We start from the raw sequence: 46,058 nt of genomic DNA on the forward strand, positions 1-46,058 counted from the left end.
ACTCCTCACCAAGGTTGGAGAACGCTCAGTTAAGGATGAGAAGTTCAACATCAGGGCAGGACGTGGACCTGTGCAGGACGTTGAAATAAGGAAGGGAGGAGCACCAATAGTTTTCGGTGACATACCTGGAGTTATAGCCTTCATAGGCTGCACCAACTATCCTGAAGGCGGTATTGAAGTTGCAAAGATGGCAGAGGAATTCCTTGAGAGGAACTACATAGTGGTTACCACAGGATGCGGAGCCATGTCCATAGGGGAGTACAGGGACGAAGAGGGAAAAACACTCTACGAGAAGTACAGCGGAGACTTCGATGCCAAGGGACTGGTTAACCTGGGCTCATGTGTTTCAAACTCCCATGTTTCAGGGGCTGTGATAAAGATAGCCAACATATTCGCCAAAAAACCACTGGAGGGCAACTTCGAGGAAATTGCAGACTACATCCTGAACCGTGTTGGAGCCTGTGGAGTTGCATGGGGTGCATACTCCCAGAAAGCAGCTGCAATAGCATCTGGTGTGAACAGGTGGGGAGTACCTGCAGTTGTAGGACCCCAGGGATCCAAGTACAGGCGCCTGTACCTCGGAAGGCCTGATAAAAAGGAAACATGGAAGGTCAACGACTTAAGGAGAAACAAGGTCATGGATGGTGAACCGGCACCAGAACACCTTCTCTACGCTGCAGAGAACAGGGGTGAAGCAACTGTCATGGTTGCAAAACTGTGCCTGAGGCCAACCGACACTCCAAAGGGCAGGCAGATGAAGTTAACCCATTACATAGACCTCAGTAAGAAGTACTTTGGAAAGATACCCGATGATCTGGACCTCTTCATCAGAACAGAGAAGGACGTTCCAATAACCTACAAGAAGGACGTCATGAAGATACTGGAAGAAAAGGGATGGGAAGCAAGGGAAATACCACTGGAACCTTCCTTAATGGATTTTAAAGAGTAACAAGGTGATTTTTATGAGCAACGAGAGAGTAATTCCATGGCAGCCAACTGTGATAGCAGGACCTAAACAGGCACTTCTTGTAACACCGGAAACAGCCAAGATGATGATTAAAAAATCCAAAAGACCATTACTGGTCCTGGGCCCCCTTGTAAAGGAAGAACCTCTTATAAGCTATGCTGCAGACATTGCAGAGAAATGGAAACTCCCAGTGGTTTCCACTGCAGATGCTTACAAGGCATTCAATGACAAGGGAGTTGAAACCAAATCCTACGGCATAGTTGAGATCACCAACCTCCTCCAGGACCCTGACTGGAAGGGAGTTAAGGGTGAGGGACAGCACGACCTTGTGGTGTTCATGGGATGCATTTATTACATAGCTTCACAGGGCCTTTCAACCCTGAAGCACTTCGCACCCCACATCAAAACCCTGACACTCTGCAAGTTCTTCCATTCAAATGCAGATGCCTCCTTCCCAAACATGGATGATGAGGAATGGTTCAATTACCTTGAGAAGATGAAAAAAGATTGAAAGAAATGACTTTTTCATGAAAATTTCAATTGTAAATTAGTTGTTGGAGAATGGATTTCAATGAAACCATGATCTGAGATGTAATTCAATGAAATCATGGGTAGAGAATTCTGGATATTAAAAAAATTCTGGATAAAAAAGAATCTGTAAAAATAGAAACAACCATGTCAATTCATGCAGGAATATAAAAAAAAATTCATGATGAACCTACATAACAAATTTTAAACATTATTCAAAGGATCGAGGGGAAGGTTGAAATAGGATCAAAAACCCTTTTAAATTCTTTAAAAGTTTTAAAAATTATAAAAAATCATGAAAACTTTTTAAAACAGTTTTAATCGTAGATTTTAACTTCCTTTAAATATACAATCATTACATAGAGAAATCTCAGTGAATGGTTGGGAAAGATCCCAGTGAAGGGGTTAAAAACCCGTGTTTCAGTGAGGTTTGTCATCAATCAATGAATTATAAGTTGAAAAGGTTAACTTAAAACAGTTCTTAGGAAAGGGTTAACCTAAAACAGTTCTGAATGGTTGATGAGAGTTTCTCTGAAATGGTTGAAAGTTCTCTGAAATGGTTGATGAAAGTACAAGGATCATATGTCGAGTTATAAGATTAGATTGGAGGAATTCAATGTTTGAGGATATACCTGTTGATGTCAGTCCCATGTATGAGGGAGAAAGAATAAGGGCAGCGAACATGTTCTGTGAACTTGCAGGCCCAAAATCCATTGGAGCAGAACTTGTCCAAGTGGCAGAGGATGTTGAAGATGGAAGTGTAGAGGTCGTAGGTCCAAATATTGATGAGATGACAGAGGGGGAGGTCTATCCCCTTGGAATTCTCGCAGAGATAAGGGGTGAAAAACTTGAAAAGGAACTTGAAGGTGTTATTGAACGTAAGATGCATGAACTCTGCAACTACGTTAACGGATTCATGCACCTGAACCAGCGGGACCAGATATGGTGCCGTGTGAGTAAGGAGGCCCGTGACAAGGGCTTCAAACTGGAACACCTTGGAGAGGCAATTTCAGCCCTTTACAGAGAGGAATTCCCAATAATAGAGGCAATATCCATAAAGATATTCACAGATAAGGCAGAAGTGGAATCCTTCATAGAAATGGCAAGAAACCAGTATGAGGAAAGGGATGCCAGGTCCAGAGAACTCTCAGATGAGGATGTGGATGTGTTCTACGGCTGTGTCATGTGCCAGTCCTTTGCACCAACCCATGTCTGTGTTGTAACACCGGACAGAACAGCACTCTGCGGAGCCATAAACTGGTTCGACTGCAGAGCCGCAGCTAAAATGGACCCTGATGGGCCAATATTTGAGATTGAAAAGGGAGAAGTGCTTGATGAAATTAAGGGTGAATATGCAAATGTTAACGCTGCTGTGGCCGACAGATCACAGGGAACATTTGACAGGGTTTACCTCCACAGTGTCTTCGGATATCCCCACACATCATGCGGATGCTTTGAGGCAGTTGCCTTCTACATACCTGAACTCGATGGAATAGGCATAGTTGACCGTGACTTCAAGGGAGAAACACCCCTGGGAATTCCATTCTCAGCAATGGCAGGACAGTGCTCAGGTGGAAAACAGGTTGAAGGATTTGCAGGGCTCAGCCTTGAGTACATGCGATCCCCCAAGTTCCTCCAGGCAGATGGTGGCTTTGAAAGGATTATCTGGCTTCCAAAGGAGATAAAAGACTCCCTCACAGACTTCATACCCGAAGATCTCATGGGGAAGATCCCAACTGAGGAGGATGCAAGCAGTATCAAGGAAATACGAAGATTCCTCAGGGAACATGAACACCCCATCATAGAAAGGCTTAAAGAAGCCAAGGAAGCAGAAGAAGAAGTTACTGAAGAAGTTCCAGCGGTTGAAGAGGCAGGATTTACCCCGGCTGAAATGGAGGGCACACCAGTTGCCTACGCACCTGAACTCACACTACCAGCTTCAGGGGGAGTTAAAATAATCCTCAAAAACGCCAAGGTCTACGCTGAAAAGGTGATTATCAAGAAGAAATAGTTTTAAGACGTTTTCAGGTCATGCCCCTGTATAGATTTACCCAAAACCAGGTGCACGGCTTCTGAAGCGTTATTTAAAAACCTTTTTTATGATGGAATAAATGTAAGATGAAGCTACTGAAAAATGGAATTTTAAAAAAAAAATTTACATCGGAGATGTGTGTTTTGATAATAGCAGTGAGTGGAAAGGGAGGAACTGGTAAAACCATGGTTTCATCCCTTCTTATAAAAGCCCTTTCAAAGACTGGAAAGGATATTCTGGCAATAGATGCTGATCCTGATTCCAACCTTCCAGAGGCACTTGGAGTGGAAGTTGAAAAGACAGTTGGAGATGTGAGGGAAGATCTCAAGAAGGACACAGCAGCAAGGAAGATTCCAGAGGGAGTGAACAAGTGGGACATCCTCGACTACAAGATCATGGAATCAGTTGTTGAAACACCCAAATTTGACCTTCTGGTCATGGGAAGGCCTGAGGGAAGCGGATGCTACTGTGCAGTTAACAACATGCTCAGGAAGATCATAGAAACACTCTCCAGTAACTACGACATAATAGTCATTGACACAGAGGCAGGACTGGAACACCTGAGCCGAAGAACAACCCAGAACGTTGACACAATGCTGGTTGTTACAGACACCTCCAAAAGGGGAATGCTAACAGCCCAGAGAATAGGTGAACTTTCAAGGGAACTGGACATAAGCTTCAGGGAAATGTTCCTCATCCTCAACCGTGTTAAACTAGATCGAGAAAATGAAGTCATGAAAAAAGTTGATGAACTTGGAATAAAACTCATAGGACGAATCTACGAGGATGAAGAAATATCAAAATACGATATTGAGGGAACACCCCTCATAGATCTTCCAGATGATTCTAGTCCTGTTGTCACAGTTTCAAATATAGTATCTCAAATTTTAGATTCAAATTAAGGATGTGGGTTATATGGATAAAATGACACAGCTTCTTAAACTACTTGAAAATACAGACTCCATAGAAATAAATGAGTTCAGAATGGATTTTGAAGAACTGGAACTCCAGATCATGCCTGCGGTTGGGAAAATGGTTCAGAGCGTGACTCAAAAACAGGCAGCCGTTGCAGAGAGTATGGGAATAACACTGCCCCCAGCAGAACCCTTCGCACCACCTGTACACGACTATCCAGGTGAAGTGGCAGAGGTGCAGCTTGGAATGGGAACAAGAAAACCAGTGTTCCTCGGGGGACAGAAGGCCCTTTACAGGTTTGAACATCCTCAGCCAAACCCTCCAGTTGTAACCTTTGATGTTTTCGACATACCCATGCCAGGACTTCCAAAACCAATAAGGGAACACTTCCAGGATGTTATGGAAAGCCCTGGAGAATGGGCTAAAAAGGCGGTTAAGGAATACGGGGCCAACATGGTCACAATGCACCTTATAGGAACCGGTCCAAAGGTCATGGACAAAACACCAAGGCAGGCAGCAGAAGCTGTGGAGGAGGTTCTTCAGGCAGTTAAGGTGCCCCTGGTGATAGGTGGATCAGGAGACCCTAAAAAGGACCCCATAGTTCTTGAAGCAGCAGCTGCAGCAGCAGAGGGGGAAAGATGCCTCCTTGCATCTGCAAACCTTGACCTTGACTACAAGAAGGTTGCAAAGGCAGCCCTTGACTACAACCATGCAGTTCTATCATGGGCAATAACAGACATAAACATGCAGAAAACCCTTAACAAGTACCTGATGAAGGAGGGACTGACCCAGACAGACATAGTCATGGACCCAACAACCTGTGCACTGGGTTACGGTATTGAGTTTTCAATAGATGTTATAACCAGAACCAGACTCGCAGCACTCAAGGGAGACACAGACCTTCAGATGCCAATGTCCTCAGGTACAACCAATGCATGGGGTTCACGTGAAGCATGGATGAAAAAGGATGAATGGGGACCAACAGCTTACCGTGGACCAATATGGGAGATAGTAACAGGTTTAACAATGATGCTCTGCGGTGTTGACATATTCATGATGCTCCACCCATCATCCGTTCAGATGTTGAAGGAGATAGGAAACACCTTCACAGAGGAGTACATGACAACAGATGTGCCTGACATTTCAGGATGGATAACAGAACTTGAATAGATTAAATAGGCTGAATAAAGGATTTATTGATGAATTGATATAAATTTAGTAAGGAGGTTTATGAATTGCAAGTTACTGCAATGGATATTTACAGACTACTTCCCAAGACCAACTGCGCAAAATGCGGTGAAGCATCATGCATGGCATTCGCCACAAAACTCTCTGAAAAAGAGACAGACCTGGAATTATGCACCCAGATGGCTGCAAACGAACTTGAAAAACTTGAAAATTTACTAGCTCCAGCTGTTAGGGAAATAACATTTGGTAAAGGAGCTAAAACCGTAACCCTTGGTGGGGATGAAGTTCTATACAGATACGAACTCACCTACTACAACCCAACACCAATAGTCATTGATGTTGCAGATAACATGGATGAAACTGCCTTTGACGCCAGGGTTAAAACAATAGAGGAAACTGAATTTGAAAGAACAGGTGAAGTTCTCACCTTAAATGCAATAGCACTGAGAAATGCATCTGAAGACAAGGAAACATTTGCAAAGGCAGCTGCAAAACTCAAAAACTCCAAGTTCCCATTGGTACTGTGCTCCCTAGACCCTGAGGCAATGAAAGCAGCCCTTGAAGAGGTTGGGGATGAAAGACCACTCATCTACGCAGCAACAGAGAACAACATCGAGGAAATGGCAGCCCTGGCAATTGAGTACAACTGTCCAGTAACCCTGTTTGTGCCCAACGAACTTGAGAAGATGAAGGAACTCTCAAGAACCCTCAGGGCAAAGGGAATCAAGGACATAGTTCTGGACCCTGGAACCTTCGTTGGGGAAGGTATAGGGGACACCCTTGACAACTTCGTCATGATCAGGAGACTGGCAATAACTGAGAAGGATGAAGACTTCAGATTCCCAATCATGGGAATTCCAGCTGTAACATGGCTCTTTGAGGAGGATGAAGTTGAGGGTGGAATCAAGGAGGCAACCATATCAGCAACCCTCATGAACAAGTATGCAGACATCATGATAATCCACGGAACAAACATATGGGAACTCATACCAGTTCTGACCCTGAGGCAGAGTGTTTACACAGATCCAAGGAAACCACAGGCAGTGGACCCTGGAGTCTACGCCTTCGGTGATGTGGATGAAAACTCACCAGTGCTCATGACAACCAACTTCGCATTAACCTACTACACAGTGGAGGGAGACCTGAAATCTGGAAAAGCCACATGCTACCTGCTGGTTCTTGACACTGAAGGAAGAGCTGTGGATGTTTCACTTGCAGGCGGACAGTTAAACGGTGGATCCGTTGCAGAGCTAATTAAGGATTCAGGAATAGAGGACAAGGTCAAAACAAGGAAGCTCATAATACCAGGACTTGCAGCTCCAGTGAGCGGTGAAATAGAGGATGAAAGCGGATGGGAAGTTCAGGTAGGTCCAAGGGATTCATCAGCAATTGCAGATCTGCTCCTGAAACTCAAGGGTGAAGCTTAAAAAGGTGATCATAGGGGATCCTAACCCTCAACATTTTTTTTATAATGAAACTGCATTAAATGAGGGTACTTCCCATGAAGCTGCAGTGAAGAACTATGATACCTCATGAGCTGCAGTGAAGATGAGCCCAATAACTCATGAAGCTGCAGTGAATAGCCTGATACATCATGAAACTTGAAAATGAGATCCTTTCCTGAAATGTTAAAAATAATCTTAATATCACTAAAGTGAAGCTGAGGATAAGGATAATAATCCCATTAAGCTTAAAAATAATCCCATGAAACTGTACTTAAAAATTAATTAATACCTAAGATTACACTTAAAAAAAAATGAAGTTGTATTTAATGAATTTAATAAAAAGGTGAAGCAATGAAGACTTTGATGGTTGTAGACCCACGAATGTGCACAGAATGCAAGGACTGTATCACAGCATGCCGTAAGGAACATGGAGTGGCCAGGGCAAAGAAAACAAGCACGGTACCAGTTTTCTGTCTGCACTGCCACCCTGATAAAGCCCCATGCAGACGTATATGTCCAACGAACGCAATAAAAGAAAAGGACGGTACACTGATCATTGATGAGGAGGCATGCATACTCTGCAAGCTCTGCATGGTAGCCTGTCCCGTCGGAATGGTTGTTGTGGATGATGAGAAAAAATCTGCACAAAAATGCACACTCTGCATGGAAACAGACAACATACTCCCTGCATGTGTTGAAGCCTGCAAGGACAACGTCCTGAAAATATTCTCAATCGAGGACCTTGAAGACCTTAAAAAGGACATTTCATATGCCGAGATCATTGAAGAAGCAATGAAAGCATATAATGACAGGATCAAGTAAATAAAAAGTTGGATACATGGATTTAAAAATGGTGGATACATGGATTGGGGGAATATTCCCTTTTTATCTTCATTCATCCAACCCCAATTTAAAACAACTTTTTTTTTTATCCTTCAAAAATTTTAATTTTTCAATGCAATGGTAACTCATTCAATGGTAACTCTTTTTTAAGTTTAAGAATGATCTTATCCCCCTTAATTTTAACTCCCTCATTTTTCAGGATTTCCCTCTTCATTTTAACCCCTCCACTGTAATTTCCAATACTTCCATCAGACTTCACAACCCTGTGGCAGGGTATTATGATGGGGAAGGGATTTTTACCGATTGCAGTACCAACAGCCCTGTAACCCTGAGTTTTGAGGGATTCTGAAATCTTCTTGTAGGTTGTAACCTCTCCATGGGGTATCTTTGAAACTTCCAGCAACACACTTCTTTCAAAGGAAGATTTAACAGGTGAAGGTTCAGATATTTGATCTTGGTTTTCAAATGTCTGATCTTGGTTTTCAAATGTCTGGTCTTCATGTTTTGACTCATCAAACTCAGAATCATCAAGACCAAGGTCCAGGCGGTTCAGATTGAATTCAACCTTCTCCCCATGGTAAGCATCTGAAACAGTTTTTGCAGTGTCCACGTATTTATCTGTGAGTTCAAAATTGGGATAATCCTTTGAAATTTCTGCAAGCACCTCCTCCTCAGTCTCTCCTGGAAGTGGGATCCTCACGATCTTACCCCTACCTGAAACCCCAACTGCAAAGTGAAGCCTGCCAGATCTGTATGTGGAAACTTCAATGGAATTTTCATGTCTTTTTACCATTTCAACCCCTTTCAATTCAATGTTTTTCTTTAGTGATATTAAAATTATTTTTAAAATTTAAAGAGTTTTAACTCTTCTTTTCTAGTTTTAAAATGGATTCAGTTGCATGAACAGGTTCTGCAGGGGAATTAATTTTTACTTTTCACCAGGGGTTGCATGAAGTCCTGCAACCCTTCACAGAATCCATCCATTATCTGCAAAAACCCCCTCTCCATTCAGGGGGATGGTGGGGTGCACCATCAATTGGATGTGCAGATCCTTAAAATTCTGAGGGCTTTTAAAGAAAAAGAGTAAAGTTTCATGTTTTATGTATCTGGAAGCTCTCGAGTATGAGGTCCATGTCCTCCTCAAGGAGGTCGAAGATTTCAGGTTCCCCTGCAAACCACAGGTAGTAGAGAACATCTTTCTTCTTGAATGCACAGATGAGTATACGGGTCATTGATAATCCGTGTGGATTTTCACCCATCAGGAGGTAAGCATCCATATCCCTGACTTTGAATGACAGCTTCGACAGTATCGCACTGTTCTGGATGAGAAAAACATTCCTCAGTATCTCTGCAAACTCGGTGGCTGTGATATCACCCATGTTCCTGTGTTTGTTAATGGAAAAGGTCACTGCACTGTTTGCACAGTTTCCCTTTATTATCTTCTTCTCATCGAAGTTTTCCATGACCTCCCAGCTAGCAGGGTAGTCAAATGAAATTTCACCGTTATCATAATGAACTATCCAGAATGCTTTTCCAGCAGATCTAATTCTTTCAAGAGCATCCTCTGCCCTGAGCCTTACGTAAATATTTTTATCCTCAATGGCCTTTATCAGGGGCTTTACAGCCCTTTCATCCCCTATCTTTCCCAGGGCTTCAGCAGCCTTACCCCTGATGTACTTGTTCCGATCCTTCTTCCTACTGCCATTCAGAGCATATACGAGGGGCATGACTGCTCTTTCATCTCCCAGGTTTCCCAGGGCTTCAGCTGCCCTTCCGCGTATGTGCCATTCCCCATTTTTGAAGACCTTTATAAGGGGCTCTACAGATGCTTCACCAATATTTACAAGGGCCACTATTGCCTTCCAGCTTACATCTGCATCGTTGTCATTGAGAACCTTCAGAAGGTGGGGTATGGCCCTTTCCTCTCCAATGTTTCCAAGTGCAATGGCAGCGTACTTCCTGACGTGCCAGTCATCATCATACAGCACCTCCACAAGGGCTTCAAAGGCTGTTTCATCAGACATGTTTCCAAGGGCGTGGGCTGCATGGCCACGAACAGTCCATTTATCATCTTTAAGAGCTTCTGTTAATGCATTTACTGCAGACACGTCCCCTATTTTTCCCAGTGCCCTTGCAGATTTCCAGCGCACATCCTCATCTTCATCCATGATCAGGGAATGTATGAGGGGTTGAACAGCTCTCACATCACCTATATTTCCCAGGGCCTCTGCTGAATTTTCCCTCACAGCAGTTAAAACAGGGTAATCATCCTGCCAACTTTCATATTTAAGGGCTTCAATCAGTCCTTCAACTGCACCTTCATCGCCTACACGTTTGAGTGCTATGGAAGCCTCCTTTCGAATGAGAGGATCCTCATCTTTAAGGGCATAAACTAAACCTTCAATATCTCCGGTTTCTTCCATATACTCAATATCTGGTTCATAATCATCATATGAGTTCATAATCCTGGCTCCCTTTCAGCTCCTTAAATATATGAAAAGCATATCAATAATATTAACTGTTTTATTTTTAATTAACTTTACTGATTTAAACCACTGGCCCATACTCATGAAGCACTCCCTTAAAATTTAAGTCATCACAGTTTAAAACCTGAAATTTCCATTCAAATACCTTTTCTAACTAAATACTTTTAAATAAATACTTTAAAGTGATTATAATCCTTTTTTTAAGGTTTCCATGGTCTTTTTAAGGTTACACTGTTGGAATTCAAAGAATTTCCTTCAAAACTTTTAAAAGATTCGGATGTTTTCCCATGAACTTCAGTGCTGCCAGCTTTGATATTGCCTCGAAATCCTGGGTTTCAAGAAACTCCACAATGATGTTGATGTCTTTATCTGTGAGTTTGTCCAGTATTCTCCTGTACTTCAGGGATGTTTCAAGATTACCCCCAATCTTTTCACTCCAAATGTCCTCATATTTTTTCAGAAACTTTGAAGATGAATCCCCGACTTCAACTGCTTCAGCTGCAACCTCTCCAGCCATCCTTCCACAGGCAGCTGCCAGGTGAATGCCACCACCGGTTATTGGGTCAACCTGTCCTGCTGCATCTCCAACAACCATCAAACCATCTGTAAATGTTTTTGAAACAACTCCTGAAAGTGGAACTCCTCCAACCTTCAGTTCAACTGGTGTTGCACTGAACTGTGACATGAATTTTTGAAGGTAGCTGTAGGCTGTTTTATTTGAACCCCTTATCCCAAGACCTACATTTGCACGGTGTTTGCCCTTTGGAAATATCCAAGCATAACCTCCAGGGGCTATTTCCTCTCCGAAATAAAACTTCAACCAGTTAGGTGGGGTGTTAAGACCAACAACTTCGTACTGGGCACATGAATAGATGTCTCCAGGCAGCTTGGTGGTGTTCAAACCTGCCATCTTTGCCACCCTGGATTCAACACCATCTGCAGCTATGACAAGATCAGCTTCGATCTCCACACTTTTCCCCATATGCTCTGCAACAACTCCACAGACCTTACCGTCACGTATAATCAGATCCTTAACTGTTGTTTTCATCATAATGTCTGTTCCGGATTTGGCTGATTCCACTGCAAGGTCTTTGTCGAAGATCTTCCTCTCAAGGATGTAACCTTTACTGTTTTCACCAGCAATCTGGAATTTTCTACCATCAGGGGCGTGCACATCGGCACCATCTATTTTGGATGCTACGAACCTTTTTGATGGTTTCATTTCAAGGGTTTCAAAGGTTGCAGGTGTTGTTCCCTCGGCACATTGAACAGGGGTTCCTATTTCCTGCCTTTTTTCTATCATGAGAACATCCGCACCTCCCCTGGATGCAAAGAGAGATGAAACAGAGCCAGCTATACGTCCTCCAACAACCACAACATCGTACTTCATTTTACTCATTTTAACGCCCCTCCAGTGTGATGATGGCTCCCAGTGGACAGACTTCAGAGCAGTTGCCACACTCTGCACACCCTCCATTCACAGCTATTCCATTCTCACCAAGTTCCAGGAGATTTGATGGGCAAACCACAACACAAGCACCACAAAGTCCACATTTTCTATGAATAAATTCCATTTAAACACCTTGATTAATTTTTGGTCATATTAATGGCCAAATCTTTTTAATCCCCATAATATTAACTCAAACTCTTCAACAGCTTCAGTTGAATGAGTTTAATGATCCTACATTTTATATATGGTTGTTTCCAAACATTATCTATAGCATCATTTAATTTAAATAATTTAATTTAAATAATTTGAAACAGATCCCTGCACTTCAACTCAGGTAGATTTTCCAAAAAGAGAGTTCAGGCGTTAATTTCAGGATTTAATCCCTGGCATCATGTTCTGATACCTATATTTTTTGATGTTAATGTCCCAAATGCATTTGAATCTTTCAAATTCATGGCTGGATAAAAATTCAATCAAACCGTTAACTTAATATATGATATTAACCAATTTCGATGTATGCGTCATATGCAGGGGTGCCCGAGCGGCCAAAGGGGGTGGACTTAAGATCCTCTGGCGTAGGCCTTCGTGGGTTCGAATCCCATCCCCTGCACTTGAATTATAATTGTTCATGATTTGATATCTAATTTTATAATTAATTAGATAGATTGTAATTGTGTTAAGTGAATTAATCCAAAATTATAAGCTGTATCAGTTCAAAATAATGATTTACATTGTGAAATCTCAAAGGCCTTAGTGGCTCAGCCGGTAGAGCGATACCTTGGTAAGGTATAGGTCGGGGGTTCGAATCCCCCCTAAGGCTTTTAATTATTCTAACTTTTAACTACTTTATTTCAAAGCTTCGATTTTTAATTTTCAGTTAACCCCACTACCTTTTAAGGGTGTTCAATTGGACTGTTTCCTTTTAATGCCAGTTCCTAAGGAAACTATGACATTTTTCAAGAAATAATTTATACCATGTTCAACCAATTGATTCAGATGCTGAATAATGACCAATCAAACTATTAATACCATTAAAACTTATTTAAAATATTGCTGATTAAATCTTAACTAAAACCTAATCAAACATGAATAATCTATGGTTGATTAAAAACAGGATTCTGAGCACATGGTCTGTTAAATCAGATGTTGAGCACAAGGTCTGTTTAAAGCAGATGCTTTGTTTGAAATAATATTCTAAGTACATGGTTGTTTAAAACAGGATTCTGAGCACATGCTTTGTTTGAAATAAGATTTTGAGCACATATTCAGAGTGAAAATTGAATTTCAGGTGGTATCATGCAGAAGAAGATAATCCAAATATCAGATATACATTTTGGTGAGAAAACATTCTCCCATGACCTTAAACATAACCTTTTAAAGCAGATAAATGACGAAAATCCTGATCTCATAGTTGTTTCAGGAGACCTTACAACTGAAGGATACGTACATGAATATGAAGATGCAGCAACCTTCGTTGATGAGCTGAGGGATGTTACTGAAGCCCATATAATTCCTGGAAACCATGATGCCCGGAACGTGGGGTTGATGCATTTTGAAAAACTCATAGGTGAAAGGAAATTCCTGCATCTGGATAAAAAGGGAGGATTTGCAATATTAGGCCTGGATTCTTCTGAGCCTGATATAAACGATGGTCAGATAGGCTTTGACCAGCTTGAATGGTTGAAAACTGAACTTGACAAGATACCAAGCGACATGTGCAAGATAGTCACCTTCCACCACCACCTGCTGCCAATCCCCCAAACAGGACGTGAAAGAAACATTCTACTGGACTCTGGTGACCTTTTAAGGGTTTTTGCAGACTACGGTGTTGATTTCATACTCAACGGCCACAAGCACGTTCCAAACGTGTGGATGATCGAGAAAATGGTGACCCTGAACTCTGGAACAGCAACAACCCGGAAGCTACGTGGTCAAACCTACCCCTCCTACAACGAACTTCTCATCAACGATGAGGGAATACATGTGAACCTCGTAAACACAGCCACAGGATATAAAAGGGAGCTTGCAGAGTACTCAGTTAAGGTTGAGGGTGATGAGTACATGATCTGTTCCTACACTCACAACTCATTCTACAGGCCTTAAATCATTTCATAATGCCTTAAAAATTTTATTCCCCCTATTTTTTCAGATTTTATTTTAAAACCATCTACTGCAGTTCGTTCTAAAGTTAGAATACCTTTAAAAGCTGATAACCTTAACTTAAGAATGAATTGGGTTTAGGGGATAATCAGGGTTTTAATAATTCCCATTTTTTAGGGAGTAATTCTGGTTCAGGGGAATTTTAATAGGTATTTAGCATGGGGTACAGACCCAAATATTTCTGTTCATTACATGAAACTAAGTCCCCTAAAAACCAAGTTAATATAGTATGGTTACCTAAAGAAAATACTTGAAATTCAAGAAAAAGAAGATCAACAAAAAAAATAAAAAAAGAACTATAAAGAGAAGAATTAGAAAAAGAACATCTTAAAAACTATTTTACCAAAAAATATACTTTTAAGATGATTAATTGATATTAAAAAGTATAAAATATGCTTTTTTTTGAAGTGATAATATGACAAAAACTTTGGATATAGTGATGGCAGGTGTTATATCTGGTCTGGTTGCATACACAACCACACAGCTGGGAATAGGAGGTACAATTATAGGTGCTGTTCTAGGTTCCATGCTCTACCAGTTAATGTCCCATCTATTTAAAGAACCTCTTGAAGGGGTTGAAACTCGATCCGTGGAGAAAAAAATCGTTTACATATTTCCATTAATCGTTATACTCCTGGTTGAATTGGTGTACATGCTTTCAACCATATCTGCAAGGGAGCAGCATATATTTTACATGCTTGAGAACTTGGCAGGAGGGAACCTGTTCAGGTCAATTGGATTCGGACTTTTAATAATGGGAATATACCCATTAATACAACCCAAAGACATAAAGAAGAAATACGGATATATTATAATTGCAGTGGCTTTGATAAAACTCTGGAACGGATTTTCCGATCTGAACACTCCAATAACAGATCTCTACTCCCTGCTCTACTCAGAAATGGGAATACTCATATCCCTAATGGTCATTCTGGCACTTTTATATGTTATACTGGCCATAACAAAGGAATCAATTGGAATAGTACATAAAACTGAAAAAGAAAAGGAAATAGGAAGGTATAATGAACAGCAAGGCAAACAGCACCCTTAAAGCGGTACTCGATGTGATACTTCATGAAAACCCTGCCACCCAGGATGAAATCGCTGAAAAACTTGGATTATCACGGAGGTACGTTACAAAACTACTCCAGCCAATGGTGAAACGTGGGGTTGTAAGAAGGGCCTACATACTGGATCTCAAGAAGTTCGATGAATTCTCAGAGATGTTCCAGGAGAAAAGTTCAAGGGAACATGCAGGCAGCTACCTCATAAAGGAGATGCTCAGTAACATGGCGGAACATGTCTCCAAACAGTTCGACATGTCCTTTGAATCCTTTGAGATCTACGACAAGGAACTTGCAAACAAGGCCCTTGAAATGGATTACATTTCAAACAACATGCACGAAAAGGTGCGTTCATCAGTTGACACGGTTATATCCATCAATCCCTACTCTGAGTTCAGCAAAACCATGGTGTTCAGTGAAGTGGCCTACGACCTTGAAAGAATAGCAGACCACACCTGTCACATTGCAAACTTCGTTGTAAATGGCTGCTACGAAGTTGAAGGTGAAATGGTGGACATATTAAGGGCAATGTTCAAAACTTCCAAGAAAATGCTGGAATATTCAATGAAAGCTTTCTTAAATGAAGAATTAGACCTTAAAGACAAGGTTATGGATTACGAGGAAAAAATACACGACCTTCAGAAGAAGGCCCTTAACAAGATGGCCATTCTAATGGCTGAGGATGACATAGTGGACAAGGACCGTTCAACCTATTATCTATCCTTATCCAAGGTTGTTAAAGCATTTGAAAGGATTGGGGATATTTCAGTTGAAATAGTGGATGCTTCAGGAGAATTTTACAGGAACATTCCACGTACAACAACACCAGAACATTTCAGAAGACTGGCCAGGTAAGACCATGGTGGCATGGATTAACCTTGCCCGTGAAAATTCTTGAAATATTTTCCCTTTTTTTGTGAAGATCCATTATTTTTTTCATGAAGATGTTGCTTAAAGTGAAATAAAAATCAGCTTTGAGGTATCATTCATTGGGATAAAAAAATAGGAGAATGGATAAAAATTTATTAAACTCCTTCATCAACCCTTTTTATCCTTCTCCATCATTTCCCTTATTTTCCTCTCTTCCCAGTCCTCACTCAGAATGCCCCTTTTCACGAACACACTGACTCCGTGCATTAAAAGTCCAATACCCCAGAATATGCTCACCCAGTAGAACCACCAGCTTCCAGGGGTTGTAACAATGTTTACAATTGCAAGAACTGTGTTGACTATGATGTAAGCTGTTAAGTGGTTGTAGAAGTCTCTCAGCTCCCCAACCCTTTGCTTTGCCCGTTCGTACCTTTCAGTTTCATCCATCATTTGAGATCACCTCAACAGTAAAAGGGATTTTAATTCTTACTATATAATTTGTATTCCAATTTTTAATAAAGTTGTTACATGGAGATCCTTGTTGAAGTACCAACTTTTTAGATGGGACCTTAAAAGAAAAATTAGGGATTTTGGACACCTTTTTAAATAAAAAATGCTTTTTAAGGAATTTTTTTAAGTTGATCCTAATATTAAACTGTAGTTTGAGTGAAGCCATATCAAAAATAGTTCATATTAACGTATCAAGTTCTGTGATCTTCCGGAAGGGTTCTTCACTGGACATTTCCTCATGGACATGGGCAAGTAAACCTGGTAACCTTCCTATTGCAAAGATCCCACATCCAAACCTCCAGTTAAATCCCAGATCAGAGAGTATTGCTGCATTTGCACCGTCTATATTCATTTTAATACCCTTCCAGCTTTCTAGGAGTTTCTCGAGTTCAACTGCAAGTTCAACATGTTTCCCACTGCAACCATACTCCTTGGCAAGTTTTAAGAGTTTTATTGCCCGGGGATCTTCTGAGTGGTAGCGGTGCCCGAATCCAGGTACTTTCTGTCCCTGGTTTTTGAGCTCTTCAACCATGAACCTGGCAGTTTCAGATGCAGATCTTCCGCAGCCCTCCCTTACTTTAACTCCTTCTTGAAGATTTTTCATGGCCTTCTCTATTGCACCGGCATGATTTTTTCCAAAGGCGAGTAACCCTCCTGCAAGACATGCATTGACAGGAGATCCTGCTGATGCCATGAGCCGTGCAGCCTGTGTACTTGGGGGTGTGATCCCGTGGTCGCAGAAGGACACGAGAACAGCTTCAAGCATCTTATTATGGTTATCAGATGGAATATCTCCCTTTATTAAGAGGTAAACCATCTCTGAGAAGGATATATTACCGATCAAATCTTCCTGCAGACAGTCCCTTGTTGTTAACCTGTTTGGTTCAACCTTGGTTATTGAGGTTCTCCAGTGTGCCTGCCTGGGTTTGAACATTTCCTCCAACACTTTTTCAGTTATCATGATGTTTTCTGTAGGTGGATAAATATTTAAATTTTTGCTTTTAGTCCACAGAATAGCACTAAATGTGATCTTTCATTGCTCGGCACTGAAAATAGCCTTCTAAGGCCCAGTTCAATTCACTTATTGTGTTATTTAATGCACAAAGAGTAATCTTTATAAGTGGTGAGATTAAGGGTAGAAATGAGGTCGGTAAAAATGGACTTGAAATATATCATTGGAATAGTAGTAGCGGTAATCATACTAGTCGGGGCTTACATGGCTTTAGGCGGAAGCGGAGAACAAAAAATAACGATAGCAGGTTCAACATCAGTTCAACCTGTGGCAGAAAAATTAGCAGCAGCATACATGAAGGAACACCCAAACGTTAAGATAAATGTTCAGGGCGGAGGTTCTGGTGTGGGTATAAAAAATGCTGCACAAGGTGTTGTAAATATAGGTACAAGTTCAAAGGAACTATCATCCAATGAATCAGCAGGATTAAAACAGTACACAATTGGAAAGGATGGTATAGTTGTTGCTGTTAACACAGAGAACAGTGTAAGTGGTCTGACAAAGGACGAGCTCAAATCAATCTTTTCAGGTAACACAACCAACTGGAATGAGGTTGGAGGTTCAAGTGCCACAATAAACGTCATAACCCGAGAAGATGGTTCAGGTACAAGGAAAGCCTTTGAAGAAATTGTTATGGGCAAGACCACCAAGATAAAATCCAGTGCAATAGTTCAGAGCTCAACAGAAGCAGTAAAACAAACAATCAAAGGAGATCCAAATGCAGTAGGTTTCATATCCCTTGCAAACCTTGATTCAAGTGTTAAAGCCCTGAAGGTTAATGGAGTTTCTCCATCAGAGGCAACAGTTGCAGATGGTTCTTACCAGCTTCAGAGACCCTTCATATTCCTAACCAAGGGCGAACCAACAGGCACAGTTAAAGAATTCATTGACTGGGTCATGGGACCTGAAGGTCAGGCAATAGTAAAGGCAGAGAAGGTTGTACCAGCAAGTTCCTAAAAAAAAGAGTGTTGAGTTGGTTTTAAACCCACTCAAAACCATTTATTTTATTTAAATAGGTGGAATATAGGATTTAGCAGGTTAAAAATTCAAGGATGATCTTTCGGGGTTCATCACCATATTTTTAAATACTCAAATGTAAGAGAGTATTTATAAGGTGATGATATGGACTCGAAATACATAATTCTTATAGTAGCTGTTCTAGTTATAGGCAGTGCTTATATGATGTTTACACCAAAAACTCATTATGAAACCCTACAAATTGCAGGTTCAACTTCTGTTCAGCCGGTTGCAGAGAAATTGGCACAGGCTTACATGAAGGAACATCCAAACGTTCGTATAAATGTTCAGGGTGGAGGTTCAGGCCTTGGAATAAGGACAACTGAACAGGGAATAGTGCAGATAGGGATGAGTTCTGAGGAACTTAAATCGGATGAAAAAGCTAAATTAAACAGTTACACCCTGGGTGAGGATGGTATAGTTGTGGCAGTGAACAACGCCAACAACGTGACCAGCCTGAAAAAAGAACAGGTCAGGGACGTATTCAGTGGAAAGATCACCAACTGGAAACAGTTGGGAGGTCCAGATGTACAGGTTCATGTCATCGTTAGAGAAGCAGGTTCAGGTACCATGAATGCATTTAACAACCTTGTAATGGGAACCACCAAAATAAGGAATGATGCCATTGTTCAAAGCTCAACAGAGGCAGTTAAACAGGCAGTTAAACAGGATCCTGGCGCAATTGGATTTGTATCCATGGCGCACATGAGCAGTGATGTTAAAGCACTGGAGATAAATGGTGTTTCACCATCTGATGAAACTGTTTCAAATGGTTCTTACGAACTTCAAAGGCCGTTCATTTTCCTTTTTAAAGGTCAGCCTACTGGAGTTGCTAAAGAATTCCTGGACTGGGTTAAGGGACCTGAAGGTCAGGCAATAATCAAAGAAGAGAAGGTAGTTCCTGTAAATGGAACCAGCTAACATTCAAGGTAATAATGGAATCATTAAACTCCCTCAAAATTCCAGATTTAACACATCTTTCGGTTTAAAGGTTTATTCAGTATAACCTACGGGTTTACTTCATAATTAGCATTACTTCATAATTAACATAAAATTCCAACTAAATTCAAAGAAAAAGTAAAAAAAAGTAGAGTTGAAGGTATTGAAGATTCACTTCCAAAAAAAAAATGATATTTTTCAATAATTTTCAATTCAATAATAATTTCAAGAAATAATAATTACCCAGAAATTGAATCTGGAAAATCTCAAACTCATAGTACATATAACAAATTAACAGGGTTGAAATATGAGGTGCCTAAATGAAGGATAAAATCGAAGAATTTCTAATAGAAAAGGGCCTTTTTATAACGGCAATTTCATCGGTTGTTATAACTCTGCTCATCATAATATTCATCTTCAGCGAAGGTTTACCCTCCATGGAGAGCTACGGATTCCTGAACTTCATATTCGGAAGCACATGGGATCCATCATCTGGCCAGTACGGAGTTTTGCCAATGATAGTGGGATCACTGGGCATAACAGCCCTTGCGCTCCTGATGTCAGTACCTCTGTCATTACTGTGTGCAGTGTTCATGGCTGAAGTTGCACCTCAAAGAATGAGGAAAATATTAAAGCCAGTTATAGAAACACTTGCAGGAATACCATCGGTTGTTTATGGATTCTTTGGACTGATAGTTCTTGTACCCTTCATGAGGACGAACTTTGGGGGTACAGGTTTCAGCATGCTCACAGCATCCATAATCCTAACTGTCATGATCCTGCCAACCATCATCAGTGTATCAGAGGATGCACTGAGATCAGTTCCTGGTGAGTACAAGGAAGCATCACTTGCACTGGGTGCAACCCACTGGCAGACCATAAAAAATGTACTGTTCCCTGCAGCAGTACCTGGAGTTATAACTGCAATAATCCTGGGTATGGGAAGGGCAATAGGTGAAACTTTGGCAGTTATAATGGTTGCAGGAAACGTTGCACAGTTCCCAAATTCAATCCTGGATCCTGTAAGGGCTTTAACTTCTAACATAGCCCTTGAGATGGGATATGCAACTGGAATCCATTACAGTGCACTCTTTGGAACAGCAGTTGTCCTGTTCATAATAATCATACTCCTTCTTGTGATTGCAAACTACTTCCACTACAAGAAGAGGATCACAGTTGGAGGCGGTTACCTGTGAACAATCAACCTAAAACATGTTTTAAACCTAAAAAATCATGTTCCACAAGTTACAATGGAGGTATGGTCCTTGAATAGAATAATATCTCCAAAAAATGCTCAGAAAATAATGGAAGCAGTTTTCTGGGCTTCAGGTATTTTAACCATTATAATAATGCTGGTTATAATAGGTTACATCCTTTTAAAGGGTCTTCCTGTGGTTAACCTGAACTTCATCATCAGTGACCCGATTGATTCAGGTGCAGCAGGAGGAATAGCACCTATGATAGTGTCCAGTATATATGTGACACTCATAGCAGTCCTAGTGGCAGCACCTATAGGTATTGGGGCCGCAGTTTACCTCACAGAGTACACAGAAGAAAACAACACTGTAAAACTCATAAGATTCGGTTCAGAAACACTGGCATCCATACCTTCAATAGTGTATGGTCTTTTTGGACTGTCTTTCTTCGTAATATTCCTTAAAATGGGATGGTCACTCCTTTCAGGAGGTCTTGTACTTGCGCTCATGGCTCTTCCAACCATATTCCAGGTTGCAGAGGTCACAATACGATCCGTACCAAGATCCTACAGTGAGGGAAGCCTTGCACTGGGTGCAACAAAATGGCAGACAGTTTACAGGGTTATTTTACCGGCTTCAGTTCCAGGAATAACCACGGGAGTTATTCTGGGAATGGCAAGGGCCATATCTGAGGCTGCAGCCATAATGTTTGCTGTTGGTTCAGCACTGGCAATGCCACTTTCCATATTTGACCCTGGAAGGCCTTTACCACTCCACCTTTACATACTAGCAACTGAGGGAATATCCCTGGATAATGCATATGGTACAGCAGCTGTACTTGTGCTCATAGTACTTGCAATAACGGTTTTAACCAACACACTCGTTGAAAGATATTCAAAAAGGATGATGGGGAGATAGAATGGATTACAGAATAGAAGTTGAAGATTTAAATGTTTACTTTGATGAATCACATATACTAAAGGATGTGAACCTTAAGATCCGGAAAAACAGGGTCACATCATTCATAGGACCTTCAGGTTGTGGTAAATCCACATTCATAAGAACCCTCAACAGGATGAACGACCTCATACCCACCTTCAAGAAGGAGGGAACAGTACTCCTTGATGGTGAGGACATATACAACCCCAAGGTGGATGTTGTTGAACTGCGTAAAAAAATTGGAATGGTGTTCCAGAAGGCCAATCCATTCCCTAAATCAATATTTGACAACGTTGCATATGGACTCAAAATCCATGGAGTCACAGACAAGGACTGGATAGAACAGAGGGTTGAAGAAAGTCTCAAGGAAGCAGCACTATGGAAAGAAGTTAAGGATAAACTTGATAAGTCTGCAATGGGACTTTCAGGTGGACAGCAGCAGCGTCTCTGTATTGCAAGAACCATAGCTGTTGAACCTGAGGTTATACTCATGGACGAGCCATGTTCTGCACTTGACCCCATATCAACCACCAAGATCGAGGACCTCATACACAAGCTCAAGAAGGATTTCACCATCATAATCGTGACCCACAACATGCAGCAGGCAACAAGGGTTTCCAAGTACACAGCATTCTTCCTCAATGGTGAAATAGTTGAAAGCGGACTTACAGAGAAGCTTTTCATAGAACCTGAGGACAAACGTACTGAAGATTACATAACCGGAAGATTTGGATGATTTAAGATAATTAGTTTAATTAATTTATTTCCATAAGGTGGAGGATAAAAAAATGGAGAGAAAATATCCAAGAATAAGATTCCAGAAAAGACTGGAGGACTTAAGGAAAGATGTGGAAGATGTGGGACAGACGAGCCTTGAAGCATATAAGAAGGCTCTTGATGCGTTTATAACTTACGATGAGGAACTGGTTGAGGAGGTTATGAAAACCCCTGCCAAACTGGACGAAATGAACTACCGCCTTGAACACAGGGCAATGAGCATAATAGCTTCAGAACAACCAGTTGCAAAGGATTTAAGGTTCATAGAGGCATGTATAAAAGTGGGAAGTCATCTTAAACGTATGGGTGCCCTGGCTTCAAACATTGCAGAGGTTGCAAAGCACATCAAGGATGAAAATGTTCCAGAAAAACCAATGAACGACATAAGACACATGGGAAATATAGTGGAGGGAATGGTTGGTAAGAGCATATCCTCCTTTTTAAACCAGGACATGGACCTGGTCAGGGAGATACGCAGGGACGACGACAAGGTGGATGATCTATTTGACAAAGCCCTTGAGGATATATCCAAGAGCATGTTTCAGGAGAAGGATTCAATATCCTACCTGATATATGTGCTCTTCGTTGCAAGGTTCCTTGAGAGGATCGCAGACCGTGCAGAGAACATAGGTGACAGAACCATCTTCATGATCACCTGCGAAAAACGAGAAGTCGATAAAGAGGAGTAAAAACTCATTCATCCCCCATAATTCCTTCTATTTTTTATTATTTTCTATTTTTGTTTGAGCTAAAATTTTTATTCAAAATTCGAAGGGTGAAAGAAGCTCAAAAATTTAAATAAAAGAATCAAAAGAAATATTTTAAGGACGTACCCCCTTTTCATGATTCTTTAAATAAAATAGAATTTTGTTTTAGGTAAATTCAATAAATTCAAAAGAAGATCATAAAAAAAATTTAAATAAAAAAATAAGAAAAAATTCTTCAAAAATTAATTGGTTTTGAACGTTTTTTCAGTTTTTAAACATATATAAAAACTTTTTAAACTTATTCATCCCTTAAAACAATGCTTTTATGTCTTGCAGCCCAGCACTGGATGCAGATCCCTATTGGAAGACCTGCTGTATGTGTGTCAACCATCTCCACCTTAACGTCCAGTGCAGTTGTTTTACCTCCAAGTCCCATTGGGCCGATGCCTGTGGCATTCACAGCTTCAAGAAGCTCATCTTCAAGGTTTGAAAGTCTTTCATCGGGGTTTTTATCCTTAACACTCCTGAGAAGTGCTTTTTTTGCAAGTTTCAGTGCCATGTCTGAGGATCCTCCGATTCCAACCCCAATCCTGGTTGGTGGGCATGGTTTGCCCCCTGCAGACTGTACAATTTCTAAAACGAAGTTTTTAATACCCTCAACACCTTCACCTGGAAGTCCCATCTTCAGGGCGTTGTTGTTTTCAGAGCCGAATCCCTTTGGAAAAACTGTTAACTCCAGGTAATCTCCATCAACAAGCTCCACATCCACCTGTGGAATTCCCTTCCCAGTGTTGGTGCCGGTGTTTTCACGGGTCAGGGGATCCACAACATTTGGGCGCAGGGGAACCTCATGGGTTGCCATTTCAACACCCTTCATTATTCCCTGGTAGAGGTTTTCAACCTGAACATCACCAAGCTTCACAAAAACTATTGGAAGCCCTGTATCCTGACACATTGGAATCCCATTTTCATGGGCAGCTTCAATATTCTTCAAGACAGTCCCAAGATTTAACCTGGCTGTCTCATTATCTTCATTTTCGTAGGCCATTTTTAATGCCAGAGTCACATCCTCTGGAAGTTCGATCACAGCATCCCTGTAGATCCGGTACATTGCATCTTCAACTTGTTTTTGTGTAATCATGGTATCAGCTTTTTTTATAAGTTTTGAATAATTCAATTGAATGAAATCATAATACATAGAACTTGGACAAAAATTTATGTGTTAAACCAGACCCTAGTTCAACCACTAAACTCAAGCATAAATCCTTTATGATTTCCAGATTTTTATAGTTTTCATATATACCTAAAGGCATAGTTACTGGCAGTGCCTTCCACTAAACTGAATAAAATTTCTATTTCATAAAATCTTTAATTTAAAATAGTTATAATATGAAACTATTTAGTAAGAACCCCTAAAATTAGTTTTTTTATAGGTTAAAGAAACAAAAACACATACAAATTAGATTAGATAATATTTAAAAGCTCAAATAGTATTTAAAAGCTCAAATAATTTTAAAAAAAATCTAGAAATAAAAAAAATGAATGAAAAATGAAGTTTTCATTAATACTTCATTATCAACTTAACCCTTTCAAGCTCTTTAGCAAGTTTGTCCCGTTTTTCAGCCACAACATCCTCAGAATCAGCTTTAAGAGCTCCAGTTGGACATACTGAAACGCAGAGAGGTACTTCCCTTTCAATGCACAGGTCGCACTTCTTGGCTATTCCAGACTCATCTATCTGGATTGCCCCAACAGGACATGAATCTTTGCAGAGTCCGCAGCCAATACAGTCATCCTCATTGATGACGATGGCACCATCAACTTCAACTATGGCATCTTCAGGACACACAGTCATGCAGGGTGCTCTGTCCTCAGCACAGTGAAGACAGTGAAGTGGAACACTGTTCACAACACGTATGGCATTCTTTGGACAGATACGCTCACATCTACCGCAGTCTTCACAGAGTTCGGGTCTGGATACAAGTTCCTTCATTAGTCAGCCTCCTTGTGCAGGACTTTTTTGGTTCTTGCATTGCTTGTAAGCACACTTATGAAATCAGTGCTTTTCCTTTTCTTTTTACCCAGGCCTGTGAGCTTTGCGATATGTTCGTCCTGTTTTTTAAGCTTCATACGTTCTGTGTCAACCTTGGCAATGGCTCTTTTGGAGCAGGCTGTAACGCATGCCGGGGTGTCCTTATCAGGGCACTGGTTGCATTTATGGGCCTTGCGGTCGTGCATGTTTATGGCTCCAAATGGGCAGACCATCATGCAAAGTCCGCATCCTATGCACTTCTCAGGGTTGACCTCACTGGTCATGGCCTCTGTTGGACAGATCATAACACAAGGGGCATCCTCGCACTGCTGGCAGACTATTGGATAGTGAGAATCATCGATCTCCCTTACAGTGATCCTTGATGTTCCATGAAGACGTGCACATGCTTCTTCACAGTCCCCACAGCCGTCGCAGATGTCCGGCTGAATCATTATCTTTTCCAAGGTCTCACCCCCTTATATTTTAAGCTCACTGCAGACTTCATCCACATGGCTTTGAATCCTCTGTTTCTCCTCATCTTTCAGGTGTCTGAACCTTTTCTGAGCGTTAAGATACTCAGCAACAGGTTTCCTCTGCATAGGTCTGTAGGTGACCTTGAACTCACCATCCTCTATCTCATAGAGAATCCAGGATCCTGTTTCAACAGCCAACCTTCCCATGTCTATGGTTTTAGATGGTTTGTAACCCCATCCAGTTGTACATGGCTGGTGGAGGTGTATGTATGAAGGTCCATCAACTTCTGAGGCCTTTTTAACCTTCCTCATGAAGTCTTCAGGGTAAGCTATTGAAGCTGTTGCAACGTAGGGCACACCATGAGCTGCTATTATCATCGGAATGTTCTTTTTGACCTTGTCTTCACCGAAGCTTTCCTTACCTGCAGGTGATGTTGTTGTTGATGCACCGTATGGTGTTGCTCCACTCCTCTGTATACCTGTGTTCATGTATGCTTCGTTATCGTAGCAGATGTAAATTATGTTATGTCCCCTTTCCATGGCTCCAGATAAAGATTGAAGACCTATATCTGCTGTACCACCGTCTCCAGCAAACACAACAATGTTAGCTTTTCTTCCAATTGATTTAAATGCTGATTCAACACCTGATGCAACTGCAGCAGCGTTTTCAAATGCAACGTGAATCCATGGAATTTCCCATGCAGTTTCAGGATAAGGAGTTGTTATAACCTCTAAACATCCTGTTGCAGATACTGCGACGGTGTTTTCACCTAAGACTTTCAGTGCGAGCCTGACACCTATTGTAGCACCGCATCCTGCGCATGCTCTGTGTCCGGGTGCAAGAAATTCTTTATCAGATATTTCCATTTAAAGCTCCTCCTCTTTGATTCCTATCCACTGTACATCGTTTTGTGGGTTTTTGGTTTTTTCAATTACATCAATTATGCTTGACGGTTTTATGTCACGTCCACCAAGACCGATGATGAATCCGTAGGCATCAGCATCTGTTTTTGCCTTGATGTTACTGTATAAAACTCCTCCAATACCGAAGGATATGTTTTTATCAATAACTGCAACCTTTGAAGCACCTTTGAGTGCCTCACGGATCTCCTCAACTGGGAATGGTCTGAACACCCTTATACGCAGGAGGCCGACCTTTTCTCCTTTAACTCGGAGGTCATCTATAACATCCTTTATTGTACTGCAGATGGATCCCATTGCAACCAGGATGATCTCTGCATCGTCACAGCGGTAATTTTCAACGAGGTCATATTTTCTTCCGAATTTTGCTTCGAACTCTTCACTGACCTGTTTGAAGACCTTTTTGGACCTTTCCATTGCAAGTTCCATTGCGTACCTTGCTTCCATGTAGTACTCTGGATCTGTGAAGGATCCTATTGACATTGGCTGTGCAGGGTCCAGGAATGCATGTTCAGGTTTGTATGGAGGTAAAAATTCATCCACTTCTTCCTGTGAAGGTATGTCCACTGGATCAACTGTATGGGTCAGTATGAAACCGTCCACACATACCATACTTGGAAGCAGAACATCATGGTTCTCTGATATCTTGTAGGCCATCAGCACAGAGTCAAGTGCTTCCTGACCGTTTTCAGCGTATACCTGCAACCATCCTGCATCCCTCTGGGATATTGAATCCTGCTGATCGTTCCATATACTTAATGGTGCAGATAATGCTCTGTTAGCATCTGCAAGAACTATTGGTGCTCTTAAACCTGCAGCTGCAAAGAGTATCTCATGCATGAGTGCAAGTCCCTGTGAGGATGTTGCTGTGAACACCCTAACACCTGCACCTGATGCTCCAAGAGCTGCGCTTATTGCGCTGTGCTCAGATTCAACCCTTATGTACTCTGCAGGTATATCTCCGTCTGCAACGAACTTTGCAAGGTACTCTGATATGGTTGTCTGTGGTGTTATTGGATAAACAGGGATTACATTGGGTTTTGCAAGTTTCACTGCTTCAGCAATGGCTTGGTTTGAAGAAATCACTTTAAGAACCATTTATTCCCTCTCCATTTTTATAGCTTTTACAGGGCATTCCTCGGCACATATGCCGCACCCTTTACAGAAATCGTAGTCTATATCATATTCCTTGTTTATACAGCCTTCAGGACAGAAGAGAATACAGTTTTCACATTTTATACAAGTTTCCTTGTCTAAAATCGGTTTAAACGTTCTCCAGCTACCTGTTTTGTTCTGGCGGGTACTTCCAGGTTCCTTAACAGCTGCTCCTATTGATACCATGAAATCACCTTTTATATTAATCAGTTATACATGAGCTTTAAAAACAAATTTTCATGAAAAAATTCAGTTAATAATTCATTTAATCCATTTTCACTCATTCAATTAAATTTAAATGGAATTTTACAAGTGAAAATCGGATTTGAACCTAAGATTTTTTTTATCAGTTCATGACATTTAATTCAATGATCATCAATTCAATAACTGATTATTCCCTTATAATTAAATTATACCTTTTTAACTTTTTCGTATGCTATTTTAGCTGCTTTAGCGTTCTTTTCAGCTATTTCTCCACGGAAAGTTTCCTTGATGATCTTTATTATGGATTCAAGTGAAACTTTGCCCGTTACACCGGCAAAAGCACCCAGCATAACAGTGTTAACAATTGGAACACCTAGTATGTCCAGTGCTACACCTGTAGCATCTATTTTATGTATTTTAACGCCTTCTACAGGTTTAATATCTTTAGTTGTGTTTATAATGATTTCTCCACCTTCTTTAATTCCGGAGAAAACATCAACGACTTCCAATAAACCGTCGTCAAGTACTATAACGTAATCAGGATTGTAAACTTGATACCTTCTTCTTATGGGCCGGTCATCTATTCTTGAAAACGCCATTACAGGAGCGCCTCTTCTCTCAACGCCGAAAAATGGAAATGCTTGACAGTATTTACCATCTTCAAAGGCTGATTTTGCCATTATTTCAGCGGCTGTTACGGCTCCCTGTCCACCGCGTCCGTGAAAGCGAATTTCAATCATCTATTTTACCTCCATTCCTCATAGTTAATCATTATAAATTTGTAATATATATACATGTTGGTCAATGATCTTATATATTAGATCCAATGAGAAACATGGCAGAGGCAGGTCTATGAAGATCCTAATAATAACTGGAAAACTGGCAGGAAACCTTGTAAAAAAGCAATCATCCAAATCTGAACATGAGGTTCATGTTCATGTTGTTAACACACCAATAGCTGCATTTTTAACCCCAAAACGAATTGTTGGGGAAATCAGAAAAGTTGGGGATGGTGAGAAAACATACGATCTTGAATCATTTGATATGCTGTTAACACCCGGGCTTTTAAGAAAAGATGTGGCCTTCGTTGAAGAACAAACAGGCATACCAACTTATAAAGGACCTAAAGATGCTGCAGATCTGGGCATAGTTCTTGAATTAATTGAAAAACTTGAACTATCCTCAAAAACTCCTGCAGATAAACTCATAGAGGATGAGCTCCGAAAGCGTGCACTCCAGTTCATAGAGGACTTTGAAAAGAACGAAAAAACCAGGGAAAAACTCCTTAAAAAGCCAGAAAATATACTCGTAGGTAAATTACCTGTTGGAGAAGATTTTCCAATGAGGGTGCTTGCTGAAATAGCAAACGCACCACTTTTGACCCATGAAGAATTCCTGGAAAGGGCACAGTACTTCGTGAAGTCAGGTGCAGACATGGTTGACATAGGTATGGTTGCAGGTGAAACACTTGCAGAAAAGATACCTGGCATGGTCAAACTTTTAAAGGAAAATCTTGACGTTGCAGTGAGCATAGACAGCTTAAATCCCACTGAAATAAAGGCAGCAGTGGAATCTGGTGTTGACATGGTGCTGAGCCTTGATCACGGTAACTGCGAAGAAGTTCTTCCCCTACTTCAGGAGAAGAACATCCCTGCAGTCGTACTGCCAACTGACTACAGTAAAAACTGGGTTCCAGAGACAGTTGAGGAACGTGTTGAATCACTGGAGAAACTTCGGGAGAAGTGCAGGGGCATAGATGTGATAGCAGATCTCGTACTTGACCCAATAAACAGCACAAGCATCGTGGACTCAATAATCGCCTGCCGCAGGTTTAAAAGTAGGAACAGGGAACCCCTATTTTTTGGCATAGGAAATGTAACTGAACTCCTTGACACTGATTCTGTGGGTGTTAATGCCCTGCTTTCAGGTATAGCAATGGAACTCGGGGCAAGTGTGCTTTTCACACCTGAAGAGAGTGGTAAAACAGTTGGAAGTGTTAAGGAACTTGCAGTGTCCTCCAAGATGATGTTCCTCTCCAAGAGCAGGGGTTCCATACCCAAGGATCTTGGAATAAACCTGGTTGTCTTCAAGGACAAGCGCAGGGGGGAAAATATCAATGAAGAAATTGATGTTCCAGTTTTTGAGGGAAAGATTAATGAAAGATTCGTTCGTGACCCCTCTGGAAGCTTTAAAATAACAGTTGAAGACTCAGCGGGTGAAAGAATGATAAAGGCGGTTCACTACATTAAAATGGAACCCCAAATGGCCATATTTGGTTCCACTGCCAAGGAGATCTACGATGAGCTGCTGGTAAGGGGGCTGATATCCAGGATGGAACATGCAGCTTACCTGGGCTCCGAGCTTCAAAAGGCGGAAATAGCATTAAAAACAGGTAAAAATTATGTTCAGGACTTCCCACTCTTTAAGAAGTTTTTATAATTTTTTCATAGTCCCCTACTTCAATTAATATATTTTCAAAAAAAATCAAATTGATTAAAAAAAAATAAATTAAGACGTGGACAGAATAAAACTTTGAATCGATATTATAATTTCAATTGAGAGATATTCCTTAAGATATTCCTTTAAATATAAACATTCCTTAAATTATGATTGAACTCATATCCTTAGATAATAAAACAAGAATAACCTTTAAATTATAAAATGGAGCATCAAAATGGATTCATGCGATAAATGCGGAAACCCACAGATAATAATAAAGATGAAACGTTCAGGCCAGAAACTGTGCAGGGAATGCTTCATAGAGGCCACAAGAGAAAAGGTCCTCCACGACATACGCAAGTACAAACTTGTGGATAAAGGAGATAAAGTTCTTCTGGGCCTTTCAGGTGGAAAAGACAGTGTAATGGCCTTAGAAATTTTGAACAACCTCAGGGAGAGGCACATAATAGATCTGGTTGCTGTGACCATTGATGAGGGAATTGCAGGCTACAGGCAGGAAGGTGTGGAAATAGCAACCAGAAACGCAGAGATATTGGGTGTTGAACACAGGGTGGTTTCCTTCAAGGACTGCTTCGGGTTCACACTGGATGAAGTCATGAAAAACGATGCAAAAAACAATCGTTCAAGACATGCATGCACCTACTGCGGTGTCTTCAGGAGATGGATCTTCAACATGGTTGCAAAGGAGGAAGGAGCCAACAAAATAGCCACAGGCCACAACCTGGACGATGAAACCCAGTCCATACTCATGAACTACCTGGAGGGCAACATCCAGAACCTCACAAGGATAGGTCCAAAATCAGAATCCAAAAACCCAAACTTCACAGTGAAGATAAAGCCCCTGAGAGAAATACCAGAAAAGGATATAGGACTCTACGTTGTTGCCAATGATATGGAAGTCCACTTCGCAGGATGTCCCTATGCAGGAGAATCCTTCAGGGCAGAGATCAGAGACTTCATAAGTGAACTGTCAGTGAACCATCCAACCATAATGTACTCAACCCTCAGGGGCTTTGACAAGATAAAACCCGCTATAAAAAGGGAATTTTCAGGAGAAGCACCTACAGGAACATGTGTACAGTGTGGAGAACCAGCATCAGGAGATCTCTGCAGGGCCTGCAGCTTCTTAAAACTGTGGAGTGATGATTGATTCACGGCCTCTCATAACAGTGGAATGGTGCTTTCTAGCCCTGATCTGTAAGAACCTGGAATAGTCTAATCCATAAAAAAATAGGTGGTCCATAAAAATCTTATAGGTCTCTCAACATAGGTAACATAGAATAAAATTTGCTGGTTTAAGTTATTCATAATTTAAGTTCTTCCAACAGAAATTGTCCCCTGAAAAAGGTCAAGGTTTTTGTAGAAGATAATGATGAACAATTAGTGAAGATTAGATCAATCCATAAAGATGGTTGGAGAATTAAATGGAAATAAAATTGACTATTGGTGAAAAAAAAGAATTGAAGGAATTTCTTTCTAATTTAACAGTTAAAGAAATGCTAGAACTTCTGGATGTGCCGTCTGAAACAGTGGTTGTTAAGAAAAACAACCGTATAGTTATAGATGAGGAATTACTTGAAGATGGGGATGAATTAGAGGTTATACAGGTAATATATGGTGGATAACAAATTCAAAAATAATAAATTTCAATGGTTTATTTTTTAAAGGTATCATTTCAGGGAATTTAAGAAAATCTGGAAGTGTGGTTTTGGAAAACTTCGATATCATTGAGGGTTACGTATCAAAACACTTCCATGTTGAAGGATTCCATTCTACTAAGGAAGGTTCATTTTTTGTTGTTAATGACTACCATGCGGATGAATTCTCCCAGCTCGTCCATGAAATGGATGAAATTGGATACATACCATTCATGGAACCCTATAATGGATTTTACAGGATAGGGATAGCTGAAAAACCAGAGAGGGGTAAATCAAATATTGGGATCAACATCCTCCTTTTTGTTGCAACCATTGCAACCACACTGTACGCTGGCTACACCTTTGGAGGGGAGAAGATCTGGGATGCTGTGGCATTTTCTGCAGCCATAATCGCAATTCTCGGCACACATGAAACAGCCCACTTCGCTGCAGCAAGAAAACACGGTGTTGATGCAACACTACCATATTTCGTACCTGCGCCCACACTCATAGGAACATTTGGGGCAGTGATAAACGTAAAATCTCCAATACCAACAAAGAATGCCCTTTTTGACCTTGGTTTCAGTGGACCTGTTGCAGGGATAATTGTGGCAGTTCCAGTTCTCATCATGGGTATTATGTTGTCATCTGTGATCCCTGCCAAAGCAGGAGCACTCACATTCGACCCACCCCTTTTGATGAGCATCTTCATTTACCTTTTACTTCCTCCAATACCTGCAGGCTACGGTTTAAACTTGCATCCTGTGGCATTTGCAGGATGGGTGGGTATCATCGTCACCATGCTGAACCTCATGCCTGTGGCCTTCCTTGATGGAGGTCATATCTCAAGGTCACTCTTTGATGAGGGGATCCACAAAGTCATATCCATCTTAGGAATAGCTGTAACACTGATCCTTGGATGGATACCCATGGCAATATTGATGTTCGTAGTTCTCTTTGCAACCAAAAGACATCCAGGAGCCCTTGACAATGTTTCGGGGATCACAAAATGGAGGAAGTTCATGGCAGTGTTTGTGCTTTTGGTTTTCATACTCTGCCTTTCACCTGTTCCAGGGGGTTCCTTGTGAATAAAAAAAATCCATAGAATTAACTTTATTAAAATAATTAAATCATTAAATTAATTGAATTCAGGATAATCAAATCAATTCAAACATTATAAAATAATATGTAAAAAATAGGTTGTAACAGCTTCAATAAGTAAAAAAAATAATATTAAAAAAAGATATTTTTAAAGGATATCCCTTTTTAAAATGATAATTTGATGTTAAAATTTTTAGAGGTTTAAAATGAAAGTTCACTACGAATGCGCACCATGCTTCCTCAGACAGGCCAGAGAGGCCCTGGATCTTGCAACGGATGATGAAGACTTAAAAATGAAGGTTACAGAGAAAATACTAACTATGCTGTCGGAAAATTTCCATGAAGGAGCAGTTTCAAACGTTCTTGGAACTGATATGCACAGAACAATAAAACATGAAACTGGAAACAGGGATCCTTACAGCCGTGAACGGGTGATATGCAATGAAATTGCCCTTAAATTCCTCCCGGAAGTTGAGAGGATAGTTAAGGAAAACGATGGTCTTGAAAGTTATCTGAAAGCTGCAATCGCAGGTAACGTCATAGATTTTGGAGCCCTGGGCCTGAACTCAGATATGGAATCACTCATAACTGAAACCATGAGGAAGGATTTTGCAGTGGATGATTCAGGGGAACTTGAAGAGGCACTTAAAAACTCAAGTACAGTTTTATACCTTGCAGACAATGTTGGAGAAATAGTGTTTGACAAGTTACTCATAAAGAAGCTTAAAGAGTACGATGTTAAGGTCACAGTTGCACTGAAGGAGAAACCAATCTTAAACGATGCATGTATTCCAGATGCCCTGAGCATTGGTTTGGACGAAGTTGCAGAACTTGCATCAACAGGTACAGATTCCATTGGAGTTATCTACGGTGATGTTTCAGAGGAATTCAAGGAACTCCTTCAGGCCTCTGACATGGTGATAGCCAAGGGCCTTGGAAACTACGAAGGCCTTACAGAAATGGATCTTGGGGATAAACCAGTTTTCTCCCTCTTGAATGCTAAATGTGAACCTGTTGCACGCAGTATAGGTGTTGCTGTGGGAGATAACGTGCTTTTAAGGCTCTGAATATCTCCATTTATTTATTCACTTATTTACTCATTTATTCATTTTTTGAAAACCTTAACCTCATATCACATATTTTAGAATCAGTAAATATTTTAAAATCAGTAAAGAGTTAAATCCTCAAATCAGTAATTTACTTATTTTATTGTGATGATTTATGATCCATGAAGAAGTTGTTCATTGCATTAATTGGACTCGTAGTTTTAACAGCTGTATTATACGGATTTTCAACTTTTAAAGGAGAAACAACAAATACAAGTACTGAATCTTTGAAATGGAGTACTGATCTTAACTCATCCCTAGAAGAAGCCAAAAATACGGATAAACTGGTTTTCATAGATTTCTATGCGGACTGGTGTCCCTACTGCAAGGAGCTTGATGAAAAAACCTTTCCAGATGCCAGGGTTCAGCAGAAACTAAGTCAGAACTACGTTGCAGTTAAGGTTAACACAGACAACAACCCAGAACTTGCCTCCAAGTACAAGATATACGGACTTCCCACAGTGGTCATCTTAAATTCAGATGGGCAGGAATTAAAACGATACAGTGGATATATAACTTCAGATGAACTTTTAAACATACTTTAAGTTTTAAAAAAATTGTTCTAGGAGTAAAATATTATGAATGTAGGTTTTGTGGTTTCATTTTCTGCAGGAGTAGCATCCGTACTTTCTCCCTGTGTTTTACCATTGATACCAATAGTGGTGGGTCATTCAATTGTTAAAAAAGAATTATCCCAAACAGCATCATTCGTAGCAGGATTTTTCACGATTTTTACAGTTATAACTCTCTTAACAGTTCTATTCACAGCTGCAATAAATCATTACCTTATTTACTTCAGGATAGTTGCATCCTTACTTATAATTGGCGTTGGAATGTTCTTTTTAGTTAATAAAAATATTTTAAGATTCTCTCACACACCCAAAAATAAAACTAAACGTTCAGAACCATTTTTCATGGGTTTATTAACATGCCTTGCATGGTCACCATGCTATGGTCCGTACATAGTGGCAGTGGCAGCCTACAGTGCATCAACAGGAAACATGCTCTTCAGCACCATTAACATGGTCCTTTTTGCAGGAGGATTCTCATTAACACTGTTTTTAGTGGCATTTACAGCTTCTAAGATAAACTTTGAGAAAATAATCAGATATTCTAATGGAATAAGAACAGTTTCAGGTATTTTAATTATTATTGCAGGAACATACATGTTAATTGGTCTTATCTGATATTCCTTCAATATCATGAACTAGAGTACATGATTGGATATGGGATGGCACTTAACTCTCATCACAGATTCATAACAATTTAAATTCATCCAGATAATTTGTAGGAAGGGAAAATCAATGAAAATAGGTTTTTTAGGATTCGGAGAGGTTGCATCAAGTCTATCCAGGGGTCTTGTGGATCATGGAGTTGATGTTTACACCTGTGTTGAAGGCAGAAGCTCCAGAACACGGGAAAATGCAGAGAAGATCGGTGTTAATCTTTGCAGTACAAACATGGAAGTTGCAGAGATTTCAGACATAACCATATCTGCAGTGGTACCTTCAAGGGCTGTTGAAGTTGCAGAGGAAGTTTCAAACCACTGCAGGGGAATCTATGTGGACATGAACAACGTGTCCCCTGAAACTGTGAAGCAGGCACTGGGTTTTATAAAAAAGGGGAGAGTTGTTGATGCATCCTTAATGGGATCCATCATCAAAAACGGTTTGAATGTCCCAATAGCTGCATCAGGGCCGTGTGCGGGTGAATTTGCAGAACTCAACCATTACGGTATGAATATAGATGTTGTGGGCACAGATACAGGTCAGGCATCAGCTCTGAAAATGTTGAGGAGTATATACACCAAGGGAGTTTCAGCCCTCATTTTTGAGGCATTTTCAACGGCCCATAAGATGGGGGTGGATGAAGAGTTAATGAAGTACCTTCAGAAAACTGAGTGCCCGGGTTTTAAGGATGCTGCAGTTTCAAGGATCATAAACAGCACCTACCATGCCCAAAGAAAATCTGATGAGATGGAGGAGGTGCTGCAGTTTTTGAGAGAATACACAGAACCTGTAATGACTCATGCAACCTCTGCTTTCTTTAAAATGATTTCAAAGAAGATTGATTTAACTGAAAAACCTGAAGATTACAGGGATATTTTTCAGGAACTTAAATAGTTCAGTGTGATGGTTCATTAAATTTATAGTAAATGGAGAACAAATAAAAGAACAACTGATATTATTGATAATCCAGTTAACAGGTGCATCTTATGAGGAATGAGCATATTAAAGAGTGCAGAGAATCTTTGATGAAACTCATAGGTCGTAAAATAGTTGACATCAGACTTAAAAGCAGGGATCGTGGCTGCTGGAGGTTCTATGTTGATACTGATGATGGTGAATTCATACTGACCTTCTGCAAGGAATGGGACTGTCCTGCAGTTGAACACAGGGAAGAACATGGATCAGATGAATCAGACGACTAAACCCATCCGTTTGCTCTGAATTATTCTTATTCTAACTTATATCCTTAATCTATTCTAACTCCTATCCTTACAATCTATTTTAACTGCACTATGTGAATACAGTTAATTCTAAAGGTTTTATTTTTAAAATTAGATTTAAAATTAGATAAAAATATCAATAACAGTTCTTTTTTATTTAATATTCAATATTACTCCGTTAAAAGAGGCCGGGTTTTTCAGGATTTTTTTTTGATTGGGAATGATGAAAAAAAGGTTATGAGAGATTACAATAGGGAGTGTTAATTGATGCACGTCTCCAAATCTCCACAGGTACACATGGCTTTCGCTTAGCCAAAAAACATCAAAAAAACACCAAAATCAGTGTCCATCACCAACGAATATTCTGATCCTCCATCCTTCTTCTTTTTCAATTAACTTTGAAGTTAGGGGTATGAACTGTGAATCAACAAGCAGTCTGAGGTACGTTGCAAAGAGTGCAGGCAGTTTCAGAGGACTTTTTATCTTACGATCCTCGGCACGGATCTCAGAGCATAGTCTGTCCCTGTTGTCAACGTAGATGGAAGCTTCCATACCATTCTCAAGGGATTCTAATTCAAAGCTTCGAAGGTGCATCCCGCCATCAAAGGAATAAGGCGGTTTTTCACCTATTCTATCACCTTTTCTGAACATCTTGTGCGCCTCTGAAGATGGAACTCCTTTCCTGGCCTTGGATGATACGTACCATGCCCTTTCAATCACCTTTTCAACTGTCTGATCCGGAGGTATGATCCCATCCTTCTGGTACCTCTTTATTAGGTCGTAAACTTCCCTTCGGGTCACATCCTCCTCAACAGCACTTATTGCAAGTCTGGTGAGAACAGGACCGTAGCCAGCCATACGCAGTGAAGCCCAGATCTGGTCTTCGTACTTGTAACTCCTCCCTTTAACAACTGCATTAACAGCATCAGCACTCATATGGGCAATGTTGTTGAGTTTAGGCCGGGAATATGTGTTGAACCTCTTTGTGACCACCTTCATGTTTCTTTCTCCAGGAATATTTCCCTTTCTTATTTCCTCCTCGAGTATATGGATGGTTGAGTCTGGAAGGAACTTAGCAGCACTTTCAGGTATTTTCATGTTGTTTTCAATTATTTCACGCCTTATAACCCTTCCAGATATTTTTTCACCCCCAACGCTTTCCTCGGGTATGATGTGGAACTTCAACTTCTTATGGTACTTCTTGTAGAGAAACTCGTTAACAGCAAACCAGCGTATAACATTCCTGTTGGGCAAATTTCGGGGTATACCACTGAATATTCCCTTTTTGGCGAATTTAGCTGCGTAGCCTTGTATGGATTTTGGGGATACGTTTGCAGCATCAACATAATCCACCACACCATCCTCTATCATCATGGCTATCCTTATGGGTACGGTGTAAGCCATTGTAAGGCGGTGGTGCAGCCCTTCTATGGGTACGATCCTGTCTGCACCTGCTTCAAGCGCCATTCGGCTTCGAGCTTCGTAGGATGCAAAAAAAGGGGCATGATTAGCACTGTAACCCTTGTTGAGATAAATAACAAGTTCTTCACCCTTCTTATCCGCAAGTCGGCGGCCTTTCTGTATCAATTTAACGTGTCCCTTATGAACAGGGTCAAAATCAGCACTGATTCCTATCATTTTACACAATTCCTTGTAACAATTCTTCAAAATTTACTTAAATATCATATAACTGTTTATCAATTAATTAATGGGAGTTTATTTCTTCAATAGTTATTAAATCCATTTATAATCCTTTAAATTTAAAATATTTAATGAAACATTCACTAATTAAGGTTGTATGCAGGCCTATTTAATAAGTTTCATTATTTTTTAAACTATTTTAAAAAAAATTCTTATTTAAATGTAAGTTAAATTAAATGGGGCAGGATAAATTCAAAACTATCTGAAATGAGATGGTCCTAATTATCTAAAAGGAGAACAATGTTCCATCAGATTATTCTCCTATTTTTCAATGGCTCTGTAACAACTGCACCCACAAGGAGACCAAGGGATATTGAAACTATGGTCAGGATCATGAGCAGACCACTTGTAACTGATGCAGACAAGTTTTGACCTGCAAGGGTTGCAAGGCTGATAAAACCCAGAGAACCAGGAACTAAAACCCAGAATGCAGGTAAAATTGAAACGAAGCTGGGTGTTTTATGTTCACCCTGTTCTATGATCGTACCGCTGACTGCCATAAGCAGGGACCCCACGAAACCTCCAAAAAAACCTCCTATCAAATAATTACCGATTTGCTGTCCAATAAAAGCTATGTAAAGAATTAGAATAACCCATGGTAAATCTTTGCTGCGTATGGACATGAAAAGGTACATTCCAACTGCAAATATTAAAATTCCAAGGTAAGGAGCCCACCAACCAAGTGTTGCAGATTTTAGGACAACGAGTTCCTGGCTGGGCAGACCCATTATCTGAAGTCCGAGGATAACGCCGAAAAGGAGGAGTAAAAGGATTGCAGCACCGTAGATAACCCTGCTTGCACCTGAAACAATCTCACCGGATGCAAGTTCGAACATACCTGTTGTGAGGGTTGCACCCGGCAGGAAGTATGCAAGGGATGGAATGAGCATAACGAAGGATCCAACTATTAACCCTTCTTTAACTCCCCAGAAGAACAGGCAAGAAACGAGTAACGCAGCCGTTACAGGGAGTATAAGTGAAAATTGAGATTTATTTTCTCCAAAAAGGATTAAAGTACCGACCAGCCCACCTAAAATTCCTGAAGCTAAGAGCTGTTCTGGTGAAGGTTGCATGAGTAATCCAATACCCACTGAAAACAGGATGTAGCCCACAATTATTCCAAGTGGTCCAAAAAGATGTTTTTCAGACAGTATTTCCTTTATACGTTTAACTCCCTCTTTGGGATCTAGTTCAGCATTCTCTGCCTTGTAGATCAGTTCATACAATTCAGAGACCTGATTTAATGGTATGAGTCCAGGTTTTGGGTTAGCTGCAGTGATGGGCGCAGATTCATGCTCACCAATCTTTATAAGGATCATGGTGGGGAAAACCAATATCTCAGATTCCACACGGTATGCGGAGGCAATTCTCTTCAATATGGCAGTTACATCCACAACTGATATGCCTGCAGAGGCCAGAGCTTTCCCTAATTTTGTTAAAAATTCAAGAAGACCTGATGGTACTTCAGTTCCTTTCATTAACTCATCCTTCAACATTAATCTTTAGTTGTTTCTTATCCTTGAAACATTTTGTTTTTTATGTTTTGAAATAAGTTCAAGGGGCATTAGGTCATTAGAACTTCATTTCAACTTGAATATTGACTAATGAAATATTGGTTAATAAAAAAAGAGAATATTTATGAATAAAAAGTTAACTAGGATCAACTTGAGTAAAGAGAGATTAATATTATAAATTTTAAGGGGTCATGATAATGAACTACAACTACATACCATATGCAATGGTTCTTGCAATATCCTCTTTGATTGCAATTTTTCTCACCTTTTACACGTGGAAACGGAAAAAGGTTCCAGGTGCAACGTACATATCACTTGCACTTCTTGGAGTTGCATTCTGGTCATTTTCAGCCATACTTGTTGTTTTATCCTCAAAAATATCATCAAGCATATTCTGGTCCCAGCTAAGTTACATCGGTGTTGTTAGTATAGCACCACTATGGTTACTTTTTGCTGCAACTTATACCCAGAACGATGCTTGGTTCACAAAATCCAGATGGCTGCTTTTATGGGTTGTACCAGCATTTGTATTGGTATTGGTGTTCACGAACCAGTGGCATGGTTTGATATGGCCCCATGTAGTTCCAGTACACACTGGATCTGGAACAGTCTTTGTTTACGATCATGGTATTGGTGCTTGGATCAACGTGATATATTCCTACCTCCTTATGGTAGTGGGAATGATCCTGTTATCCCAGACTGTGATAAACTCGCCGGGTCTCTATAGATATCAGGCAGGGTTACTGCTGGTGGGAGCACTGGTTCCAATGTTATTAAATGCTGTTTATCTTGCAGATATCTACCCTGACCCTGGAATGGATCCAACACCATTTGCATTTCTTGTAACAGGATTTGTATCTGCATGGAGCCTTTTAAGATTCGAATTTTTGAATGTAATGCCGGTTGCACACACAGCACTGTTCAAAAGTATTGATGGAGGGGTTGTTGTTTTAGATGCTCAAAATAGAGTAGTGGAGGTTAATCCTGCAGCAAAACAACTTTTAGGTTTGGAAGGGGAAGTACTGGGTGAAACTGCAAAATCTGTTATGATCTCCTTCCAAGATTTTAAAGAACCCCATGATGGCCTTTCTATGCACTATGAAACACTGCTGAAGAGCTCCAAACCATGCTGGGTGGATGTGAATGTTAAACCTCTTTACCATGGTAATGAATCACTTTTAGGTTATCTAATTTCTCTGAACAACATAACCCAGATTAAAACTGCAGAGGAACGTTCTAAAAAAGCACTTGAAGAGAATAAGCTTCTCATGAAGGAAATACATCATCGTGTTAAAAACAATTTAACCGTTATATCCAGCCTTTTGAGCATGCAGTCCAGGTACATAAAAGATAAAGATGACCGTGAAATGTTCATTGAAAGCCAAAACAGGGCAAAATCAATGGCAATGATCCATGAAATGATTTACAGTTCAATGGGGGAATTTAAACGTATAAAATTTGGATTATACATGGACAAATTGAGCAAAACCATATTCAATGCTTATACAATGGATCCTAACAGAATAAATCTTGAAACAGATTTTGAAGATATATGGCTGGATTTGGACACGGCTGTACCTCTAGGGCTCATACTGAACGAACTCATATCTAACGCTCTCAAATATGCATTTCCTGAGGGAAGAAAAGGTACCTTAAAGGTAACATTCAAAAAAGAAGATGATACGAACTTACTGTTAAGCGTTGAAGATGATGGTGTTGGTGTCCCTGAAAAAAATGGTGTAAATGAAAATAGTTTAGGTTTAATCCTAATAAAGAGCCTTGTTGGACAAATTAATGGAAATATAACCGTTGATAATAAGAATGGACTTAAAATCAATATTCGATTCCCTGAAATGGACTATAACAAACTTTAATTAAATTGAGAGTACAACTAAGGACGAGTAAACTAAAATGTTTAAAAATGAAACGAATTAGAGGTATCAAAAAAAAGTTTTAAGAACTGTTTTTTTAGAAAATAATCCTTAGAAAATAATAAAACTCACTGGATCCAAAAAAATGAAATTTGAATAAAATGAAGAGATGATCACTACTTCATCCTACTAAGGTTAGTTGTTGAATGTGTGAGGTCTGAAAACTCCACATCTGCAGTCCACTTCACCTTACATTCACAGTCAAATTCTTCCAGTTCCTTAGGAACATCTTGATGAAGGTTTGACTGAATTATCAAGCTTTTAAGGCGAGAATTACACTTCTTACAGTTGTAAGGACCTCTTCGTGTTCCGAATGCTGCAGTGTCCATTATAACTGGGATTTTAACGGAACTTCTCACTTCCTTCAGAATTTCCACAACACTCCATATCCATGGGGGCTGGTAGGAACCCTGCTTCCAGAGTAACTCCATTAAAGTGCCCTTATGGATGGTTGCAGGACAAAATGAAACTCTGCTTGCACCGACCCGTTCAGCGTAACGTGCAGATTCAACAGCTTCTTTTATAGCTTCTTTTTCAGATGTGAGTATTGGTTTTACAAAGAGGTAGGCTTTGGCATGAACATTGTAATCTGACTGCATCTTCTTGATGGTTTCAACTGCAGATTCAAAGTCTTCACATGTGAATCCCTTGTTTATTTTGTACTTCCTTGTGTGGTTGTTTGAGGTTTCAAGTCCCATCCCAATCTCAAATAACTTGTTTCCCAGGGCTTCACTGCAGTCACGGAGCACTTCTTCCGTTACGTATTCTGGTCTTGATTCAACAACAACCTCTTCAACATTTTCTTCATCCCTTAAAATTCCTAAAATAGTGTCTCGAGCCTTTTTAGGAACTTCATCCTCGTTCAGGAAGCTTCCAGATACGAAGATCTTCACAGTTGTGTTCTCCCTTATTTCATGCCGGGCCATACGTTTTTTGAAGATGTCAACAAGTTCATCTGCCCCAACATCTACAAGGGGTGAATCTGCAACGTAACTGCACATGGTGCAGCCTCCAGATCCTGAAAGTGCCCATGCACAGCCTGAAGTAGGAAGAACTATAAAAATAGCGTTTCCAATTCCTGAGTAAAGCAGATCTTCACCAGACCAGCTTGCAGCCAGGTCTTCTGGAGACCTTTTTTCCATCTTTTCAATGGCATTTTCTCTGATTTCATGCATTAACTTTTGTATTTCCATTTTAAACCTTTTCCCTTATTTTAAACCAATCACCGTTGTACTAAAAATTATTCCTTAAGGTTAACCTTTTTTCATGTTTCATCTAATGGTTTTATCATGATCATCAGTTCATTCTATAACAGTATAATTTATGGTGATTATAAATTAAAGTACTTGAAATTTTTTGAAGTTTTTAGGGTCCTGATGATATTAAAGACTATGAGTGTGATCTAATGAATGAGGTCTGAAAGTGGTGCATGAAGTCAAGGTTAAATCCGTCCTCAATAAACACAAAAAACGTGACAGCTGGTTTCTAGACAACTACACACTTAATCCATATGCTGGCTGTTCCATGGGCTGCATATACTGCTACACCCGTGGAAGCAAGTATGGCGGTAGTTACACTGATGAAGATGGAAATACTCTGACCACCGATGTGGCCTTGAAAGCAGATGCAGTTCCAATCCTTAAACGTCAGCTTAAAAACAGGCTTCGGAGGGGTGAACGTGGATTCATAGTCCTTGGATCTGCAGCTGAAGCCTATCCTGATGTAGAGGAGGATCTTAAGGTTACAATGGAAATTTTAGGATTGATCAAACGTTTCAAATTTCCTGTTCATGTATGCACCAAATCAAAACTGGTACTGAGGGATCTGGATCTTCTGAAGGCTGTAGATGAAACTGCAGTTCTCCCAGATGATATGGCTTACCTAGAACATGGGGTGTTCATATCCTTCTCATTTTCAACCCTCGACCCGGAACTGGCAGGTTTACTTGAACCTGGAGCTCCAACCCCTCAGGAGCGACTTGAAACCATGAAAAAATGCAGTGAGGCAGGTTTCAAGGTGGGTGTTATCAACATGCCTGTTCTCCCCTTCTTATCAGATTCAGATGAATCATTGGAATCCATGGCAAAAACTGCCAAGGAATATGGTGCTGATTATATTATGTTTGCTGGTTTAACACTCTTTGGTGATGGACCAGAGGACTGCAGAACCCTTTACTATAAATTTCTTGAGAAAAACTTTCCAGAACTCATAACCAAGTATCAGAAACTCTTTAGAAATTCTTCCTACCCCACAAGTACATATCAGAGGGATCTATCGAAAAGAGCAGAGAAGGTTTCGGCTAAATATGGCATAAAAACAAGGATATCATGATCTAATATAAATTCAATGCACTGAAAAATGAGTTTTTATTATTTTAAAATAAAAAAAAGGAGTTAAGTAAGCTTAGAAGCTTGCTATAACTTCTCCGAGTAATTTTATGGATGTTTCTTTGTCGGGTCCTATTGGGGAACCTGCGACGTACTGGGTAACGCCCATGTTGCCGAGAGCTTCGATTTTTGGAACGAACTCTTTTGGAGTTCCAACAACTGAGAATGCGTCCATAAGGTCGTCTGTAACAGCTCCGATTGCTCCTCCGAAGTCACCTTTACCTAGGAATGCTCCGAATTTTGCACCGGTGTCTGTTGGTAGTCCGTGCCTTGCGAATACTGGTGGTGGTGATCCTGCTGCAATGAATGCAACAACTATTTTTGCTGCGTTTAATGCTTTACCAGCGTCTTCTGCTATGGAACAGCATGTGTATGCTGCAACGTCAACGTCTGATAAGGATTTACCTTCTGCTTCTGCTCCTTCTTTTATCAGTGGAACAGCTGCTTCAAAGTCTTTTGGGTTTGATGCGTTAATTAATGCACCGTCTGAGAATCCTCCGGCGGTTTTGAGCATCATTGGGCCCTGAGCTCCCATGTAAATTGGGACTTTTTCCTGAACTGCTTTTGCACCCATAAGGCTTGCACCGCTTTCTGTTTTTTCTCCAGCTAGGAGTGTGCTCATGGTTGCGATTGCGGTTTTGATTGTGCTGACAGGTTTTGTCCATTCGATTCCTAATGCATCGAAGGTTGCTTTGTCACCAGGTCCAATACCGAGTGTTGCCCTTCCGTTTGATAATTCGTCGAGGGTTGCAATAGCAGATGCTGTTATTGCTGGGCTTCTTACGTAGGGGTTGGTTACACCAGGACCCATTTTTATGGTTTCGGTTCCTGCTGCAATTAATGCAAGGGTTTCATATACGTTCTTGTTGTTGTAGTGGTCTGTAATCCATGCGTATTCAAATCCTACGTCTTCTGCGAGTTTGACAAGCTTTACAATCTTGTCTATAGGTTCATTTGGAACAAATTCGATACCAAACTTCATGATTTATCACCATCTCTAGATTTATCTGGAGTATAAAAATATTTTGCCATTTAATCCTAAACGAAAGATTTAAATACTAGTCTCATGGGGCTAGGGGAATCCCCTCATACAATTAAATTATAGGGGCCTATTCCATCCTATTTAAATCATTTTAGGCTTATTTTGAGGTTTAAGATCATAGGAACTATTTTAACATTATTCCTATTTTTAAGTTCAGATCTAATTAAAAAATCTAACTAAAAAAATACCAAGGGAGAATTTATGTATTTCAGGGATTTATGTATTTCAGCATGATCGTCACTGTAACCATATATATATATGGATCTTGCAAGGTTCCCAAAAACTTAGGGTTCCAAAAAAATTTCAGAAGCACTGCTGGTCAGGGTTTGCTCTTTAGATTCCCATATTATATTACAATGCAAAATTTTGTACTTTTCATGTGCAGGTCCTGGGATCCATAAACTAAATAATATGAGAGAAGTTAGCTTGTAAACCACACTTCAATTTTAAACCAATCCCCTGTTTTTTGCAATTTTTTCTGTTTTGTTTGTGTTTCTAAGGGTTGGGGGTATTGTATGTGCTACGATTTAAGGCGTTGGCTGGAGTGTGAGAATATCACTCTATGAAGGCTGTTTTTCCAGTTGTAGCGAAATGTATGAGGACTTGAACCCTTTGCGAATAGCAAAATTGTTCTTGTTTGATGTTGGACTATTTACTATATCCATTTTATATGTGATATTATGTGATGTGGTAGATTTTTTTGTGGTGATATTTGATTGTCAGAGCATTTTGGTTCATGACATTTTAATATATTACTTTCATCGAAAAAATTGTGTAAAAAAATATTAAGTACCCGCTTAAATTAAATTCCAAATATATATTATAAATACTTCCATAGTGTGTTTTTTAAGACCATCCGTCTGATTTTAAACGTGTAAATCCGTTTGATCCTGGCGGAGG

General features: G+C 40.2%; 44 protein-coding genes, 2 tRNA genes and 1 pseudogene. 30 read left to right on the forward strand and 17 right to left on the reverse strand.

The features are described 5' to 3' along the window. The 7 genes and pseudogenes from J2756_RS11055 to J2756_RS11085 form a co-directional block, all read left to right on the forward strand. Nucleotides 1-949 (forward strand): annotated as a pseudogene (locus tag J2756_RS11055) (CO dehydrogenase/acetyl-CoA synthase complex subunit alpha); the annotation flags it as partial. 13 nt (nt 950-962) lie between these two features. Next, the gene (cdhB, locus tag J2756_RS11060; RefSeq protein ID WP_209585518.1) at nt 963-1,478 is read left to right on the forward strand and encodes a CO dehydrogenase/acetyl-CoA synthase complex subunit epsilon; all 516 of its coding nucleotides are present in this window, start codon (nt 963-965) and stop codon (nt 1,476-1,478) included. 633 nt (nt 1,479-2,111) lie between these two features. After that, nucleotides 2,112-3,506: a CO dehydrogenase/CO-methylating acetyl-CoA synthase complex subunit beta gene (gene cdhC / locus J2756_RS11065; protein ID WP_209585519.1), complete on the forward strand. Its 1,395-nt coding sequence runs from the start codon at nt 2,112-2,114 to the stop codon at nt 3,504-3,506. A 164-nt stretch (nt 3,507-3,670) separates the two neighbouring features. Further along, nucleotides 3,671-4,429, forward strand: coding sequence for an ATP-binding protein (locus J2756_RS11070; RefSeq protein ID WP_209585520.1), 759 nt, complete (start codon nt 3,671-3,673; stop codon nt 4,427-4,429). Nucleotides 4,430-4,442: 13 nt separating this feature from the next. Further along, nucleotides 4,443-5,612, forward strand: a complete 1,170-nt coding sequence (gene cdhD, locus J2756_RS11075; protein ID WP_209585521.1) for a CO dehydrogenase/acetyl-CoA synthase subunit delta — start codon at nt 4,443-4,445, stop codon at nt 5,610-5,612. Between the two features lie 65 nt (nt 5,613-5,677). Beyond that, nucleotides 5,678-7,057, forward strand: coding sequence for an acetyl-CoA decarbonylase/synthase complex subunit gamma (acsC, locus tag J2756_RS11080; RefSeq protein ID WP_209585522.1), 1,380 nt, complete (start codon nt 5,678-5,680; stop codon nt 7,055-7,057). Between the two features lie 369 nt (nt 7,058-7,426). Then, nucleotides 7,427-7,897, forward strand: a complete 471-nt coding sequence (locus J2756_RS11085; protein WP_209585523.1) for a 4Fe-4S dicluster domain-containing protein — start codon at nt 7,427-7,429, stop codon at nt 7,895-7,897. 130 nt (nt 7,898-8,027) lie between these two features. On the opposite strand, the gene J2756_RS11090 is transcribed toward J2756_RS11085, so the two are convergent. After that, a complete protein-coding gene (locus J2756_RS11090; protein WP_209585524.1) occupies nt 8,028-8,711 on the reverse strand; it encodes a methylated-DNA--[protein]-cysteine S-methyltransferase in 684 nt (227 codons plus the stop codon). A gap of 156 nt (nt 8,712-8,867) precedes the next feature. Here J2756_RS11090 and J2756_RS11095 point away from each other — a divergent pair, with 156 nt between their 5' ends. Further along, nucleotides 8,868-9,005, forward strand: a complete 138-nt coding sequence (locus tag J2756_RS11095; RefSeq protein WP_209585525.1) for a hypothetical protein — start codon at nt 8,868-8,870, stop codon at nt 9,003-9,005. 4 nt (nt 9,006-9,009) lie between these two features. Here the strand turns inward: J2756_RS11095 and J2756_RS11100 are convergent, their stop codons facing one another. From J2756_RS11100 to J2756_RS11110, 3 genes are all read right to left on the reverse strand, one after another. Then, a complete protein-coding gene (locus J2756_RS11100) occupies nt 9,010-10,380 on the reverse strand; it encodes a HEAT repeat domain-containing protein (RefSeq protein ID WP_209585526.1) in 1,371 nt (456 codons plus the stop codon). A 265-nt stretch (nt 10,381-10,645) separates the two neighbouring features. After that, nucleotides 10,646-11,803 carry an NAD(P)/FAD-dependent oxidoreductase gene (locus J2756_RS11105; protein WP_209585527.1) on the reverse strand — a complete coding sequence of 386 codons (1,158 nt, stop codon included), beginning with the start codon at nt 11,801-11,803 and terminating at the stop codon, nt 10,646-10,648. A gap of 1 nt (nt 11,804) precedes the next feature. Beyond that, nucleotides 11,805-11,978, reverse strand: coding sequence for a 4Fe-4S binding protein (locus tag J2756_RS11110; RefSeq protein WP_209585528.1), 174 nt, complete (start codon nt 11,976-11,978; stop codon nt 11,805-11,807). 403 nt (nt 11,979-12,381) lie between these two features. On the opposite strand from J2756_RS11110, the gene J2756_RS11115 reads away from it, so the two are divergent. The 5 genes from J2756_RS11115 to J2756_RS11135 all read left to right on the forward strand — a co-directional run bounded on the left by J2756_RS11115 (nt 12,382) and on the right by J2756_RS11135 (nt 15,933). After that, nucleotides 12,382-12,464, forward strand: a tRNA-Leu gene (locus tag J2756_RS11115). A gap of 137 nt (nt 12,465-12,601) precedes the next feature. Beyond that, a tRNA-Thr gene (locus J2756_RS11120) sits at nt 12,602-12,674 on the forward strand. A 476-nt stretch (nt 12,675-13,150) separates the two neighbouring features. Continuing rightward, nucleotides 13,151-13,957, forward strand: coding sequence for a metallophosphoesterase family protein (locus J2756_RS11125; protein ID WP_209585529.1), 807 nt, complete (start codon nt 13,151-13,153; stop codon nt 13,955-13,957). 472 nt (nt 13,958-14,429) lie between these two features. Next, entirely contained in the window at nt 14,430-15,065 is a 636-nt protein-coding gene (locus J2756_RS11130) for a hypothetical protein (RefSeq protein WP_209585530.1), read from the forward strand. Further along, on the forward strand, nt 15,037-15,933 hold the full coding sequence (locus J2756_RS11135; RefSeq protein ID WP_209585531.1) for a phosphate signaling complex PhoU family protein: 897 nt from the start codon (nt 15,037-15,039) through the stop codon (nt 15,931-15,933). The genes J2756_RS11130 and J2756_RS11135 overlap by 29 nt, the downstream gene beginning before the upstream one ends. A gap of 183 nt (nt 15,934-16,116) precedes the next feature. On the opposite strand, the gene J2756_RS11140 is transcribed toward J2756_RS11135, so the two are convergent. Together J2756_RS11140 and J2756_RS11145 are read right to left on the reverse strand one after the other, a co-directional pair. Continuing rightward, nucleotides 16,117-16,398 (reverse strand): 2TM domain-containing protein, encoded by a 282-nt coding sequence (locus tag J2756_RS11140; RefSeq protein WP_209585532.1) that lies wholly within the window; start codon nt 16,396-16,398, stop codon nt 16,117-16,119. A gap of 238 nt (nt 16,399-16,636) precedes the next feature. Next, on the reverse strand, nt 16,637-17,419 hold the full coding sequence (locus J2756_RS11145; protein WP_209585533.1) for a citryl-CoA lyase: 783 nt from the start codon (nt 17,417-17,419) through the stop codon (nt 16,637-16,639). Nucleotides 17,420-17,614: 195 nt separating this feature from the next. Here J2756_RS11145 and J2756_RS11150 point away from each other — a divergent pair, with 195 nt between their 5' ends. From J2756_RS11150 to phoU, 6 genes are all read left to right on the forward strand, one after another. After that, entirely contained in the window at nt 17,615-18,427 is an 813-nt protein-coding gene (locus J2756_RS11150) for a phosphate ABC transporter substrate-binding protein (RefSeq protein ID WP_209585561.1), read from the forward strand. A gap of 165 nt (nt 18,428-18,592) precedes the next feature. Then, nucleotides 18,593-19,408: a phosphate ABC transporter substrate-binding protein gene (locus J2756_RS11155; protein ID WP_209585534.1), complete on the forward strand. Its 816-nt coding sequence runs from the start codon at nt 18,593-18,595 to the stop codon at nt 19,406-19,408. A gap of 338 nt (nt 19,409-19,746) precedes the next feature. Next, on the forward strand, nt 19,747-20,622 hold the full coding sequence (pstC, locus tag J2756_RS11160; RefSeq protein WP_209585535.1) for a phosphate ABC transporter permease subunit PstC: 876 nt from the start codon (nt 19,747-19,749) through the stop codon (nt 20,620-20,622). A 69-nt stretch (nt 20,623-20,691) separates the two neighbouring features. Next, nucleotides 20,692-21,540 carry a phosphate ABC transporter permease PstA gene (pstA, locus tag J2756_RS11165; RefSeq protein ID WP_394357549.1) on the forward strand — a complete coding sequence of 283 codons (849 nt, stop codon included), beginning with the start codon at nt 20,692-20,694 and terminating at the stop codon, nt 21,538-21,540. A gap of 1 nt (nt 21,541) precedes the next feature. Further along, nucleotides 21,542-22,297 (forward strand): phosphate ABC transporter ATP-binding protein PstB, encoded by a 756-nt coding sequence (gene pstB / locus J2756_RS11170; RefSeq protein WP_209585537.1) that lies wholly within the window; start codon nt 21,542-21,544, stop codon nt 22,295-22,297. 52 nt (nt 22,298-22,349) lie between these two features. Further along, nucleotides 22,350-23,027, forward strand: a complete 678-nt coding sequence (gene phoU / locus J2756_RS11175) for a phosphate signaling complex protein PhoU (RefSeq protein WP_209585538.1) — start codon at nt 22,350-22,352, stop codon at nt 23,025-23,027. A gap of 316 nt (nt 23,028-23,343) precedes the next feature. On the opposite strand, the gene J2756_RS11180 is transcribed toward phoU, so the two are convergent. From J2756_RS11180 to porC, 7 genes are all read right to left on the reverse strand, one after another. Continuing rightward, the gene (locus J2756_RS11180; RefSeq protein ID WP_209585539.1) at nt 23,344-24,186 is read right to left on the reverse strand and encodes a fumarate hydratase; all 843 of its coding nucleotides are present in this window, start codon (nt 24,184-24,186) and stop codon (nt 23,344-23,346) included. A 420-nt stretch (nt 24,187-24,606) separates the two neighbouring features. Beyond that, nucleotides 24,607-25,038 (reverse strand): 4Fe-4S dicluster domain-containing protein, encoded by a 432-nt coding sequence (locus tag J2756_RS11185; RefSeq protein ID WP_209585540.1) that lies wholly within the window; start codon nt 25,036-25,038, stop codon nt 24,607-24,609. Continuing rightward, a complete protein-coding gene (locus tag J2756_RS11190) occupies nt 25,038-25,541 on the reverse strand; it encodes a 4Fe-4S dicluster domain-containing protein (protein WP_209585541.1) in 504 nt (167 codons plus the stop codon). Before J2756_RS11190 ends, J2756_RS11185 begins: the two co-directional genes overlap by 1 nt. A gap of 12 nt (nt 25,542-25,553) precedes the next feature. Next, the gene (gene porB / locus J2756_RS11195) at nt 25,554-26,417 is read right to left on the reverse strand and encodes a pyruvate synthase subunit PorB (RefSeq protein WP_209585542.1); all 864 of its coding nucleotides are present in this window, start codon (nt 26,415-26,417) and stop codon (nt 25,554-25,556) included. Continuing rightward, nucleotides 26,418-27,569, reverse strand: coding sequence for a pyruvate synthase subunit PorA (gene porA, locus J2756_RS11200; RefSeq protein WP_209585543.1), 1,152 nt, complete (start codon nt 27,567-27,569; stop codon nt 26,418-26,420). Then, entirely contained in the window at nt 27,570-27,812 is a 243-nt protein-coding gene (gene porD / locus J2756_RS11205; RefSeq protein WP_209585544.1) for a pyruvate synthase subunit PorD, read from the reverse strand. A 224-nt stretch (nt 27,813-28,036) separates the two neighbouring features. After that, nucleotides 28,037-28,570, reverse strand: a complete 534-nt coding sequence (gene porC, locus J2756_RS11210; RefSeq protein WP_209585545.1) for a pyruvate synthase subunit PorC — start codon at nt 28,568-28,570, stop codon at nt 28,037-28,039. Nucleotides 28,571-28,682: 112 nt separating this feature from the next. Between porC and J2756_RS11215 the strand changes: the two genes are divergently transcribed. The 9 genes from J2756_RS11215 (at nt 28,683) to J2756_RS11255 (ending at nt 36,565) form a co-directional block, all read left to right on the forward strand. Continuing rightward, nucleotides 28,683-30,269 (forward strand): dihydropteroate synthase-like protein, encoded by a 1,587-nt coding sequence (locus J2756_RS11215; RefSeq protein WP_209585546.1) that lies wholly within the window; start codon nt 28,683-28,685, stop codon nt 30,267-30,269. 235 nt (nt 30,270-30,504) lie between these two features. Then, nucleotides 30,505-31,440 carry a TIGR00269 family protein gene (locus tag J2756_RS11220; protein ID WP_209585547.1) on the forward strand — a complete coding sequence of 312 codons (936 nt, stop codon included), beginning with the start codon at nt 30,505-30,507 and terminating at the stop codon, nt 31,438-31,440. Between the two features lie 274 nt (nt 31,441-31,714). After that, complete coding sequence (locus tag J2756_RS11225; RefSeq protein WP_209585548.1) at nt 31,715-31,915, forward strand: MoaD/ThiS family protein; 201 nt, start codon at nt 31,715-31,717, stop codon at nt 31,913-31,915. Nucleotides 31,916-31,992: 77 nt separating this feature from the next. Then, nucleotides 31,993-33,015, forward strand: coding sequence for a site-2 protease family protein (locus J2756_RS11230; RefSeq protein ID WP_342593141.1), 1,023 nt, complete (start codon nt 31,993-31,995; stop codon nt 33,013-33,015). 219 nt (nt 33,016-33,234) lie between these two features. After that, nucleotides 33,235-34,095 carry a damage-control phosphatase ARMT1 family protein gene (locus J2756_RS11235; protein ID WP_209585550.1) on the forward strand — a complete coding sequence of 287 codons (861 nt, stop codon included), beginning with the start codon at nt 33,235-33,237 and terminating at the stop codon, nt 34,093-34,095. 161 nt (nt 34,096-34,256) lie between these two features. After that, on the forward strand, nt 34,257-34,679 hold the full coding sequence (locus tag J2756_RS11240; protein ID WP_209585551.1) for a thioredoxin fold domain-containing protein: 423 nt from the start codon (nt 34,257-34,259) through the stop codon (nt 34,677-34,679). Nucleotides 34,680-34,712: 33 nt separating this feature from the next. Next, complete coding sequence (locus J2756_RS11245) at nt 34,713-35,321, forward strand: cytochrome c biogenesis CcdA family protein (RefSeq protein WP_209585552.1); 609 nt, start codon at nt 34,713-34,715, stop codon at nt 35,319-35,321. A gap of 117 nt (nt 35,322-35,438) precedes the next feature. Next, on the forward strand, nt 35,439-36,257 hold the full coding sequence (locus tag J2756_RS11250) for an NAD(P)-dependent oxidoreductase (RefSeq protein WP_209585553.1): 819 nt from the start codon (nt 35,439-35,441) through the stop codon (nt 36,255-36,257). 92 nt (nt 36,258-36,349) lie between these two features. Continuing rightward, nucleotides 36,350-36,565 carry a hypothetical protein gene (locus J2756_RS11255; RefSeq protein ID WP_209585554.1) on the forward strand — a complete coding sequence of 72 codons (216 nt, stop codon included), beginning with the start codon at nt 36,350-36,352 and terminating at the stop codon, nt 36,563-36,565. Nucleotides 36,566-36,922: 357 nt separating this feature from the next. Here the strand turns inward: J2756_RS11255 and J2756_RS11260 are convergent, their stop codons facing one another. Together J2756_RS11260 and J2756_RS11265 are read right to left on the reverse strand one after the other, a co-directional pair. Continuing rightward, on the reverse strand, nt 36,923-38,221 hold the full coding sequence (locus J2756_RS11260; protein ID WP_209585555.1) for a cytidyltransferase: 1,299 nt from the start codon (nt 38,219-38,221) through the stop codon (nt 36,923-36,925). 311 nt (nt 38,222-38,532) lie between these two features. After that, nucleotides 38,533-39,762, reverse strand: a complete 1,230-nt coding sequence (locus J2756_RS11265; RefSeq protein ID WP_245316057.1) for a threonine/serine exporter family protein — start codon at nt 39,760-39,762, stop codon at nt 38,533-38,535. Between the two features lie 233 nt (nt 39,763-39,995). Between J2756_RS11265 and J2756_RS11270 the strand changes: the two genes are divergently transcribed. After that, a complete protein-coding gene (locus J2756_RS11270) occupies nt 39,996-41,672 on the forward strand; it encodes a sensor histidine kinase (RefSeq protein ID WP_209585557.1) in 1,677 nt (558 codons plus the stop codon). A gap of 173 nt (nt 41,673-41,845) precedes the next feature. Here J2756_RS11270 and J2756_RS11275 read toward each other — a convergent pair whose 3' ends face one another. Then, nucleotides 41,846-42,922: an archaeosine biosynthesis radical SAM protein RaSEA gene (locus J2756_RS11275; RefSeq protein ID WP_209585558.1), complete on the reverse strand. Its 1,077-nt coding sequence runs from the start codon at nt 42,920-42,922 to the stop codon at nt 41,846-41,848. A gap of 229 nt (nt 42,923-43,151) precedes the next feature. Between J2756_RS11275 and J2756_RS11280 the strand changes: the two genes are divergently transcribed. After that, on the forward strand, nt 43,152-44,060 hold the full coding sequence (locus J2756_RS11280; protein ID WP_209585559.1) for an SPL family radical SAM protein: 909 nt from the start codon (nt 43,152-43,154) through the stop codon (nt 44,058-44,060). 72 nt (nt 44,061-44,132) lie between these two features. Here J2756_RS11280 and mer read toward each other — a convergent pair whose 3' ends face one another. Continuing rightward, the gene (gene mer / locus J2756_RS11285) at nt 44,133-45,098 is read right to left on the reverse strand and encodes a 5,10-methylenetetrahydromethanopterin reductase (RefSeq protein ID WP_209585560.1); all 966 of its coding nucleotides are present in this window, start codon (nt 45,096-45,098) and stop codon (nt 44,133-44,135) included. Nucleotides 45,099-46,058 lie beyond the last annotated feature (960 nt).

The sequence above is a fragment of the Methanobacterium aggregans genome (assembly GCF_017874455.1).
Classification (GTDB): domain Archaea; phylum Methanobacteriota; class Methanobacteria; order Methanobacteriales; family Methanobacteriaceae; genus Methanobacterium_C; species Methanobacterium_C aggregans.

What these genes read in the sequence shown, in the direction of transcription:
- J2756_RS11180 (WP_209585539.1), bottom strand. Translation starts at nt 24,186, where the DNA reads ATGATTACACAAAAACAAGTTGAAGATGCAATGTACCGGATCTACAGG.
- pstB (WP_209585537.1), top strand. Translation starts at nt 21,542, where the DNA reads ATGGATTACAGAATAGAAGTTGAAGATTTAAATGTTTACTTTGATGAA.
- cdhC (WP_209585519.1), top strand. Translation starts at nt 2,112, where the DNA reads ATGTTTGAGGATATACCTGTTGATGTCAGTCCCATGTATGAGGGAGAA.
- J2756_RS11110 (WP_209585528.1), bottom strand. Translation starts at nt 11,978, where the DNA reads ATGGAATTTATTCATAGAAAATGTGGACTTTGTGGTGCTTGTGTTGTG.
- J2756_RS11240 (WP_209585551.1), top strand. Translation starts at nt 34,257, where the DNA reads ATGAAGAAGTTGTTCATTGCATTAATTGGACTCGTAGTTTTAACAGCT.
- J2756_RS11255 (WP_209585554.1), top strand. Translation starts at nt 36,350, where the DNA reads ATGAGGAATGAGCATATTAAAGAGTGCAGAGAATCTTTGATGAAACTC.
- pstC (WP_209585535.1), top strand. Translation starts at nt 19,747, where the DNA reads ATGAAGGATAAAATCGAAGAATTTCTAATAGAAAAGGGCCTTTTTATA.
- J2756_RS11155 (WP_209585534.1), top strand. Translation starts at nt 18,593, where the DNA reads ATGGACTCGAAATACATAATTCTTATAGTAGCTGTTCTAGTTATAGGC.
- J2756_RS11095 (WP_209585525.1), top strand. Translation starts at nt 8,868, where the DNA reads ATGAAGTCCTGCAACCCTTCACAGAATCCATCCATTATCTGCAAAAAC.
- J2756_RS11275 (WP_209585558.1), bottom strand. Translation starts at nt 42,922, where the DNA reads ATGGAAATACAAAAGTTAATGCATGAAATCAGAGAAAATGCCATTGAA.
- J2756_RS11130 (WP_209585530.1), top strand. Translation starts at nt 14,430, where the DNA reads ATGACAAAAACTTTGGATATAGTGATGGCAGGTGTTATATCTGGTCTG.
- J2756_RS11150 (WP_209585561.1), top strand. Translation starts at nt 17,615, where the DNA reads ATGGACTTGAAATATATCATTGGAATAGTAGTAGCGGTAATCATACTA.
- J2756_RS11100 (WP_209585526.1), bottom strand. Translation starts at nt 10,380, where the DNA reads ATGAACTCATATGATGATTATGAACCAGATATTGAGTATATGGAAGAA.
- J2756_RS11135 (WP_209585531.1), top strand. Translation starts at nt 15,037, where the DNA reads ATGAACAGCAAGGCAAACAGCACCCTTAAAGCGGTACTCGATGTGATA.
- porC (WP_209585545.1), bottom strand. Translation starts at nt 28,570, where the DNA reads ATGATTGAAATTCGCTTTCACGGACGCGGTGGACAGGGAGCCGTAACA.
- J2756_RS11220 (WP_209585547.1), top strand. Translation starts at nt 30,505, where the DNA reads ATGGATTCATGCGATAAATGCGGAAACCCACAGATAATAATAAAGATG.
- cdhD (WP_209585521.1), top strand. Translation starts at nt 4,443, where the DNA reads ATGGATAAAATGACACAGCTTCTTAAACTACTTGAAAATACAGACTCC.
- J2756_RS11145 (WP_209585533.1), bottom strand. Translation starts at nt 17,419, where the DNA reads ATGATAACTGAAAAAGTGTTGGAGGAAATGTTCAAACCCAGGCAGGCA.
- J2756_RS11185 (WP_209585540.1), bottom strand. Translation starts at nt 25,038, where the DNA reads ATGAAGGAACTTGTATCCAGACCCGAACTCTGTGAAGACTGCGGTAGA.
- porA (WP_209585543.1), bottom strand. Translation starts at nt 27,569, where the DNA reads ATGGTTCTTAAAGTGATTTCTTCAAACCAAGCCATTGCTGAAGCAGTG.
- J2756_RS11260 (WP_209585555.1), bottom strand. Translation starts at nt 38,221, where the DNA reads ATGATAGGAATCAGTGCTGATTTTGACCCTGTTCATAAGGGACACGTT.
- mer (WP_209585560.1), bottom strand. Translation starts at nt 45,098, where the DNA reads ATGAAGTTTGGTATCGAATTTGTTCCAAATGAACCTATAGACAAGATT.
- J2756_RS11250 (WP_209585553.1), top strand. Translation starts at nt 35,439, where the DNA reads ATGAAAATAGGTTTTTTAGGATTCGGAGAGGTTGCATCAAGTCTATCC.
- J2756_RS11235 (WP_209585550.1), top strand. Translation starts at nt 33,235, where the DNA reads ATGAAAGTTCACTACGAATGCGCACCATGCTTCCTCAGACAGGCCAGA.
- J2756_RS11270 (WP_209585557.1), top strand. Translation starts at nt 39,996, where the DNA reads ATGAACTACAACTACATACCATATGCAATGGTTCTTGCAATATCCTCT.
- J2756_RS11215 (WP_209585546.1), top strand. Translation starts at nt 28,683, where the DNA reads ATGAAGATCCTAATAATAACTGGAAAACTGGCAGGAAACCTTGTAAAA.
- porB (WP_209585542.1), bottom strand. Translation starts at nt 26,417, where the DNA reads ATGGAAATATCTGATAAAGAATTTCTTGCACCCGGACACAGAGCATGC.
- J2756_RS11245 (WP_209585552.1), top strand. Translation starts at nt 34,713, where the DNA reads ATGAATGTAGGTTTTGTGGTTTCATTTTCTGCAGGAGTAGCATCCGTA.
- porD (WP_209585544.1), bottom strand. Translation starts at nt 27,812, where the DNA reads ATGGTATCAATAGGAGCAGCTGTTAAGGAACCTGGAAGTACCCGCCAG.
- cdhB (WP_209585518.1), top strand. Translation starts at nt 963, where the DNA reads ATGAGCAACGAGAGAGTAATTCCATGGCAGCCAACTGTGATAGCAGGA.
- J2756_RS11265 (WP_245316057.1), bottom strand. Translation starts at nt 39,762, where the DNA reads ATGAAAGGAACTGAAGTACCATCAGGTCTTCTTGAATTTTTAACAAAA.
- J2756_RS11085 (WP_209585523.1), top strand. Translation starts at nt 7,427, where the DNA reads ATGAAGACTTTGATGGTTGTAGACCCACGAATGTGCACAGAATGCAAG.
- phoU (WP_209585538.1), top strand. Translation starts at nt 22,350, where the DNA reads ATGGAGAGAAAATATCCAAGAATAAGATTCCAGAAAAGACTGGAGGAC.
- J2756_RS11225 (WP_209585548.1), top strand. Translation starts at nt 31,715, where the DNA reads ATGGAAATAAAATTGACTATTGGTGAAAAAAAAGAATTGAAGGAATTT.
- J2756_RS11090 (WP_209585524.1), bottom strand. Translation starts at nt 8,711, where the DNA reads ATGGTAAAAAGACATGAAAATTCCATTGAAGTTTCCACATACAGATCT.
- J2756_RS11125 (WP_209585529.1), top strand. Translation starts at nt 13,151, where the DNA reads ATGCAGAAGAAGATAATCCAAATATCAGATATACATTTTGGTGAGAAA.
- J2756_RS11105 (WP_209585527.1), bottom strand. Translation starts at nt 11,803, where the DNA reads ATGAGTAAAATGAAGTACGATGTTGTGGTTGTTGGAGGACGTATAGCT.
- J2756_RS11140 (WP_209585532.1), bottom strand. Translation starts at nt 16,398, where the DNA reads ATGATGGATGAAACTGAAAGGTACGAACGGGCAAAGCAAAGGGTTGGG.